A 56385-nucleotide genomic window follows, 5' to 3' on the forward strand; every position below is an offset into this window, starting at 1 on the left:
GACGCGCCACGATTTCTTCGGCGATACCGAAATGTTCAATTAACAACTGATGTTGTTGTGATTGTGACAGCGGCGTGAAGCTTTCGCTTCCGTCCTGGGCTCTTACTACCTGCTCACCTTTAACGATGCCGGTGAGTGTTTCATGACCTGCCCGACGAATCAGCAGTGCACCGTCAAAGCGACTGGTGTTGCGGCTTTTTTGATGGCGCGCCTGAAAGTCAGCGAAGGGGATATTAAGCGCCAGGAGCTGACAATCCAGCCTTGCCCGACCTAACGGCTTCCAGTTAATCAACCAACTGTCGCCCTGCTGATGAACCTGCGTGCCCCAGACGGGATGCGCATACTCCGCCACCTCAAGCGGCAGCGGATGGCCATGAAGCATCGTAGCATCCACCACCAGAGGACGATCGTCGAGGGTGACCAACAGCAGACCATGACCGGGAGAATCGACGGGGGACGGACGCGAGGACAGCATCCTGGAGACACCGAGTTGCGCACGAAATCCCAGTTGCATGAGCAGCGCAAAGAGTGCGCCATGACCGGCCCAGCAGGTGCCGCCGGTGCCAAATTGTAGCCAGTGCGTGAAAAAATCGTCGGCCGTAGTGCCGGGCAACGGTTGGGAAGGAGGATCGTTCGCGAGAATGCGCCGGCGGATAGTGTCGAAGGGCACCTTCTGGCACCAGGCGCGGTAAAGCGCCTGAAGCCCGGCCGCATCTGGGGCAGGGGAGTGATCCAGGCCCAGTTTATCCAGGATTCGCTCTGTCAGCGCAGGCGATAATGCAGTTACTGTCTCAGGCACCCGATCCTCTCGTATCGCCGCTTTGGCAATGCGTTATGCCACGTATTCAGGGCAATCACCCGCCATTAATCAGAGCGGGAAGGATGATTACCTGAGTCTGTTGATGACTGTCAGGATTACCACTTTTAACGATTAATTGTATCTGAAAAACCATTTAGTCATTTTGGTTATTTGATATGTCGAAGGCGTCTTTAATCGTTAATATAGCTGGCTGTACCCTTCTCTCTCTTCCGCCACTATTCGGTCCGGATTTCTGCTACTGGAATTTTTATCGCGATGACGACTCAGGCACCAGGTTCACTGCTTCCGCTCTCTCCGGAGCAACTTGCCCGTTTAGAGGCAGCAACGACAGATTTTTCCACCACTCAAATGGCGTGGCTCTCCGGCTACTTCTGGGGCAAAGTCAATCATGCGCCGGGTCAGGCGGTGGCCAGCGCTCCGGCACAGCCTGAAGCGCCCGCGATTACGCTGCTTTCCGCCTCGCAAACCGGCAACGCCCGTCGGGTGGCTGAACAGCTCCGCGATGACCTGCAGGCCGCAAAGCTGACCGTGAATCTGGTGAACGCCGGCGACTACAAATTTAAACAAATCGGCCAGGAAAAGCTGCTGATTGTGGTGACCTCCACGCAAGGGGAAGGCGAGCCGCCGGAAGAAGCCGTTGCGCTGCATAAATTCCTGATGTCGAAAAAAGCGCCCAAAATGGACGGTGCGGCTTTTGCCGTACTGGGGCTGGGCGACACTTCCTATGAATTCTTCAGCAAGGCGGGCAAAGATTTCGATACACGGCTGGCTGAGCTGGGGGCGGAACGCCTGCTGGATCGGGTTGATGCCGATGTTGACTATGCTGAGCAGGCCAGCGCCTGGCGCAAGGCGCTCACCGACATTCTGAAAGCACGGGTCCCGACGGCCTCGCCCGCACAGGCGGCGGCAACCGTGGCGGGCAGCGTCAATGAAGTGTCCACCAGCCCCTATTCCAAAACGCAGCCCCTCAGCGCGAGTTTATCGGTCAATCAGAAAATCACCGGCCGCGATTCGGATAAAGACGTCCGCCATATCGAAATTGATTTGGGCGATTCCGGTTTGCGCTACCAGCCCGGCGATGCGCTGGGCGTCTGGTATGAAAACGATGCCGCGTTGGTCAGCGAACTGCTGGAGCTGGTGTGGTTAAAAGGCGATGAGCCGGTTGACGTACAGGGCCAGACGCTGCCGCTGGCAGAGGCGCTGCAGAAACATTTCGAGTTAACGGTCAACACCGCGCAAATTGTGGCGCAGTACGCCACTTTATCCCGCAACGATGAACTGCTGTCGCTGGTGGATGACAAAGCTAAACTTCAACAGTACGCGCAACGTTATCCGATTGTCGATATGGTTCGCCTGGCGCCTGCGCAACTGACGGCTGAGCAGCTGACCGGCCTGCTGCGTCCCTTAACCCCGCGCTTGTATTCGATTGCCTCTTCGCAGGCGGAGACCGATACCGAAGTGCATATCACCGTGGGTGCGGTACGTTTTGATATCGAAGGACGGCAGCGCGGCGGCGGCGCATCAACCTGGCTGGCAGACCGTGTTGAAGAAGACGGCGAAGTCCGGGTGTTTATCGAACATAATGATAACTTCCGCCTGCCGGAGAATCCCGATGCACCTGTGATCATGATTGGTCCGGGCACCGGAATCGCCCCGTTCCGCGCCTTTATGCAACAGCGTGATAACGATGGGGCCAGCGGGAAAAACTGGCTGTTCTTTGGCAATCCGCACTTTACGGATGACTTTCTGTATCAGGTTGAATGGCAGAAATATGTTAAAGACGGCCTGTTAACGCACATCGATCTGGCCTGGTCGCGCGATCAGGCAGAGAAAATATACGTACAAGATAAAATCCGCGCGAAGGGTGCGGAAGTCTGGCGCTGGATTCAGGATGGCGCGCACCTGTATGTCTGCGGCGATGCAAATCGCATGGCAAAAGACGTTGAGCAGGCGTTACTGGATGTGGTGGTCGAGCACGGTGCTATGGATCGTGAAACGGCTGACGAATTTTTAAGTGAGCTGCGCATTGAGCGCCGCTATCAGCGAGACGTTTACTAATGACTGAAAAATACCCTGGACCGCTGGTGGTTGAAGGCAAACTGACGGATGCAGAGCGGTTAAAAAAAGAGAGCAATTACCTGCGTGGAACCATTCTTGACGATCTTGAGGATGGACTGACCGGTGGTTTCAGCGGCGACAACTTCCTGCTGATCCGTTTTCACGGCATGTACCAGCAGGATGATCGCGATATTCGCGCAGAACGCGCCGAGCAAAAGCTGGAACCGCGCCATGCCATGATGCTGCGCTGCCGCCTGCCGGGTGGGATTATCACGCCGACCCAGTGGCTGGCGATCGATAAGTTTGCCACCGAGAAAACGCTCTACGGCAGCATTCGTCTGACGAACCGTCAGACGTTCCAGTTTCACGGCATCCTGAAAAAGAACGTCAAACCTACGCATCAGATGCTGCACGAAGTGGGGCTGGATGCGCTGGCGACGGCGAATGACGTTAACCGTAACGTCCTGTGCACCTCCAACCCGGTGGAATCCGCGTTGCATCAGGAAGCCTACGAATGGGCGAAAAAGCTGTCAGAACATCTGCTGCCGCAAACCCGCGCCTATGCTGAGATCTGGTGGGATCAGGAGAAAGTCGCCACAACCGACGAAGAGCCGATCCTGGGGGAAACCTACCTGCCGCGTAAGTTTAAAACCACGGTGGTGATCCCGCCGCACAATGATGTCGATCTGCACGCTAACGATCTGAACTTTATTGCCATTGCGGAAAACGGCAAGCTGGTCGGCTTTAACCTGCTGGTGGGCGGCGGTTTGTCCATTGAGCACGGTAACAAAGCGACCTATGCCCGTACCGCCAGCGAATTCGGCTATTTTCCGGTAGAGAAGATTCTGGACGTCGCCGCGGCGGTGGTTACCACGCAGCGCGACTGGGGCAACCGTACCGATCGTAAAAACGCCAAAACCAAATACACGCTGGAGCGCGTGGGCGTTGACACCTTTAAGGCCGAAGTTGAGAAGCGCGCCGGTGTGACGTTTGAGCCGACGCGCCCTTACGAATTCACTACACGCGGCGATCGTTTCGGCTGGATCAAAGGTATCGACAACAAATGGCATCTGACGCTGTTCATTGAAAACGGCCGTCTGCTGGATTATCCGGGACGTCCGTTAAAAAGCGGCATCGCCGAAATCGCCAAAATCCATCAGGGCGATTTCCGCCTGACCGCCAACCAGAATCTGATCGTGGCGGGCGTGCCAGAAAGCCAGAAAGCGCAGATTGAGGCGATTGCCCGTGAACATGGACTGATGGAAAATGTGACGCCGCAGCGAGAAAACTCAATGGCCTGCGTGGCGTTTCCGACCTGTCCACTGGCTATGGCGGAGGCTGAGCGTTTCCTGCCGTCTTTCGTCACCCGGGTTGAAGCGATCATGCACAATCACGGCGTCGGTGAAGAGCACATCGTGCTACGCGTTACCGGTTGTCCGAACGGCTGTGGCCGTGCGATGCTGGCAGAAGTGGGCCTGGTCGGGAAAGCGCCAGGGCGTTACAACCTGCACATTGGGGGTAACCGTATCGGCACGCGTATCCCACGTATGTATCGTGAAAACATTACCGAACCTGAAATTATCGCCACAATTGATGAGCTGGTAGGGCGCTGGGCGAAAGAGCGCGAGGCCGCAGAAGGCTTTGGCGACTTCGTGATCCGTTCGGGCATCGTTGCTCCGGTGCTGGACCCTGCGCGCGACTTCTGGCAGGAGGCAAAATGAGTATCGATCTTGCAGCACTGAATGCGATGTCGAAGGTCCAGCGCGCGATGGCTCTGGCCGCGACGAATGCCCAACTGGAAAAAGCCTCTGCGGAAGAACGCGTAAGCTGGGCACTGGAAAACCTGCCGGGTGCTTATGTGCTCTCGTCCAGCTTTGGTATTCAGGCTGCCGTATCGCTACATCTGGTCACGCGTGTGCAACCCGATATTCCGGTTATCCTCACGGATACGGGCTATCTGTTTCCGGAAACGTATCGCTTTATAGATGAGCTGGCCGACCAGCTCAATCTCAACCTGAAGGTGTTCCGCGCCGAAACGTCGCCTGCCTGGCAGGAAGCGCGTTATGGCAAGCTGTGGGAACAAGGGGTTGAAGGCATTGAGCAGTACAATCAAATCAACAAAGTTGAGCCGATGAACCGGGCACTGGAAACGCTGGGCGCCCAGACCTGGTTTGCGGGCCTGCGTCGCGATCAGTCAGGCAGTCGTGCCAGTCTGCCGGTGCTGGGCGTTCAGCGCGGTGTGTTTAAAGTGCTGCCGATTATTGACTGGGATAACCGCCAGGTCCATCAGTATCTGCAAACCCATAATCTGAAATACCATCCGTTGTGGGACGAAGGCTACCTGTCGGTGGGAGATACGCACACCACGCGTAAGTGGGAGCCGGGCATGGCGGAAGAAGAAACACGTTTCTTTGGCCTGAAACGCGAGTGCGGCTTGCACGAAGGCTGATGAAGACAGCATAACAAAACGGGCGATTCGGATGAATCGCCCGTTTTGCTATGGGCCGGGTCGCGGCCTCAGCGGTGGAGATTCTCTGCGGTCAGAACGCGGTTTCTACGCTGTCCACGACGCGGTAGTCGTCATCGACCAGCGGAAGATAGCGCCACTTATCAAAAGCGGTACAGGGATGAGAAATACCGCATCCTACCCAGTCGCCCGGCTGAAGGGATTCATCCGCAGGCAGGCGCAGATAGGCATGCTGATCGTTAACCTCGCTGATCGACAGATGCGTGCCGGATCGCGGTGCGCTGCCGTCAGCGGCACGCATCCATAGCGGGACAGGTAAATCCTGATCGAAAGGGACATCGCGTCGGCCAAAGTCCAGCAGCGCCAGTCCCGGTTCCGGACGGGACAGTACGCGTCCCCAGATTTCCAGCGCGGCTTCAAAATAGTGGCCTGAGCCCGGCTGCGCAAAGGGGGCGATACGGGAATAGAGACCGCTGTCGTGTGCCATATACGCACCCGAGCGAATTAAAGGCTGAACCGGTAGCGGCAGCGTGGCCTGGGTAAAGCACGCTGTCACCACATCAAACCAGGCACCCCCACCGGCGCTCAGCAGAATGGTCTCACTCTGAAACAGCTGGCGTTCAGCCAGCAGAGTGGCGGTAGATAACATGACGTTGCAGTAGTGCTGAATTAACGCCACGCCCGCTGCATCACGCGCGGCACCCAGCGCCCCTTCATAGCCCGCGACACCGACAAGCTGCAGGTGGCGACTCTGGGCGATGCGTTCAGCTATCCTCAGCACTTCCTCCTCGGTTCGGCATCCTGTTCTGCCGCCGGGAATCGATACTTCAATCAACACGGCAATGGCCGTATCGCCCAGGTTCTCTTCCAGCAGCGTGATGCCCGCCAGTGAATCCACATAACAGAGAAAGCCGTGGTCAGGATGCTGGCGCTGCCATTCACCGATCCAGCGAATACCGGCAGGATCGACTAACTCGTTTGCCAGAAAGACATTGCGGATACCAAAGTGTCGCAGGGCACGGACCTGAGCGGGCGTGGCGGCGCTGATGCCCCATGCACCGCCCTGACTGACAGCTCGCCGTAAGATGGTCGGTGCCATCGACGTTTTACCGTGCGCCGCCAGCATGACACCTTTTTCGTGACAGAATGCCGCGAGTTGCTGCAGGTTATTCTCCAGTGCGGCCTGTTTCATGACCATCACCGGCGAAAACACCGCTGCGCTGCGCAGGACGTCGGTGCCGATCTCAAGCGGCGCCGCGCCGGTACCGGCAACGGATTTAAAACGGGGCGATGGCTGCGCGGCATCCAGCGTGGCATCCGCGTTTAGCGGAAGACGTAAAGACATAGCGGCTCCTTAATGCTCAAGAACGCGTGACAGAAACTGTTGCGTGCGTGGATTCTGGGGATGCCCGAAAATGGCGTCTGGTGTACCCTGTTCGGCAATCACGCCCTGATCCATAAACACCACCCGGTCGGCGGTTTTGCGGGCAAAGCCCATCTCATGCGTCACCACAACCATGGTCATCCCTTCACGCGCCAGCCCGCGCATGACTTCCATGACTTCGCCGACTAATTCGGGATCGAGTGCGGAGGTCGCTTCGTCGAAAAACATGATTTTGGGCTGTACCGCCAGCGCGCGTGCGATAGCCACACGTTGCTGTTGTCCGCCCGAAAGCTGAGAAGGATAGTGGCCGGCGCGGTCAGCCAGCCCGACGCGCTCCAGCGCGGCCATGCCGCGCGCGTTTGCCTCTGCGACGGAGAGTTTCTGAGCTTTAATCAAGGCCAGCGTGACGTTGCCCAGTGCCGTTTTGTGGGGAAACAGATTGAACTGCTGAAACACCATGCCGACGTGCCCACAGATATCACGACTCCGTTTTTGATCGTGCAGCGGTATGCCGTTAACCCAAATTTCGCCGCCGTCGGCTTTTTCCAGACCGCTCATAATGCGCAGTACCGTACTTTTACCCGAACCGGACGCTCCGATCAGCACCAGAACCTCGCCCGGCGAGACATCCAGACTGATTTCTTTCAGAACCTGAGTCGCGCCGAATGACTTCGTGATCCGGCTCAGGGTAATGGCTGCATTTTTCATCATAACGGGTTCCTGGTTTGCTGGTGTTGCACCCAGCGAGAAAGCGGGTAACAAAGCGCGAAGTAGAGCAGGGCGACCAGACCATAAATCAGCACCGGCTGCCCGATACGATCAACGATGGCCTGGCCCTGATGCATCAGTTCAGACATGCCGATCATGCTGACAATCGAGGTATCTTTGATGAGCGACAGATACTGGCCGACAAGCGGGGGCAAGACGATCCCACGGGTTTGCGGCAGGATAACGCTGGTGAAGGTCTGTCGTCTGGACAGGCCGAGGATCCAGGAAACCTCCCACTGGCCTTTCGGGACCGCCTCAATGCCACCACGAAAGATCTCGGCAATGTATGCGCCCTGATAAATGCTCAGCCCCAAAATGCCTGCGGCAAACAGGTTGATGTCATAGCCAAAATACGCCACGCCAAAGTAGATAAACATCAGCGTGATCAAAACCGGTGTGCCGCGAAACAGCTCGGTATAGATCACCGCAATCTGCCGGGCGACAGGCAGGCGGCTGGTCCGCAAGACGGCGGCCAGAAGGCCAAGCAACGTACTGCCGACAATGGCGGCAACCGACAGCAACAACGTAATTATCAGACCGCGCCACAACAATGGCAGGCTGCTGAGAATCAGTTCGCTCATTGGACCGGCTCCTGTTTAGCGGAAGGTGACAGCATTTTTCTGGCCTGTGACCAGAGCGGCCTTTTTACGGCGACGACCAGCGGTGGCATGAACAGCCGACGTCCCGCAACCGTCCCTAACCACGAGAACAGGTTGCTGAGAAACAGGTAGACCAGCGCGACAACGCTAAAGGTCTGGATGTAGAGCAGCGTCCGGGCGTTAATCACGGTGGCTGTGCCCGTCAGTTCCGGCAGCGCAATCGCTGACAGCAGTGAGGTGCCCAGCAACAGCTGAATCAGGTTATTCACGATAGCGGGCCAGACCGCGCGTGCTGCCTGGGGCATGACCACATTGATAAACATCTGGCGGCGGCTGATGCCCAAAATCCAGGCGGCTTCCAGCTGACCTTTAGGAACCGACTGAATCCCGGCCCGGAAAATCTCGGCCAGATAGGCTCCGACGTTAATGCCCAACGCCAGCACACCCGCCGTAAACGCACTCATGGTGATGCCCAGCGAAGGCAGCCCAAAGAACACGATGAATATTTGCAACAGCACGGGCGTGTTACGGATAAATTCAACATAGCCGTGGCTCAGCCAGCGAACAGGCGCAAAGCGGGCGGCTTTTGCCACGGCAGCCAGCAATCCCAGCGCCAGCGCCAGCATAAACGCCAGCAGCGTCACCTGAAGCGTCAGCAAGGTCGCGGCGAGAAAGGTGTCGGCATACTGCCAGAGTGTCAGCCATTGATAGCGCATAGGAAGCCTCCTTAACAGGACGCAGGACATCACCTGCGTCCTCTCTGGTCAGAACTGCGGATTCAGCGGATAGCGAGGTTTACTGCCAAACCATTTCTGGTAGAGCTGGGCATTCTCACCGGATGCATTAATTTCAAACAGGAACTCGTTGAGGTAGTTCGTCCAGATCTGATCGCCCTGTTTAACACCAAACGCGTTATATTCCAGCGGGACCAGCGCTTCGTTTGTCACTTCCAGCGTCGGATCGAGCTTGGCCTGGTAGGCGAGGAAGTTGTTATCCTCAATCATCGCATCGGCTTGTCCCTGTTTCACCGCCAGGGTAGCGGCCTGAGAAGAGTCATATTCCTGAATTTTCACGTCGATCCCCATGCTGCGTACTTCGTCGCCGTTGGTCGAGCCTTTCACGGTCGCAATGGTTTTGCCCGCCATGTCGTGGGCCGATTTGATCCCGCTCGCTTTACGCACCAGCATGGCTTCACTGGCCACCACGTAGGGCTGAGTAAAGCCAATCTCTTTCGCGCGCGTCAGGTTACGGGTGAAATTACAGAACACGACATCCACTTTGTTGGTTTGCAGATTAGGAATACGGTTAGCGCTGGTGGTATTCACCATTTCCAGTTTGACGCCCATCTCTTTTGCCAGCGCTTTCGCCAGGTCGACATCGTAACCATCCGGATTACCCGCTTTATCGTAAAAACCGAACGGTGCAAAACTCAGGCAATCGCCCACCCGCAATGTGCCGCGCTGAAGAACGGTTTGTAGCGTGGATGGCGGTGCTGCACCTGCGGTTTCGTTTTTATTTTCGGTCGGTGTACAACCGGTCAGCGCCGCGACGGTGAGCAGAGCGGGAAGGAGCCGGACGAATACATTTTGCTGGAAAGTGGTATTCATATTTCTTCTCTCAAATAAAAGAGGGATATCACCAACATTATTAAATAATGTGGCGGGATATTTTTAATTATGGCTTTTCTGTTGGATGCGTTTATTTTTACCAGGCGAATAAACCGCAGCTATTATTTTCGTCCGGCATTAAAACACGTCATATCGACTTCGACTTTACAATCCACAACCAGGTCCTGCACGCTGCAGATTCGGGCGGGCGGATGGTCGTGAAAAAGTTCACTAAACACTTTATTAAATGAACTAAAGTACCGGGCGTCCGTCAGGACCGCCGTCACATGCACCACGTCCTTAATCTGATAACCCGCTTCCCGCATGATGGTCAGGCAGTTTTCAAAGGCCAGCCGAGTTTGCTCAATGATGCCGCCCTCTACGACTTCACCGCCTGTCATCGGTGTTTGTCCGGAGATATAAAGCCAGCCATCGGCTTCGACCGCACGTGCAAAAGGCAGTTTTTGTCCTCCGGTTCCGACGCCGCCTTCCGTACCGTAACGCTTGATAGTCATACTTATGCCCTTAAAATCGTCACCTCGCTTTGTCTGGTATACCGGAATTAAATCTGCAATACCGGATAGGTCGAGATTTGCACAATGTTAATTATTTTGCAATAGCGAGTAACGGGATTATTTTTTAGCATTAACGTATGGCTCACGAATATTTTTTATCAATGATTAGTTTTTTAAATTAAAAGTGATCGATGTCTCTTTTTTTAATTCAGTGTGCGCGTTTTTGGTGCCCCAATAATTAGCATCAGGAGGAAAAAGAAAAGGATGGTTATTGTGCGCGTACTCAGGTAAAACCGTGTTGGCTGTGTATGATGGCGGCCTGAACCGATTTAACGTGGCGATGCCGGTAGGAGAAAAGTGGTATGCAGGAAGATAAACCCGCCAGAGCGCGCGGCGTGGACCGCGTAATTGATATTTTCCGTCAGCTGCATATTGCCCGCCAGCCGATGGCGATGCGCGAACTGATTGAAGCGACCGGTGCGCCGCGTTCCAGCGTTTATGAACTGGTTAATCTGCTGAGTGAGGCAGGGCTGGTTGAACTGGATGCAGAAGGCAGCGTGTATTTTGGCCGCGAAATGCACTATTACGGTGCGGACTACATGGCGCACAATCCTCTGATTCGCCGCGCGCATCAATTAATGATCGAGATGGTTGCTGAGCATGGCGAAACCGTGCAGCTGTGCATGCTGGAAGGCAATAAATATACGGTGGTGCTGTCAGAGAGCAATGCGCATCCTTTCAAAATCACCTCAGACATCGGCGTTAAAATTCCGATTCCCTGGACCGCAACGGGCCGTCTGCTGTTGAGTAACTGGAGTGATGAGGCGATTCTGGCCCTGATCCCCGAGGAGGATTACCGGCTGGCCAATGGTAACGTCTTAGATAAGCAGGCTTTTCTGACCGATATTCATCGGGCGGGCCATCAGGGCTATTCGATGACGGAAGGGCTGTCTGAAAGTTTTACCTGTTGTATGGCCGCCCCGATTCGCGCCCGAAACGATCTGGCCGTGGCCGCGATTTGTTTTATGGTCAGTCGGGATACGCCCGAGGAGCGACGTCAGATGCTGTTAAAAACGCTTATTAACGCGGGGCAAAAGCTGTCTGACTTTACCTGAACCGACAGAAGAGCCTGCTTCTTCTGTCGGTCACACTGACGTGCTAATAACCTTTGAGGACCGCGACTTCATCGGCTGCGCGCGTGATGTTGACGTTAGTGACCTCGTAATGGGCCACCGCAACAAAAGGATCGTCCGCCAGAATGTGATCTAACCGGGCGCGCGGCATTGCTTTGACCATAATCATGCCGCCGGTACGCGGATCCTTTCGGCCCGCAGCGATAAAGTCGCCGCTGTTAAAATGCTGATCCAGCCACGTAATGTGCGGAGCCAGCAGGGCCTCGACGTCCTCAATCGGGCGGAAATAGTTCAGGTAAACGATGTACATCGTAGCGCCTCACACTTTGGGGTTGGTTAGTTCACTCAGTAACGGCAGCAGGACTTTCACACTGTCATGGGTGCGCAGACTGATACGACCGGGCAGCCAGTGATCCAGGAAATCCAGATTGTCGCGGTCGGTCTGATGCCAGGTGGTACCGTCAGGGAAATGCCGGGAACGGCGGCGCTGTTGGTCGCCGTCTTTGCTGCCTGCGTTCCAGTTTCTGGCGGTGACATCCAGTAAGGGAAAACCTGCCGCATCGAAAGGATTGACACCGTGAAAGTCATTTTTCGTGAGCTGACGACTGGCGGCGGAAATGCCAAAACGACGCGCCAGCAGCAGGGCGCGTTCGCTGGTCTGTTTGCGTACGGCACGCGGCGTGTTCATACCGCTGTTGAAATAGAGGTGGTCGCCCGTAATCAAACTGTTGAGATCGATTACCAGCAGCGTATTCTTCTTCTCTTTCTCGCTCATGCGCGCCACATAATCGTCCATGCCATGCAGATGGGATTCGCTGGCGCTGAGCGCCACAAAGCGCACCCCGTAATGAAGCGGCTTATGGCTTAACTGCTTAGCCAGTTCCAGCATCACGCCTAATCCGGAAGCATTATCATCCACGCCTTGCAAACGCAGGCCACCCAGGCCGCGCGCCTGCTCATTGTCGCTGAGTGGAATCCAGGTATCCAGGCTGGCAATTACCAGAATTTCCTGTGGGGCGCTGCCTTCCCGTGCGGCGATCACCGAGGTCGCGGTAAGCTTGCGCCAGCGCGATGTGCCATCACGTTCCTGCCATGTGTAACCCGTATTGAACTGTCGGGTATTGGTTTCAAACCCCAGGGCCGTAAACTGATGTTGCAGGTATTCCGCCGCCATCAACTCGGCCGGGCTGCCGCTCATGCGACCGGGAAAGTACGTTGAGATATGACGGACCTGCTGTTCGGCGAAGTGTCCTGTGAGGTCGGTCAGGGCCTGAGCGCTGAAGATCACGCTGCCACCAAGCAGTGCGGCCAGGCGGAGAAAGGCAAGCATGTCGGGTTCCTTGTGGCTTATTCCTAAAAAGGAGGGGCATTTTTTGTGGCCTAGTATGAAACTGTGATGCTCATTACACAATTTGAATCGTCCTGAAAGGCCTGTAGGATCATCCGCTAAGCACATTTTGTTCTGAGCTTTTCTTTAGCGTTATTCCATTCGGTAACATCTCATTCCAATTCGTAATTTCATCTCAATTCACCAGGGAACGTATAGTCGCGATAACGCATCGTAACAACACCAGGGTTAACGTGGATTATTTGCCTCTTTTTGCCGATCTCGCGGGTCGACCTGTACTGGTCGTGGGCGGGGGAGATATCGCGGCGCGCAAGATTGAATTGCTGCGTCGGGCGGGGGCGCGCATTCAGATTGCCTCACGCGAGCTGTGCCCGGAGTTACAAACCTTACTGGATGAACAGCAGCTTGAATGGCTGGCGACGGCTTTTGAGCCTGCACAGCTAGACAAGGTGTTTCTGGTCATTGCCGCGACCGACGATAACGCGCTGAATGCGCAGGTTTATGACGAGGCCAATGCCCGCCATAAACTGGTCAATGTCGTCGACGATCAGCCGAAATGCAGTTTTATTTTCCCCTCCATCGTAGACCGCTCACCGCTGGTGGTGGCGATCTCCTCCAGCGGGACGGCACCGGTCCTTGCCCGCATGTTACGTGAAAAGCTGGAAACGTTGCTGCCGTCTCATCTGGGCCAGATGGCCGAGCTGGCGGGGCAGTGGCGTGACAAAGTCAAAGCCCGCTTCAGTCGCATGTCCGATCGCCGCCGCTACTGGGAACGGATCTTTAACGGCCGCTTTGCCAGTCAGATGGCAACAGGCGATGTTGAGGCCGCCAAAGCGACGCTGGACAGCGAACTGGGCGATCAGCCGCCCCGGCAGGGCGAGATTATCCTTGTCGGTGCCGGGCCGGGCGACAGCGGTCTGCTGACGCTGCGCGGGCTGCAGGTGATGCAACTGGCCGATGTGGTGCTCTATGACCATCTGGTCAGTGAAGAGGTGCTGGATCTGGTTCGACGCGATGCCGACCGTATCTGCGTGGGCAAGCGTGCCAGCGCGCATCTGTTACCGCAGGACGAAATCAACCAACTGATGGTGCAGCTGGCGCAGAAAGGCAAGCGCGTGGTGCGGTTGAAAGGCGGCGATCCGTTTATCTTCGGCCGCGGCGGCGAAGAGTTACAGGCCGCCCAGCAGGCGGGCATTCCGTTCCAGGTCGTGCCTGGCGTTACCGCTGCCGCTGGCGCAACCGCCTACGCCGGTATCCCGCTGACGCACCGTGATTACGCGCAGAGCGTTCTGTTTATTACCGGTCACTGTCGGCCGGACAGTGATGACATTGACTGGCCGTCCCTGGCGCGCGCGCGACAAACGCTGGCGATTTATATGGGTGCGATGAAGGCCGCCGAAATCAGTCGACAGCTTATTCTCCATGGACGCGCGGCGTCGACGCCGGTGGCGGTAATTGGCCGCGGCACCCGGTCCGACCAACAGGTTCTGACCGGCACGCTTGAACATCTTGAAACGCTGGCAGCGTCAGCGCCTTCCCCGGCCCTGCTGGTGATTGGGGAAGTGGTTAATTTACACGGGCAACTTGCCTGGTTTCAGCATTCGGCACAGCAGGGGGCTCGTGAGTCCGCCGTTGTCAATCTGGCTTGAGAGGAAAAACGATGGATCAAAAACGACTCACTCATCTGCGCCAACTGGAGGCAGAGAGTATCCATATCATCCGTGAAGTGGCAGCCGAATTTGGCAATCCGGTCATGATGTATTCTATCGGCAAGGATTCTTCTGTGATGCTGCATCTGGCACGCAAAGCCTTCTATCCGGGTACGCTGCCCTTCCCGTTGCTGCATGTCGATACCGGCTGGAAGTTTCGTGAGATGTACGAATTCCGCGATCGCACCGTAAAAGCGATGGGGGCCGAACTGCTGGTGCATCGCAACCCGGAAGGCGTGGCGATGGGCATTAATCCCTTTGTGCACGGCAGTGCCAAACACACCGACATCATGAAAACCGAAGGCCTGAAGCAGGCCCTGAACAAATACGGTTTCGATGCGGCCTTTGGTGGCGCGCGCCGTGATGAAGAGAAGTCACGCGCTAAAGAGCGTATCTACTCATTCCGTGACCGTTTTCATCGCTGGGACCCGAAAAACCAGCGCCCGGAACTGTGGCACAACTATAACGGCCAGATTAACAAAGGCGAGAGCATCCGTGTTTTCCCGCTGTCAAACTGGACCGAGCTGGATATCTGGCAGTACATCTTCCTGGAAAACATTGAGATTGTTCCGCTCTATCTTGCCGCGCCGCGTCCGGTACTGGAACGTGACGGCATGCTGATGATGATCGATGACGACCGTATCAACCTTCAGCCAGGTGAAGTGATTAAACAGCGCATGGTGCGTTTCCGTACCCTGGGATGCTGGCCGCTCACCGGTGCGGTGGAATCTGAAGCGCAAACCTTGCCTGAGATTATTGAAGAGATGCTGGTTTCGACCACCAGCGAGCGTCAGGGCCGGGTAATTGACCGCGATCAGTCCGGTTCGATGGAACTGAAAAAACGTCAGGGTTATTTCTAAGGAGACGCCAGATGAATACCGTAATTGCACAACAAATTGCCGAACAGGGCGGCGTTGAAGCCTGGCTGACCGCACAACAATACAAAAGCCTGCTGCGTTTTCTGACCTGCGGCAGCGTGGACGATGGGAAAAGTACGCTGATCGGTCGCCTGCTGCACGACACCCGACAAATCTACGAAGATCAGCTGTCGTCATTACAAAGTGACAGTAAACGTCATGGTACGCAGGGCGAAAAACTGGATCTGGCCCTGCTGGTGGATGGCCTGCAAGCCGAGCGTGAGCAGGGCATCACCATTGACGTCGCTTACCGCTATTTCTCTACCGAGAAGCGCAAGTTCATCATTGCCGACACGCCGGGGCATGAGCAGTACACCCGCAATATGGCGACGGGGGCATCGACCTGCGATCTGGCTATTCTGCTGATCGACGCCCGTAAAGGCGTGCTGGACCAGACCCGCCGCCACAGCTTCATTTCCACTCTGCTGGGAATCAAGCATCTGGTCGTGGCGATCAACAAAATGGATCTGGTGGACTATCAGCAGTCTGTGTTCGAGCAGATCAAACAGGATTATCTCGATTTTGCCGGACAACTGCCCGACGACCTGGATATTCGTTTCGTGCCGATGTCGGCGCTGGAAGGCGAAAACGTCGCCTCACAGAGTCAAAGCATGCCCTGGTACACCGGTCCGACCTTACTGGACGTGCTGGAAACGGTGGAGCTGAACGCAGTCGTCGATCATCAGCCAATGCGGTTTCCGGTGCAGTACGTTAACCGTCCCAATCTTGATTTCCGGGGTTATGCCGGTACGCTCGCGTCCGGGACCGTAAAGGTGGGCCAGCGGGTTAAAGTGCTGCCTTCCGGCGTTGAATCGACTGTTGCCCGTATCGTGACTTTTGATGGCGATTTGCAGGAGGCGGGCGCGGGTGAAGCCATTACGCTGGTTCTCAATGATGAGATTGATATCAGTCGTGGCGATCTGCTTGTGGAGGCAAGCGCGGAACTGCGTGCGGTTCAGTCAGCCACCGTCGATGTGGTGTGGATGGCAGAGCAGCCGTTACAGGCCGGGCAAAGTTACGATGTAAAAATTGCGGGCAAAAAAGCGCGCGGTCGTGTTGAAAAGGTCATTCATCAGGTTGAGATTAACTCGCTGGAAAAACGCGAGGCGGACAGCCTGCCGCTGAATGGCATTGGTCTGGTGACGTTTACCTTTGACGAACCGCTGGTGCTCGACAGCTATCAGGATAACCCGGTCACCGGCGGAATGATTATCATCGATCGTCTGAGTAACGTGACCGTCGGGGCTGGGCTTATTCATGAGCCGCTGGCCGATAACCCCCAGCAGCACGGTGAATTTAGTGCGTTTGAACTGGAACTGAATGCGCTGGTTCGTCGTCATTTCCCGCACTGGAATGCACGCGATCTGCTGGGCGGTCAGTAATGGCCCGGCATGATGAAAATGTCGTATGGCATGACCATCCCGTCACGCGCGATGCGCGTGAACAGCAGCACGGCCATCAGGGCGTGGTGCTGTGGTTCACCGGCCTTTCGGGGTCGGGAAAATCCACCGTGGCTGGCGCGCTGGAACAGGCGTTGCACCGCATAGGCGTCAGCACCTATCTGCTGGACGGAGACAACGTGCGTCATGGCCTGTGCCGCGATCTGGGCTTTAGCGATGCCGATCGTAAAGAGAATATCCGCCGGGTAGGCGAAGTCGCAAAACTGATGGTGGATGCGGGGTTAGTGGTGCTGACCGCGTTTATCTCACCGCATCGGGCCGAGCGTCAAATGGTGCGTGATCTGCTGGATGAAGGCCGGTTTATTGAGGTTTATGTCGATACACCGTTGGCAGTCTGTGAAGCGCGCGACCCGAAAGGGTTATACAAAAAAGCCCGCGCGGGCGAATTGCGAAATTTCACCGGTATAGACAGCGTTTATGAAGCGCCGGAACAGCCAGAAATCCGGCTTAATGGGGAACAATTGGTTACAAAACTGACGCCCCAATTATTAGATCTGCTGCGCCAGCGCGATATTATCAGTTCCTGAACAGACAGCGGCAGAGCGCATTCCGTTTTGCCGCCTTCGCGTTGACAGGATATTTATGCAGAATATAACCCCCATGCTGGCACGCAAAGACTCACGTACGCCTGATGAACCGCGTTCGGTGTTACCGGGTGGTATCATTGGTTTCGTATGTTACTGGTGTGCGCTGGCCATTCCTTTCCTGTTGTACGGCTCCAGTACGCTGTTTTTCTTTCTCTACACGTGGCCCTTTTTCCTGGCGCTGTTTCCGGTTTCCGTCCTGACGGGCATGGTACTGAGTACCTGGCTGCGTGGGCAATGGATATGGACCTCCCTGATATGCGTTATCGCTGTCGCCCTCCAGTTCTGGATACTGTTCCTGTTTCTGTCACGCTGGTAACGGCGTTGATGTCTAAACGCACCAGCAGGTTACAAAAGTTTTCCGGTCTTGTACCTTCTCGTTCTTCTCCTTTTTTTGCTCACGCGAACGGCATTAGCAGGCATTTTCGCTGCCAGTGTGGAGTCCTGAGTAAAGTTATGGGATGATTGAGCCGTTTTTAGGGGGCGGGATGGGAAAACTGACGTTACTGCTACTGGTGCTGCTTGGCTGGCTGCAATATTCCTTGTGGCTAGGCAAGAATGGTATCCATGATTTTACGCGCGTCAGCGATGACGTGGCGGTACAAAAGGCGACAAACGCCAAACTTAAAATGCGTAACGATCAACTGTTTGCCGAAATTGACGATCTCAATGGCGGCTCTGAAGCGATCGAGGAACGCGCACGCAGTGAATTAGGCATGATTAAGCCGGGTGAAACCTTCTATCGTCTGGTGCCTGACCAGAACAAACGCAACGCGCAACAAGCTGCGCAAAACCAACAACGATAAAACATGAACAATCAGTCCCACTCTGCGGATGTGATTGCCGTGGTGCCCGCTGCCGGTATCGGCAGCCGCATGCAGGCAACCTGTCCCAAACAGTATCTGACGATTGGTCAGCACACACTTCTGGAACACAGTATTGCGCGTCTGTTCTCCCATCCCGCGGTTTCTCAGGTCATCGTCGCGTTAAGCCCTGACGATAATCACTTTGCCCGTTTGCCGCTGGCCAGCGATCCGCGTGTTGTGCGCGTGACCGGCGGAGAAACGCGTGCCGAGTCGGTGCTGGCGGGATTACAGGCGGCGCAGGGCGCACACTGGGTGTTAGTGCACGATGCCGCGCGCCCGTGTCTGCATCCGGATGATCTGGACCGCCTGCTGCAGTTACCAGGAAAGAGCAAAACGGGTGGCATTCTGGCGGCACCGGTCTGTGACACCATGAAGCGGGGGGAACCCGGCCAGTCAGCGATTGCGCATACGGTCGAACGTGACCATCTGTGGCATGCCCTGACGCCGCAACTTTTTCCCCACGCGCTCCTTACCGCCTGCCTGACCCGCGCCTTGAACGAGGGCGCGATCATTACCGATGAAGCCTCGGCACTGGAATATTGTGGCTACCATCCTGAGCTGGTCACAGGTCGCAGCGATAACATTAAAGTTACCCGCCCGGAAGACTTAGCCCTGGCGGCTTTTTATCTTAGTCAGATTCAGTCAAAGGAGAGCGCATGATGCGTATCGGTCACGGTTTTGACGTTCACGCTTTCGGTGGAGAAGGTCCGCTGGTGATTGGCGGTGTGCGAATTCCATTTGAGTATGGTTTTATCGCCCATTCGGATGGCGACGTGGCACTGCATGCTCTGACCGATGCCTTACTGGGCGCGGTGGCAATGGGCGATATAGGCAAGCTGTTCCCGGATACCGATCCGGCGTTCAAAGGCGCAGACAGCCGCGGTTTGCTGCGGGAAGCCTGGCGCCGTATTGCGGCGAAAGGCTATCGCATCGGTAACGTGGACGTCACGATTATCGCTCAGGCACCTAAAATGCTGCCGCATGTACCCCAGATGCGCATCAATATTGCTGAGGATCTGGGTTGCCATATGGACCAGGTGAACGTTAAAGCCACCACGACGGAAAAGCTCGGGTTCACCGGACGCGGCGAAGGCATTGCCTGTGAAGCGGTCGCGTTGCTGCTGAAAACGGAGTCGGCATGACGTTGCAGTACCTCCACGGTGTGCCTGGCGCGACGGGCGTAATTAAAGCCCGCCCGGAAGACTTCGAGGTGAAGGAAGACCTGGGGTATCGCCCTGACGGTGAAGGTGAGCATGTGCTGGTGCGCATTCGTAAAACGGGTGCCAATACGCGTTTTGTTGCCGAAGCCCTGGCAAAATTTATGAAAATTCCTGCCCGCGACCTCAGTTATGCCGGCATGAAAGACCGCCACGCCGTGACCGAGCAAACACTCTGCTTCCGTGTGCCGGGCAATGCGATGCCCAACCTGACAGGCTTTGCATCAGAAGGCGTCGAAATCCTTGAGGTTGTGCGTCATAAGCGCAAGTTGCGCGTCGGCGCGCTGGCCGGAAACGCCTTTCGGTTGACCATACGACAGGTCAGCCAGCGCGATGACGTCGAGGCCCGCCTTAAGCAGATTCGAGAACGCGGTGTGCCTAATTACTTTGGCGAGCAACGCTTTGGGCGCAACGGCAACAATCTGCAGACGGCGTTGAAACTGGCGCGTCAGGAAATCCAGATACGTGACCGCAATAAACGTGGCCTGATGCTCTCTGCTGCACGCAGTGCGTTATTCAATCAGGTCACCAGTCTGCGTTTGCAGCAGCAGGGTAGCCTGACTCAGGTCATGAACGGGGATGCATTGCAGCTTACCGGGCGTGGCAGTTGGTTTGTCGCCCAGCCCGAGGAAAGGGAGGCGTTGCAGGCGCGCGTGGATCAGCAAGCGCTGCGTATCACGGCACCCTTGCCCGGAAAAGGCGAGGCGGGGCCACAGGGCGACGCGCTGGCGTTCGAAGAGCACTGTCTGGCGGATGCCGTAGAACTGCGCGCGCTGCTGGTGCGTGAACGGGTGGAGGCCAGCCGGCGTGCCATGCTGGTGGTGCCGCGCGATTTGCACTGGCAGTGGCTGGATGACGCCACCCTGACGTTGCAGTTCTGGTTACCGGCGGGCAGCTTTGCCACCAGCGTGGTCAGAGAGCTGGTCATCACTGACGACACAGCGGATTTACCTGACGAATAAGCCACGTCCTCACCTGGCCAGTCGCGCGGGTGAGGGACGCGCTGGCGTACACGATGGGCTGCGTAGCAGGGGGCCAGCATCGCACGAAATCTTTCCTTTCAAGCAAATGTGTTACCTTTTTCCTGCCTGTGCGTTTTATTTTCGTCTACCACTTCCTCTCGCTCACCGCTAGAATGCAAAAGTCGCTGTCCAGTCATAACCTGTTGCCATGCTTCAAAACAGGTCCTTATTAGGGCGACCCGGTTGAACAGAAAAGGTCAGAATTAAATGCGGATATTGCTCAGCAACGATGATGGCATCCATGCGCCTGGTATTCAGACGCTGGCAAAGGCTTTGCGTCAATTTGCCGAGGTGCAGGTGGTGGCACCGGATCGCAATCGCAGTGGTGCCTCCAACTCATTGACGCTGGAAACCCCGTTGCGCACCTTTACCCATGAAAACGGGGACATTGCGGTGCAAATGGGCACGCCCACCGATTGCGTGTATTTGGGCGTAAACGCACTGATGCAACCCCGACCCGATATTGTGGTCTCGGGGATCAATGCCGGCCCCAATCTGGGTGATGACGTTATCTATTCCGGCACGGTGGCCGCGGCCATGGAGGGACGTCATCTGGGTTTGCCCGCCATTGCGGTTTCGCTCAATGGTCATGAGCACTATGCCACTGCGGCGGCGGTAACCTGTGCGCTGCTTAAAGCGCTGAGTCGTGAGCCGCTGCGCACCGGACGCATACTGAACATCAATGTGCCCGATCTGCCGCTGGCGGAGGTGAAAGGCATTCGCGTGACGCGCTGTGGCAGTCGGCATCCGGCCGATCAGGTGATTGCCCAAACCGATCCGCGCGGCAATCCGCTGTACTGGATAGGACCACCGGGCGAAAAACTGGATGCCGGCCCTGATACTGATTTTGCCGCCGTGGATGAAGGTTATGTGTCCGTCACCGCGCTGCATGTTGATCTCACCGCGCACAAGGCTCAGGACGTGCTGAGTCGCTGGCTGGATAACGCTGAGGTAAACCTGGTATGGTGAGTCGGCGTATCGAGACACTGTTGGCGCAACTGCGTCAACAGGGGATTCATGACGAACACCTGTTAAAAGCCATCGCCGACGTGCCGCGTGAGCGCTTTATCGATGAGGCCTTTGAGCACAAAGCCTGGGATAACATGGCGCTCCCCATCGGCTCAGGCCAGACGATTTCACAGCCCTATATGGTGGCGCGGATGACCGCCCTGCTGGAGCTCGATGTGCACTCGCGTGTTCTGGAAATCGGGACCGGTTCTGGTTATCAGACCGCGATTCTGGCTCATCTGGTTGAGCATGTTTACTCTGTCGAACGCATCAAAGGTCTGCAGTGGCATGCAAAGCGCCGTCTGAAACAGCTCGATTTACATAACGTCTCTACCCGCCACGGTGATGGCTGGCAGGGCTGGCCCTCGCGCGGGCCTTTCGATGCCATTATTGTGACGGCGGCGCCCCCCGAAATTCCGACTGCGCTGATAGCACAACTGGCAGAAGGTGGCATTATGGTGCTACCTGTCGGTGAAGAGCAGCAGGTGCTTAAACGCCTGCGCCGACGTGGCGGTGAAATCACCGAGCAAACGATTGAGCCGGTGCGTTTCGTCCCGCTGGTTCAGGGCGATCTGGCCTGATGACCGTGTTAGCATTTCTTAATAACTGTTTCATGGCACACGGTAGTTGATATTGTTACTATCCAGTCAGTTCAACGAAAATACAGCGTTTAACGTGCCACACAGTGTAATGTGCTGGTGAAAAGAGAAAGTCAGTTTTTAAAGGTTGCCACCACGGGGGATTAATGAGCACGGGAAGCACAATTTTTCAGTTACGCCGTCTGGCGGCGCTTTCACTGGTAAGTTTTTGGCTGGCAGGCTGTAGTTCAGGCGACAATACACAAGCGCCAATAAGTAATATCGGCGACGGCAGCAGCATGAATGATAACGGTAATATGGCCAGCACTGGTACTGCGCCTGTTGCCAGTGGTGTGCCGACGATGCCATCGCAGGGCGGCATGTTAAGCCGAAATACGCCTGTGCCGCAGAATAAGCCGGGAATCATTAGTACCGGTAATAATACAAGTAATGAAGTTGAAACCCAGAACGGGCGAATTGTGTACAACAGAAGTTATCAGAATATTCCTAAAGGAAGCTATTCTGGACAAACGTACACCGTAAAACGCGGCGATACCCTCTTCTATATTGCCTGGATTACCGGCAATGACTTCCGCGATCTGGCGCAGCGCAACAACGTACAGCCACCGTACAGCCTAAATGTTGGGCAAACCTTGCAGGTCGACAACGGCTCCGGCCAGCCTATTACCGGGGGCAACGCGATTACCGCGGCGGATGCATCACAAAGCGGCATCGTCACCGCACCACAAATAAAACAGGCCCCTGTTGCACAGCAGCCTGTTATTACGTATTCTGATGATTCAGGTAACTCGAATGGCAGTAAATTGTTGCCTTCGAAGGGAGCAAATGTTGCAACGACAACAGCTCCAGCCGTTACCGCACCACCGACGGTGAGCAGTACAACAAACAGTTCAACGCCTGTTGGAAGCTGGCGTTGGCCGACCGAAGGTAAGATCATCGATAACTTCTCTGCCACCGAGGGTGGTAACAAAGGGATCGATATCGCAGGTTCGCGCGGACAGCCGGTTGTGGCCACTGCTTCAGGAAGGGTGGTTTATGCAGGCAACGCGCTTCGTGGTTACGGTAATTTAATCATCATCAAACACAATGATGATTACCTGAGTGCCTACGCCCACAACGATACAATGCTGGTCCGGGAACAACAGGAAGTTAAGGCTGGGCAAAAGATCGCTACCATGGGTAGCACCGGAACCAGTTCAGTTAGATTACACTTTGAAATTCGTTACAAGGGGAAATCCGTAAACCCGTTGCGTTATTTACCGCAGCGATAATCCGGCAGAGTCCTCTGGAGTCTGCCCTGGAATCACGGGTAGGAGCCACTTATGAGCCAGAATACGCTGAAAGTAAACGAGTTACATGAGAATGCGGAATTCGAAGAGAATGGAGCAGAAATTTTTGATGAGAAGGCGCTCGTCGAAAATGACTCTGGCGACAATGATGTAGCAGAAGAGGAGTTGCTGGCGCAGGGTGCGACGCAACGTGTCCTTGACGCTACTCAGCTCTATCTTGGGGAGATTGGCTATTCTCCATTGCTGACGGCCGAGGAAGAGGTACTCTTCGCTCGCCGGGCATTACGAGGTGATATTCCTTCTCGTCGCCGCATGATCGAAAGTAACTTACGACTGGTGGTGAAGATTGCACGACGTTACAGCAATCGCGGTCTGGCCCTGCTGGACCTGATTGAGGAAGGTAACCTCGGCTTGATTCGCGCCGTTGAGAAATTTGATCCAGAACGTGGATTCCGTTTCTCAACGTATGCCACCTGGTGGATTCGTCAGACCATTGAACGGGCAATCATGAACCAGACCCGGACAATTCGTTTGCCTATCCACATTGTGAAAGAATTGAACGTTTATCTGCGTACTGCGCGTGAACTTTCTCACAAGCTCGACCACGAGCCGAGTGCGGAAGAGATTGCAGAACAACTGGATAAACCGGTTGATGACGTAAGTCGTATGTTGCGTCTCAACGAACGTATTACCTCAGTTGATACTCCATTAGGGGGCGATTCTGAGAAAGCGCTGCTGGATATCCTGGCCGATGAAAAAGACAACGGCCCAGAAGATACCACGCAAGACGACGATATGAAGCAAAGTATCGTTAAATGGCTGTTCGAACTGAACGCCAAGCAGCGCGAAGTGCTGGCTCGTCGTTTCGGCCTGTTGGGCTATGAAGCGGCAACGCTTGAGGATGTTGGCCGTGAGATCGGTTTAACCCGCGAGCGTGTGCGCCAGATTCAGGTTGAAGGTTTGCGCCGTCTGCGCGAAATCCTGCAAGGTCAGGGCCTCAGCATTGAAGCACTGTTCCGCGAATAAGCTGAACACGGCACGTCAACAGAAAGCGATGGGTAACCCCCATCGCTTTTTTTTGTCTGTTATTTACGCTTAAGCCTGTCCGGCAAAATACTCCCCTGTCAGAAAGCAGGGCTGACGGGCGGCATCTTTTGTCAGGCAAAGCGTCACATCGTCCGGAAAGCCTCTTTGTATCAGCTCGACTGCGGACGCGCAGTGAAACAGTGCCGCGAAGTTCTGGAGCTGATGAGCGTGCCAGGCGGCGACAGCGGTCTGCGCTTCAGGTGAAAGCGTGCATTGTGCCAGCGCGGCAATGATTCCCCCCGCTACCACATAATCCTCAATACAGGGGCGTAGGCTCCCGTCTGGCCAACGTTCGCCACAGGGGACAATCAGAATACGGCTGAAGGCGCGGCAGGCTTCGGCCGTTGCGGTCAGGTTTCTCAGGCAGCCTGTCAGCACGGGGACGCCCCGTTCCCGCGCCCTGAAGCAGGTTGCGGAGCCATTAGGGGAGGGCAGCACCAGTTTTTCATCCGGGCGAACGCTGAGTAACGTTCGCGGCGACAGACTGTAGCCCTGGCCACTGAATCGCCTGTCGCTGTTAGCCGCGATGGCACCGACGGACTGCGCATACTGCGTGACAGAGTGATCTTTCCAGGGATAAGGATAGACGCGCGCCCCGTTCTCCACTGCCACGCTGACACAGGTAGAAAAGGACATCACGTCAATAATCACGATGATATCCACGTCCCCGGCAAGATGATCAATGGCCGGGATCCCCCATTCCAGACGAACAGCAAACGCGTCCTGACGATACCAGTTCATAGGCTTTTCCCGCAGTGTGGTGTAACAGCGATGTGCAACCGGCGGAAGTTAGCCCTGTCTGCGCAATAATTTTTGCAGCCGTTTTTGCTGCCAGCGGCGGATCGCATCCTTAAATATAAACAGACGCAATGCTCTGACGAGCAGTAAGGCGCCCCAAATGGCGGCGACCCAGAGTGACCAGCGGTCATTGGGCGCCGTAAAGTGGTTCAGGACATACAACAATGCGCATACCACCACAGCGCTAAACAGAGAACGGTAAAACCGGCTCTCGGCAGCGAGCTGCTGGCGGGCGTCAGAAATGTAGCTGTCCAGCGCTTCACCGTTATTCGCAGGGGCATCGGTCAGATCGGTCACGTTAATCTCAAACACGGCCGCCAGTGCGCTCAATGTTTCCAGGCTGGGCGGATCGCCGTTTTCGATGCGCTGTATGGTTCGGGTGCTGAGGCCGGCCATTTCCGCCAGTTGTTCCTGTGACCAGGCACGTGCCAGGCGATATTCTCTGACGTTGTTCAGGTTACGCATAATGAGTCTCCGAAAGAGTAAACAATCGGTTTGCAGCATCGCCGGTAAGTGTCGACAGAAACACGATCGCAGCACGACAGGCACACGACAGCATTATGACACCGCTTTATCAGCCTGTAATCGCGTAAAGCGGTAGCAGAAGGATGCGCCAGCAGGGGTAAAGAAGGCGGGCGCAGAGAAACGCGTAACGGGAAGTCCGTAGCCGCCCCGCGAAAGGGCGGCCGTCATCAGACCAGTGCTTTAAGGCGGTAAATCCAGTCCAGCGCCTGGCGCGGTGTCAGCGTATCGGGATCCAGTGCTTCCAGCGCTTCCACGGCGGGAGACGTTTCTTCCACCAGCAACGGCAACTGCGAGCCGTCAACGTTTGACGTTGCGGATTGACTGGAAACCGTTTCGAGCTCTTTCAGCTTATTACGCGCGCGTTTAATCACCTCTTTTGGCACGCCGGCCAGCGCGGCCACGGCCAGCCCGTAGCTTTTACTGGCGGCACCGTCCTGCACACTGTGCATGAACGCAATCGTATCGCCATGTTCTACCGCATCCAGGTGAACGTTAACCACGCCTTCCAGTTTTTCAGGCAGGGTCGTCAGTTCAAAGTAGTGCGTTGCAAACAGGGTCATCGCTTTGATTCGGTTCGCCAGATTTTCCGCACAAGCCCAGGCAAGCGACAAGCCGTCATACGTAGAGGTGCCGCGGCCGATTTCATCCATCAGGACCAGGCTGTTTTCTGTCGCGTTGTGCAGAATATTGGCCGTTTCCGTCATTTCGACCATAAATGTCGAGCGGCCGGAGGCCAGATCATCTGCTGCGCCCACACGGGTGAAGATACGATCCAGTGGACCAATGACCACTTCTTCGGCGGGAACGAAACTGCCGATCCAGGCCATCAGCGCGATTAACGCAGCCTGACGCATATAGGTACTTTTACCGCCCATATTCGGGCCTGTGATGATCAACATGCGGCGTTGTGGTGCCAGCGAGAGCGGGTTGGCGATAAAAGGTTCTTTCAGGACCTGCTCCACTACCGGATGGCGGCCGGCGGTGATTTTAATCCCGGGCTTGTCGTGCAGCGTGGGACGGCAGTAGTTTAGCGTCCATGCGCGTTCCGCGAGGTTACTCAGTACATCCAGTTCGGCCAGCGCCGCCGCACTTAACTGTAACGCTTCAAGGTGCGGCAGCAGCAGATCAAACAGGCCTTCATACAGGCTTTTCTCCAGCGCCAGCGCTTTGCCTTTTGACGTCAGGACCTTGTCTTCATACTCCTTCAGCTCGGGAATGATATAGCGTTCAGCATTCTTAAGAGTCTGACGGCGGACATAGTGAATAGGCACCTGATGGCTCTGACCCCGGCTGACCTGAATGTAATAACCGTGCACGCCGTTAAAACCGACTTTCAGGCTGTCCAGACCGAGTTTTTCACGTTCGCGGATCTCCAGGCGATCCAGATAATCCGTCGCGCCATCCGCCAGGGCGCGCCACTCGTCCAGCTCAGCGTGATAACCCGGGGCGATCACCCCGCCATCTCTGATTAATACCGGTGGGGATTCGACAACGGCCTGCTCAAGCAGTGTGCGCAGGTCGCTAAAGTCACCTATCTGGGTACGCAGGGTTTTCAGGTGGGCGGACCCGGCGTTTGCCAGCAGATCGTTGAGTTCCGGCAACTGCTGAAACGCATGGCGCATGCGCGCCAGATCGCGTGGACGCGCCGTGCGTAGCGCCAGGCGGGCCAGAATACGCTCCAAATCACCGACCTGGCGCAGAACGGGCTGAAGCACGTCGCTCAGCGCCTGCAGCTCGGCGATTGATTCCTGTCGTTTCGCGATGACGCTGCTGTCACGCAACGGCATATGCAGCCAGCGTTTTAGCATCCGGCTGCCCATTGGCGTGACGGTTTTATCCAGCACCGCGGCTAAGGTGTTCTCGGTACCGCCTGCAAGGTTTTGGGTAATTTCAAGATTACGTCGGGTGGCGGCATCCATGATGATGCTGTCCTGCTGACGTTCCATGCTGATGGCGCGGATATGTGGCAGGCTGGTCCGTTGGGTATCTTTGACATACTGCAGCAGACAACCCGCCGCGCGCAGGCCAAGATGGGCCTGCTCCACACCAAAACCGTTTAAATCCCGCGTACCAAACTGCAAAGTAAGCTGTTGACGCGCGGTATCAATTTCAAATTCCCACAAGGGACGACGGCGCAGACCACGACGCTGATCGATGAGCGACATCGGCGAAAAATCTTCCGGATAAAGGAGTTCGGCAGGATTGGTTCGCTGCAGTTCGGCCGCCATGGTTTCCAGATCCATGGGCTCACTCAGACGAAACCGGCCTGAACTGATATCCAGCGTGGCATAACCATAGCCGCGCGCACCGTGCACCACAGCGGCCAGCAGGTTATCCTGCCGCTCCTGCAAGAGTGCCTCATCACTGATCGTCCCCGGGGTAACAATGCGGACGACCTTACGTTCGACCGGCCCTTTGCTGAGCGCCGGGTCGCCAATTTGTTCACAGATGGCGACCGATTCACCGAGTTGCACCAGCCTCGCCAGATAATTTTCAACCGCATGATGCGGGACACCGGCCATAGGGATCGGTTCGCCCGCCGAGGCACCGCGCTTGGTTAAGGAAATGTCTAATAACTGAGAGGCGCGTTTCGCATCGTCGTAAAACAGCTCATAGAAATCGCCCATGCGATAAAACAGCAGGATGTCAGGATGCTCGGCCTTGAGGCGTAAATACTGCTGCATCATTGGCGTATGGGTGCTCAAGTCCATTTGCTCTGCTTTTTTCATCTCATCTTTACTCAAGGTTGACTCTTCCTTTTGCCCGTCACGGTCAAGGCGGTGGTTTAACAGAGAGACAGACAGGGATGTCTGTACCGTGCAGGAATCTTACCAGTTTACGGCTTCTGCATCATCAGGGTTGCCACGGCGAGTCATGAACTTAACAAAGCCGCAGGGTGACAGAAAGCGCGTCAGTAAAGGGAGGCCTCAGCGTTCGGGCCACTTCACAAAACGTGCCGATGCAGCGGTAAAAAAAGCGATTTTTTATACGATCACGTTTGTATGTCTTCCTGTTGAACGATTAACATTAACATCCCTGGTCTGGCTTGTTATATGGATATCCAATGCGTTCTAAGCTTGCTCTTCTTCCGCTTTTTGCCCTGCTTGCCGCCTGTAGCAGTAAGCCACACTCTTCGCAGCCGCAGCCTCCTGCGGAACTGATTGCGCCGAAAGGCGGATTTTTACTGGAACCCGCACATGCGGTTCAACCGATGTTTGGTGATTTCGCCAGTAACCCTGTTGCAGAACAATTTATTAATAAAATGGTGGCGAAGCACGGCTTTGACCGTCAGCAACTGCACGCCATCATCGGCCAGGCAAAACGACTGGATTATGTCCTGCGTCTGATGGATCGCCAGGCTCCCTCGTATACACCACCAAGTGGGCCTAACGGGGCCTGGATCCGCTATCGCGATAAGTTTATTACGCCGGATAACGTACAAAATGGCGTGGCGTTCTGGAATCAATATCAGGATGCTCTGCAGCGCGCGCAGCAGGTCTATGGCGTTCCGCCGGAAATTATCGTCGGCATTATTGGCGTCGAAACGCGCTGGGGCCGTGTTATGGGCAAAACCCGTATTCTGGATGCACTGGCTACGCTCTCCTTTGATTATCCACGCCGTTCTGCCTATTTCAGCAGCGAACTGGAAACCTTTTTGCTGATGGCGCGTGATGAAAAAGACGATCCGCTCGATCTCAAAGGATCGTTTGCCGGTGCGATGGGCTATGGCCAGTTCATGCCATCGTCCTACAAAGCTTACGCTGTCGACTTCAATGGTGATGGCCATATTAATTTATGGGATCCGGTCGATGCGATAGGCAGCGTCGCGCACTATTTTCAGCAGAATGGCTGGCGTCCTGGCGAGAATGTGGCCGTGCCGGCGAGCGGCCAGGCACCGATGCTGGAGAATGGCTTTAAGACCCGTTACAGCGTCAGTACGCTGGCCGCGTCAGGACTTTCTCCCCAGGGTCCGCTGGACGGCAATGATCAGGTCAGCCTGCTGCGGCTGGATTTAGGCACCAGTTATCAGTACTGGTACGGTTTACCTAACTTCTATGCCATTACGCGTTATAACAACAGCACGCATTATGCGATGGCTGTGTGGCAGTTGGGTGAAGCCGTCAGTAAGGCGCGTAAGGGCTCGCTGTTTTAATACTACCCTTATTAACTGTAAGGCTATATGATGGCGGCCCTGTATTTTGTGCCGCCGTTATTATCTGGAGTCGTTATGTCTTTACCTGCTTGTCCCGTTTGCCAGGCTGATTACACCTGGCAGGATGCTGAGAACCTAAACTGTCCGTCATGTGGTCATATCTGGACGCAAGCTGAAGGCAGCGACAGCGCTCAGGAACAGGTCGTTCGCGATGCTAACGGCAATATACTGGCAGATGGCGACAGCGTAACGGTTGTCAAGGATCTCAAGGTGAAGGGCAGCTCTTCTGTGCTGAAGATTGGCACCCGCGTGAAGAGTATCCGGCTGGTAGAAGGCGACCACAATATCGATTGTAAAATTGACGGATTCGGTCCGATGAAGCTGAAGTCTGAGTTTGTCAAAAAGAACTGATGGTATTGGGCGCCCAGTGCGCCCGATTTTACGTGTCCTCACGTCGCCCTGATGCGTTACCGGTACTCACCGGCCCTGCCACAATCCGTTCACAGCTCCCCGGACATTATCCCTTTTGTTGCCTGAACGGGCACTTTATGCGTATTTATACGTCTATGTTCTGTGTGTCCGGAGCGCATGAGAGGTGAAACGTTATGCAAGACTGGGATCCCACGCTGTATCGCAAGTTCGAAGCCGAAAGAACACGACCGGCTCAGGAATTACTGTCCAGAATCAGGGTTGAAGATGTCCGTTTCGTTACCGATCTGGGGTGCGGTCCCGGCAACAGTACCGAACTGCTTGTCGATGCCTGGCCACAGGCGCAGATTACGGGCCTCGACAGTTCTGCTGCCATGCTGGAGCAGGCGCGTGAACGTCTACCACAATGCGCATTTATTCAGGCTGATATCGCCACCTGGCAGGCCGCGATTCCACAGCAGGTTATCTATGCGAATGCCTCGCTACAGTGGCTGGGCGGCCATTCCTCGCTCTTACCACATCTCGTAAATCAGCTGGCACCCGGCGGTACGCTGGCCGTCCAGATGCCTGATAATCTGGATGAGCCTTCACATCAGTTAATGCGAGATGTGGCCACTTCCGGGCCGTGGCGTGACAAAATCAGCGCGCAGGCGGCCGAGCGCAAGCGATTACTTTCAACTGAACACTATTACGATGTGCTGACAACGGCCGGGTGTGCCGTTGATATCTGGCGGACCACTTATTATCACGTTATGGATAATGCCCAGGCCATCATCCACTGGTTGAAAGCCACCGGGCTGCGTCCGTTTCTTGCGCCACTTAGCGTATCTGAACAGGAACAGTTTCTGGCCGCCTATCACCAGTGCCTCATGACCGCGTATCCGGCGCGGCAGGACGGCAAGGTCTTACTGGCGTTTCCCCGGCTTTTCATGGTGGCGACACGTAATCGCTAAAATATCTGGATAGTCACACGCAATTTCTGCATTGCTTTACCCCAGGCGCTTGAAAAAGGGCAGGGCTTGCACCATGTTCAGTACTCGTTGACAGGGAGCGACAAAATGAATGATTCGCAGTTGCAGACGTTGAGTGCGCAGATTGGTGAGGCGCTGAAGCAGCGTAATGCTACGGTGACCTGCGCCGAATCCTGCACCGGCGGCTGGATCGCCAAGGTGTTTACGGACATCAGTGGAAGCTCGGCCTGGTTTGAACGGGGATTCGTGACCTACAGTAATGAAGCCAAGCAGGAATTAGTCGGCGTCAGTGCCGCCTCACTGGCGCAATCTGGCGCGGTCAGTGAAGCCGTAGTGCGCGAAATGGCTGTCGGTGCCCGGCAGCAGGCGCGGGCCGATTACGCCATTTCCGTGAGCGGCATTGCTGGCCCGGAGGGGGGCAGTGAAGACAAACCCGTGGGAACGGTGTGGTTTGGCTTTGCCGGCCCCGACGATATTGTCATGGCTTTTCGCCAGCAGTTTGACGGTGACCGTGATGCGGTGCGCCGTCAGTCGGTTGCCTGGGCGCTGCAGACATTGGCCAGTAAATTTCTGAAAAATTAAACTTGATACTGTATGACTATACAGTATAATTATTCGCAACAGAAAGTGCACAGGCACCATGTGTGCGTGTTTACCCGGCATGATTAGGAGTAGAAATGGCAATTGATGAAAACAAACAGAAGGCTTTAGCTGCCGCGCTCGGCCAGATTGAGAAGCAATTTGGTAAAGGCTCCATCATGCGCTTGGGTGAAGACCGCTCAATGGATGTGGAAACCATCTCAACAGGCTCCCTGTCACTGGATATCGCATTAGGTGCGGGTGGATTGCCGATGGGCCGTATCGTCGAGATTTACGGTCCTGAAGCCTCGGGTAAAACCACGCTGACGCTGCAGGTGATTGCCGCCGCACAGCGTAAAGGTAAAACCTGTGCCTTTATCGATGCTGAACACGCACTGGATCCGGTCTACGCCAAGAAACTGGGCGTTGATATCGATAACCTGCTGTGTTCACAGCCCGATACGGGTGAACAGGCGCTGGAAATCTGTGACGCGCTGGCGCGCTCCGGTGCCGTTGACGTGATTATCGTCGACTCCGTTGCTGCCCTGACACCAAAAGCCGAAATTGAAGGCGAAATCGGTGACTCACATATGGGCCTGGCGGCGCGTATGATGAGCCAGGCGATGCGTAAGCTGGCCGGTAACCTGAAACAGTCGAATACGCTGCTGATCTTCATCAACCAGATTCGTATGAAAATTGGTGTGATGTTCGGTAACCCGGAAACCACTACCGGCGGTAACGCACTGAAGTTCTACGCGTCAGTTCGCCTTGATATCCGCCGTATTGGCGCCATCAAAGAGGGTGATAACGTCGTCGGTAGTGAAACCCGCGTTAAAGTGGTTAAGAACAAAATTGCTGCGCCCTTTAAGCAGGCTGAGTTCCAGATCATGTATGGCGAAGGGATCAACACCTTCGGTGAGCTGGTAGACCTCGGTGTGAAGCACAAGCTGATTGAAAAAGCGGGTGCCTGGTACAGCTATAAAGGCGATAAAATTGGTCAGGGTAAGGCAAACGCCAGCAACTTCCTCAAGGAAAATGCGGCTGTCGCAAACGAAATTGACCTGAAACTGCGCGACATGTTGCTTAACGGCGCTGAGCAAAACGACGCAGCGGACTTCTCCGCTGACGACGTTGAGAATGCAGCCAGCGAAGCTAACGAAGACTATTAATGCCTGAAACGGGAGCAGAGAAATCTGCTCCCGTTTGACGTTAACCTCTCACTTGCCTTTCCTCTTTCCCCCTCTGCCTCCATACTCTCTTTCCGTTTGTTAAAGGTGCGCAGTATGTCTGAACAACCTCAGCCACACGTTATCTCTTTTTCACGCCTGCTCGATCGGGCAATGCGCCTGCTGGGTCAGCGCGATCACAGTCGCGAAGAGCTCAAACAAAAACTGCAGTTATCTGCCCAGCGCAGTGCGTGGATAAAACAAAAAGAACCTGAAATTATCACTCCCGAGCTGTTGGAAAGGGTCATCAACTGGTGCAGCGAAAATGGCTGGCTGAACGATGAGCGCTTCACAGAGCGATTTATTCAGAGCCGCAGCCGTAAAGGCTTTGGCCCACAACGGATCCGGCTGGAGCTGGGGCAAAAGGGCATAAGCCGTGATGCGATTGATCTCGCCATGGAAGAGACGGAGATCGACTGGTCAGCCTGCGCAGCGGAACTGGCAGAAAAGAAATTTGGCCATCCGTTGCCGACCGAATGGAAAGAAAAAGCAAAAGTGCAACGCTATCTGCATGCAAAAGGCTTTCTGAGTGAAGATATTCAGCAGGTTTTCAGAAATTTTGACGACTAAAGGCCGATGTGATTTTACTTCCCTCCGAAGAATATTTATCTTACCCCTTTTGGTTCCTTAAGCTTGCTGCCGTGATAACGCGGTACGCCTGATAAAGAAGGACCTTTCGTTAGCGTGATTCCAGGATATATATGAGCAAGAGCACTGCTGAGATCCGTCAAGCGTTTCTCGACTTTTTCAATAGTAAGGGACATCAGGTTGTAGCAAGCAGCTCCCTGGTACCGAACAACGATCCGACGTTACTGTTTACTAACGCCGGAATGAACCAGTTTAAAGATGTGTTTCTCGGTCAGGACAAGCGTGACTATACCCGCGCCACCACGTCGCAGCGTTGCGTTCGTGCGGGCGGGAAGCATAACGACCTTGAAAACGTCGGTTACACCGCACGCCATCACACCTTTTTTGAAATGCTGGGCAACTTCAGCTTCGGTGACTATTTCAAAAAAGAAGCCATTGCCTATGCCTGGGAACTGCTGACCGGTGACCAATGGTTCAGGCTGCCGAAAGAGCGCCTTTGGGTTACTGTCTATGAAACCGATGACGAAGCGTTCGACATCTGGGCCAATGATATTGGTGTTCCGCGCGAACGTATTATCCGTATTGGCGACAACAAAGGCAGTGCTTACGCGTCAGATAACTTCTGGCAGATGGGGGACACGGGTCCTTGTGGTCCCTGCACCGAGATTTTCTACGATCATGGCGATCATATCTGGGGCGGACCGCCAGGCAGTCCTGAAGAGGACGGCGATCGTTACATCGAAATCTGGAACATCGTCTTCATGCAGTTTAACCGTCAGGCGGATGGCACCATGCTGCCATTACCTAAGCCGTCGGTAGATACCGGAATGGGGCTGGAACGCATCACGGCGGTCCTGCAACATGTGAATTCCAACTATGAAATCGATCTGTTCCAGAAGCTGATTAACGCGGTTGCTGAGGTCACTGGTGCGACCGATCTGAGCAATAAGTCGTTGCGCGTTATTGCCGATCATATCCGCTCCTGTGCATTCCTGATTGCGGATGGCGTGATCCCGTCGAACGAAAACCGCGGTTATGTTCTGCGCCGTATCATTCGTCGTGCAGTGCGTCACGGCAACATGTTGGGTGCGAAAGAGGCGTTCTTCTACAAACTGGTTGCGCCACTGATTGAGGTGATGGGGGCGGCTGGCGAAGAGCTGCAGCGCCAACAGGCTCAGGTTGAAAATGTTCTGAAGAGCGAAGAAGAGCAGTTTGCGAAAACGCTGGAGCGTGGCCTGGCCCTGCTTGATGACGAACTGGCTAAATTGAAAGGCGATACGCTGGATGGTGAAACTGTCTTCCGTTTGTACGATACCTTTGGTTTTCCTGCCGATTTAACGGCCGATGTCTGCCGTGAGCGTAATCTCAAAATTGACGAAGCCGGTTTTGAAAAAGCCATGGAACAACAGCGTCAACGGGCCCGTGAAGCCAGCGGCTTTGGCGCTGACTACAGCAATGTCATCCGCACAGATGCAGCCTCATCCTTTAAAGGCTATGACCAACTGGACCTGGCCGCGACGGTGAAAGGGCTGTTCGTCGCAGGTGAAGCGGTTGATGCCGTTTCGGCAGGCCAGGATGCGGTGGTAGTGCTGGATGAAACGCCTTTCTATGGCGAGTCGGGTGGTCAGGTTGGCGATACCGGTGTGCTGAAAGGCAATAACGTTGAATTCCAGGTTCAGGATACGCAGAAATATGGCCAGGCAATCGGGCATATTGGCAAAGTGAGCAGCGGTCAGCTGCGCATTGGCGACCGCGTGGAGGCGGTGGTTGATGAAGCACGTCGTGCACGTATCCGTCTGAATCACTCCGCAACGCACTTAATGCACGCTGCATTGCGTCAGGTGCTGGGTGAGCACGTCGCACAGAAAGGCTCTCTGGTTAACGATAAATACCTGCGTTTTGACTTCTCTCATTTTGAGGCCATGAAACCTCAGGAGATTCGTCAGGTCGAAGACATTGTGAACGCGCAAATCCGTCGCAACTTACCGGTAGAAACCGACGTGATGGATCTTGAGGCGGCGAAGGCGAAAGGCGCAATGGCGCTGTTTGGCGAGAAATATGACCAACGCGTGCGTGTACTGACCATGGGCGATTTCTCTGTTGAACTCTGTGGTGGTACGCACGCTGCACGTACGGGGGATATTGGTCTGTTCCGTATTCAGGCTGAATCGGGTAGCGCAGCCGGTATTCGCCGCATTGAAGCGGTCACGGGTGAAGCGGCACTGGCGCAGGTTTATGCCCAGAGCAGTCAGTTACAGGACATTGCTCAGTTGGTGAAAGCCAACAGCAGTAACCTGAACGACAAAGTGCGTGGGCTGGTTGATCACGTGCGGTCGCTGGAAAAAGAATTACAGCAGTTGCGCGATCAGCAGGCGGCGCAGGAAAGTGCCCAGCTTGGCAACAACGCCATTGATGTGAAAGGCGCGAAGCTGCTGGTGACAGAGCTCAGTAACACCGATCCGAAAATGTTGCGCACTATGGTTGATGATCTTAAAAATCAGCTGGGTTCGGCCATCATTGTTCTGGCCACTGTCGCTGAGGGCAAAGTGTCATTGATTGCTGGCGTAACAAAAGATCTTACCGACCGCGTAAAAGCGGGAGAGCTGATTGCTGAACTTGCCCCGAAAGTGGGCGGGAAAGGCGGTGGTCGACCTGATATGGCGCAGGCAGGTGGCAGTGATGCTACGGCACTGAAAGGTGCGCTGGCAGGTGTTGAAGGATGGGTTTCGAGCCGTCTGTGATGAAATAAAATAATTCATCGTAGCAAGCGTCAGAACTGGTGTTCCGGCGCTTTTTAATACGGTGTTAAATTTGCTAGTGACAAAGTCGGGTTGATGTAGCGTATTTCGGCTAAACTATTTATCAGCAGAATGTATTGGCGCGTTGATGTGCAATGGTGTATTTCTCATAACCTGTGTACAGCGTTAAGTGATGGATAACGCCGGGAAGCTGTATGAGCCCGACTCTTTTAATCTTTCAAGGAGCAAAGAATGCTTATTCTAACTCGTCGAGTTGGTGAAACCCTCATGATTGGCGATGAGGTGACTGTAACGGTGCTGGGCGTCAAAGGTAACCAGGTCCGTATTGGTGTTAACGCACCCAAAGAAGTGTCTGTGCATCGCGAAGAGATTTACCAGCGCATCCAGGCCGAAAAAACGCAACAAACTAACGTCTGACAGATTCTGCGTCTCGCACCTGTGCGAGACGCTCCCCTTTTTCCTCCCGCCGCTTAATTTCCTTTTTTCTGTTTATCGCCCATTTTTGTTAACTTCATCATCTTTCATTGTTGATTATTCACCCTTTTTGCCGTCATTTTGTCCCAATTGCCTGTCATTTGTGCAAACAGAAAAAACCTTCCGAAAAATTGTTTGACTTATAAGTCCGGGAAAGTAATATGTGCGCCACGCAGTGCCGATGAGCGGAAACAAAGTTCAGAAGCACAGTTCGGAAGAACGCGTAAGGTGAGGTGGCCGAGAGGCTGAAGGCGCTCCCCTGCTAAGGGAGTATACGGTCAAAAGCTGTATCGAGGGTTCGAATCCCTCCCTCACCGCCATTTCCGATGCATCCGTAGCTCAGCTGGATAGAGTACTCGGCTACGAACCGAGCGGTCGGAGGTTCGAATCCTCCCGGATGCACCATATCGTTGAATATGGACACGTTGATGCAAGGCTACGCGCCAGCAGAGAACGGTATCGGAACAGAGTTGTAAAGTGAATTAGCAATTCCTTCATGGTGAGTCGTTAGCACCCTGCGTTGTACAAGAATTTCATAATGCATCCGTAGCTCAGCTGGATAGAGTACTCGGCTACGAACCGAGCGGTCGGAGGTTCGAATCCTCCCGGATGCACCATACTTTCCAGTATGGACGTGTGTTCCTGGTCTGTAAGACATTTAATCTGTCAGTCAGAACCAGGGAGGATAACGTTGCGACAGCAACAGCCCGAAGGGTAAGGCGCCAGCCGAATCATCCTCCCGGATACACCATTCTTCGTATTATCCCCAGGTTGATTTCTGCCGTTCCATAAAAGATTTCTAAATGCATCCGTAGCTCAGCTGGATAGAGTACTCGGCTACGAACCGAGCGGTCGGAGGTTCGAATCCTCCCGGATGCACCATACTTTTCGGTGTGGACGTGTGTTCCTGGTCTGTAAGCCAATCAGTCTGGCAGTCAGAACCAACGTTGCGTCAGCAACGGACAGAAGGATAAGGCGCGAGCCGAATCATCCTCCCGGATACACCATTCTTCGTATTATCCCCAGACTGGCTTCTGCCGTCCCATAAAGCTTTCTAAATGCATCCGTAGCTCAGCTGGATAGAGTACTCGGCTACGAACCGAGCGGTCGGAGGTTCGAATCCTCCCGGATGCACCATACTTTTCAGTGTGGACGTGTGTTCCTGGTCTGTAAGCCATTCAGTCTGTCAGTCAGAACCAGAGAGGATAACGTTGCGACAGCAACGGCCCGAAGGGTAAGGCGTCAGCCGAATCATCCTCCCGGATGCACCCTACTTTTCAGTACGAACATGTGTTCCTGGTCTGTAAGCCATTCAGTCTGTCAGTCAGAACCAGCGTTGCGTCAGCAACGGCCCGAAGGGTAAGGTCCCGCCGAATCATCCTCCCGGTGTATCGCGATTAATCTTCAAACGCCTTTTCTCTGCGCTCCACCTGACAGTCCACACAACCTCGCCACGCGTGCTAAACGCAAAAGCAAGGATTGGCGTCGTGTATTTCATTCAACGCCGTCCTGGTGCAGCAGGTGCGTAACAGCCAGCCTTACCGTCGCAATCCAGAACGCCAACTTAACTGTTTTAGTCATAAACATAGTATTGAATTCCTCTCGATCAGACTGATTTTGTAAGGAATATCGTGTTTATCGCGACGTAAACTTTCTGTCCCGGATGGCAGGCACTTCGGCTTTCTTAACATAATGCTTACGTTCTGCTTTCCTGCTAAAACCATTGGAAATTCGAAGGGTTACAGGCTTTCCATCACGATCACCTTTATCTGAAAACTAAAATAGCTAATGCTTTCAAAGCATTTGCTGTTCATCCCGCCTGGCGACAACCTACGCACATTCAGCTAAAGTAGTGGCTCATTTGTTGGAGGTCCTCTGTGACAATCTACGATCAATACGACGCCCTGATTTTCGATATGGACGGGACTATTCTTGATACAGAACCGACACATCGAAAAGCGTGGCGTCAGGTGCTGACGCGTTATGGCTTAACGTTTGATGAAGCGCGCATGATGGATTTCAATGGTGCGCCATCATGGCGGCTGGCGCAGCTAATTGTCGAAACCAATAACGCCGATCACGATCCTTATCTGCTTGCCGCAGAAAAAACGGCAGCAGTGAAAGCGATGCTGCTGGAAAATGTCCAGCCGCTTCCGTTAATGGACGTCGTTAAGGCTTATCACGGACGTCGACCACTGGCTGTTGGCACCGGTAGCCAGCACGCCATGGCAGATGCACTTCTTAATCATCTGGGTGTCAGAGATCTCTTCTCGGCGGTGGTTGGGGCGGATGACGTCGAGCATCACAAACCGGAGCCCGAGACGTTCCTGCGCTGTGCGGCATTACTGGGCGTTGAACCGGCGCGTTGTGTGGTATTTGAAGACGCAGATTTTGGCGTACAGGCAGCGAAAGCCGCAGGTATGGCCGTGGTTGATGTCCGTCTGCTGTGAGCGAGACGCTGGCATATCTGTCTTTATTGAGCAGCAGCTTTCTTAGTGCGACGCTACTTCCGGGTAGTTCAGAGGCGCTGTTGGTTGCATTGCTGATCGCGAAAAGCGCATCAGTTTACGGGTTGATTGGAGTCGCATCGTTAGGGAATACCCTGGGTGGCTTGACCAACATAATTTTGGGTCGCTTATTGCCGTTAAAACGTCAGGGGCAATGGCATGAAACAGCAATGGCATGGTTGCAGCGGCTTGGGCCGGCGGCTTTGTTATTGAGTTGGTTGCCGGTAGTGGGTGATTTGCTCTGCGTGCTTGCAGGCTGGTTGCGTTTTGCCTGGCTACCTACTGTGCTGTTTCTGGCGATTGGCAAAACTCTGCGTTACATCGTTATTGCGACCGCCACATTACAGGGCATGGAATGGTGGCATTGATTCGTACAGATTCGGGGCTAGGGTTAACACTATGCTGAACAAAAATAAATTATTCACACAGCCGGAGGTTAATGTGATCCCCGACGTATCAAAAGCGTTATCCTGGCTGGAGGCGCATCCTGATGCATTAAAAGGCATTGGTCGTGGCATCGAACGTGAAACGTTGCGCGTGCAGCCGGATGGACATCTTGCAACGACTGCGCATCCTGCGTCGCTCGGATCGGCGCTTAAGCATGACTGGATCACCACTGACTTTGCTGAGACGCTGTTGGAGTTCATTACCCCAGTCGATCACAGCATTGAGCATATGCTGGCGTTTTTGCGCGATGTCCACCGCCATGTTGCGGATGAGCTCGGTGACGAACGCATGTGGCCTTTCAGCATGCCTTGCCTGATTGAGGACGCCAATAAGATTACGCTGGCGCAGTATGGCACATCGAATATTGGTCGGATGAAAACGCTGTATCGCCAGGGGCTTAAAAACCGCTATGGTGCGCTGATGCAAACCATCTCCGGCATTCACTATAATTTCTCTCTGCCGCTGTCGTTCTGGCAGGCATGGGCAGACGTAAAAGATTACGAAAGTGGTAAAGAGACGATTTCTGCGGGCTATCTGCGCCTGATTCGTAACTATTATCGCTTTGGCTGGGTCATTCCTTATTTGTTTGGCGCATCACCTGCTATCTGCTCCAGCTTCCTGCAGGGCAAAGAAAGCGCACTGCCGTTTAAACACGATGACAAAGGCACGCTGTGGTTGCCTTACGCGACATCGTTACGTCTGAGCGACCTGGGTTACACCAACAAGTCACAAAGCGCATTGGGCATTACCTTTAATTCCCTTGAGGGTTACGTCAGCGCACTGAAAAAAGCGATTAAAACGCCTTCAGAAGACTTTGTGAAGATGGGCACCCGGGATGCTGAGGGCAACTGGTTACAGCTGAATACCAACGTATTGCAGATTGAAAATGAACTCTATGCGCCGATTCGTCCGAAACGCGTTACCCGTTCCGGAGAAGCTCCATCAGATGCGCTGTTACGAGGTGGTATTGAGTACATTGAAGTGCGTTCCATGGACATTAATCCCTTCTCACCTGTTGGTGTGGATGAGAATCAGGTCCGCTTCCTCGATCTGTTCCTGATCTGGTGCACGCTGGCAGACGCGCCTGAAATGAGCGCTGATGAATTACAATGTAGCCGGCAGAACTGGAACCGCGTGGTGCTGGAAGGACGTAAGCCTGACCTGAAGATTGCGGTAGGATGTGGTGAGGCGGAATATTCACTGCGCGAGGTGGGCAAAACCTTGTTCGCCGACCTGCGCCGCGTCGCAGAAGCGCTGGACAGTAATCAGGGCACCACTGAATATCAGCAGGTCTGCGATGAACTGGTAGCATCCTTTGACGATCCTGAGCTAACCTATTCGGCGCGTATTCTGAATGCCATGAAAGAACACGGCGTAACGGGCACGGGGATTATGCTGGCGGAACAGTATCGTCAGTTGCTGGTTAATGAGCCGCTGGAAGTGTTAAAGCCAGAGGACTTTGCGCAACAGGCGCAGGCATCTGTTGCGGCGCAACAGCAGCTCGAAGCGAGTGATACGCTGGATTTTGAAACCTATCTGGCCAGCCGGGAAGGGTAGAAAAGAAAAAGGCCACATCACTGTGGCCAAATTAACATCTCTGTTGTCAGGGATGGATGATAACAAATGCGCGTCTTTCATATATTCAGACGCTGGGCGATCGGAAAAGTTTCATCGTTCATAAAAAATTTTTCAGACTAAGAGGTGACGTATGCCATTACTGGATAGTTTTACTGTAGATCATACCATCATGGCCGCGCCCGCCGTGCGTGTTGCAAAAACCATGAAGACGCCGCATGGCGATACGATTACCGTTTTCGATCTGCGTTTTTGTCGCCCCAATATCGATATTCTGACTGAACGTGGCATCCATACGCTTGAGCATCTGTTTGCAGGTTTTATGCGTAACCACCTCAACGGTGATGGCGTAGAAATTGTCGATATTTCACCTATGGGTTGCCGTACCGGCTTCTACATGAGCCTGATTGGTGCGCCAGATGAGCAACGTGTGGCACAGGCCTGGAAAGGCGCGATGGAAGATGTGCTGAAAGTGAAAGATCAGAACCAGATTCCTGAGCTGAATGAATACCAGTGTGGGAGTTACAAGCTGCATTCGCTGGATGAAGCGCAGCAAATTGCCCGTAATGTGCTGGCACAGGAGATCGGCGTTAACCACAATGACGATCTGAAACTGCCTGCTGAAAAGCTGAAAGAGCTGCACATCTAGTCTGGGCTGTTCTCACAAAAACGCCGCGCATACGCGGCGTTTTTTATTGGGTTACGGCTCGCCGTTTATGCAAAAAGCAGGAGCCAGGCCAATAAAAAGCCGCCCTAAAAGGCGGCTTTATTCTGCTCAGGAGCCTACAGACTGTTTAAGCGGCGTCTGTGGCGTAATGCGCACCTGCTTAATCATATTATCCTGCACATCCAGGATATCGACGTCGTAATGATTCACCCGGACTCGCGTATTAACGGTGGGGATCTCTTCCAGCGCCTCCAGCAGCATGCCGTTAATCGTGCGCGCTTCCTGCTCGGGTAACTGCCAGTTGAAAGCTTTGTTGATCTCACGAATATTGGCGCTGCCTTCAATGAGCACCGAGCCATCGTTTTGCGGCATGACCTCTTCGGCCAGCGACGGCGACATCGACGTAGTGAAGTCCCCGACAATTTCTTCCAGAATATCCTCGATAGAGATTAACCCTTTGATATCGCCATATTCATCAACGACCAGACCGGTCTTTTTCTTGTTGCGCTGAAACTTCACCAACTGTGTATTAAGCGGAGTGCCTTCCGGGATGTAGTAAATTTCATCAGCGGCACGCAGCAACATCTCTTTAGTGAACTCTTTTTTCTCCGTCATCATGCGCCAGGCTTCACGCACGCGCAGCATGCCAACGCAGTCATCCAGTGAGTCGCGGAACAGTACAATACGACCGTGCGGTGAGTGGCTGAGCTGACGAATCACGGATTTCCAGTCGTCATTGATATTGATGCCGACGATTTCATTGCGTGGCACCATAATATCGTCCACGCTGACCTTTTCCAGGTCCAGTACGGACAGCAACATGTCCTGGTTGCGTCGGGACATGTGCGTACGTGATTCATAAACGATAGTGCGCAGTTCCTCTTTACTTAACGCGGAACTGATAGCCCCTTCTGCCCGAATGCCAACAAGACGCATCAGTAGACGCGTAATGGTATTCAGTAACCAGACCAGCGGCAGCATAACGTACTGCAGCGGGCCCAGCAGAAAGCTACTGGGATAGGCGACTTTTTCTGGATAAAGCGCAGCAACGGTTTTAGGGAGCACCTCTGCAAAAACCAGCACGACAAAGGTCAGAACACCCGTCGCAATCGCCACACCGGCGTCACCATACAGGCGCATTCCCACAATGGTGCCAATGGCGGACGCAAGGATATTGACCAGGTTATTCCCGATGAGCACCAGGCTGATAAGGCGATCGGGACGCTTTAACAACTTTTCAACGCGGCGGGCGGCGCGGTGACCATTTTTTGCCTGATGACGCAATTTATACCGATTGAGCGTCATCATGCCGGTCTCAGAACCCGAAAAGTAGGCTGAAACCAACACCATGATGATGAGCGTGACAATCAGGGTCGTGGTCGAAACATGTTCCACCGCAAAACTTCCTTTTGATTAAGAACTGTGAATAAGCAGATGCTGAAGCACGCGACTGCCGAAATAAGCCATCGTCAGCAGCACAGCGCCGCTGCAGTTGAACCACACCACACGGCGACCGCGCCAGCCTTCATGATAGTGGCCCCAGAGCAAAACGATGTAGACAAACCAGGCAATAATGGACAGCACGGCTTTATCCACGTTCTCGGCGCTGAACAGATCGTGCATATAGAACAGGCCCGTACACAGCACCAGCGTCAGTAACACCACGCCGACCTGGGTGATGTGGAACATCTTCCGTTCAATGGTCAGCAGCGGTGGCATATCCTGCGTGAAGGCCAGCTTTTTGTTTTTCAACTGGTAGTCAATCCATGCCAGCTGTAACGCATACAACGCCGCAATAATCAGCGTGGCATAGGCAAACAGCGACAGGCCAATGTGGATCATAATGCCTGGCGTTGTTTCAAGATGGGTAATGAATGCGTTCGGTACAAATGTGGCAAAAGCCAGGTTAATTAAGGCAAAGCTGTAGACAATCGGCAGCAGTAACCAGCCACGATTCCGTGAGGCAACAATGGTCATAATGGCACAGATCAGCAGGCTGACCAGCGAACCAATATTCAGCAGGCTGAGGTTTTGCCCGCCATCGACAGCGAAAATTCGTTGCTGCAGGGCGACGGCGTGGGTGACAAGCGCCACACAGGCCGACAACACAGCTAACCGACGCCAGCCGCTTTGACGTTTCAACAGGCTGGGGATGATGAGTGCAAGACTCAGGGAGTAGGCGAACAGCGCCACAATCGCGAAAACGGACATAGTTCCTTTCAGGCATCAGTCAGATAAAGGAAAAGGGCAGTATAGCGCCAGGCGAAGCAGGCTCCAAACGATCTGAGGTGGAATTGAAGAGATCGGCTCGGCTTCGTGTTATAATCCGCCGCATTCTGCCGATATGGCGCCTCGCGATTTTTTTTAAGTGAGAGACAATGTTTGACAATTTAACCGATCGTTTGTCGCAAACCCTGCGCAATATCAGCGGCCGCGGAAGGCTGACTGAAGACAACATCAAAGACACGCTGCGCGAAGTGCGCATGGCGTTGCTGGAAGCTGACGTTGCGCTGCCGGTGGTGCGGGATTTCATTAACCGCGTAAAAGAAAGCGCGGTGGGCCATGACGTCAATAAAAGCCTGACGCCGGGGCAGGAATTTATCAAAATCGTCCGCAATGAACTGGTTGCGGCGATGGGCGCAGAAAACAACGCGCTGGATCTGGCCGCGCAGCCGCCGGCTGTCGTGCTGATGGCGGGCCTGCAGGGTGCGGGTAAAACCACCAGTGTGGGTAAGCTGGGTAAATTCCTGCGTGAAAAGCACAAGAAAAAAGTGCTGGTGGTGTCCGCGGACGTTTATCGCCCGGCGGCGATCAAACAGCTGGAAACCCTGGCACAGCAGGTGGGGGTGGATTTCTGCCCGTCCGATCTGAGCCAGAAGCCTGTTGATATCGTCAACAACGCGCTGCGTGAAGCCAAACTCAAGTTTTACGATGTATTGCTGGTGGATACCGCAGGTCGTCTGCACGTAGACGAAGCGATGATGGACGAGATTAAACAGGTTCATGCCGCGATTAATCCGGTTGAAACCCTGTTTGTCGTGGATGCCATGACCGGTCAGGATGCGGCGAATACCGCGAAGGCCTTTAATGAAGCGCTGCCGCTGACCGGGGTTATCCTGACGAAAGTGGATGGTGACGCGCGCGGCGGTGCCGCGCTGTCGATTCGCCATATCACGGGCAAGCCAATCAAGTTTATGGGGATGGGCGAGAAGACCGATGCGCTGGAAGCGTTTTATCCGGACCGTATCGCCTCACGCATCCTTGGTATGGGCGACGTCCTCTCGCTTATTGAAGATATCGAGAGCAAAGTTGACCGCGCGCAAGCGGAAAAACTGGCGAAGAAGCTGAAAACCGGCGACGGTTTTGATCTCAATGATTTCCTTGAGCAACTGAAGCAGATGCGCAACATGGGCGGAATGGCGAGCCTGATGGGCAAGCTGCCGGGCATGGGGCAACTGCCTGACAACGTGAAATCGCAGATGGATGACAAAGTGCTGGTGCGCATGGAAGCCATCATCAATTCGATGACGCGCAAAGAGCGCGAAAAACCAGAAATCATCAAAGGCTCACGTAAGCGCCGTATTGCCACCGGCTCCGGTATGCAGGTGCAGGACGTTAACCGCTTATTAAAGCAGTTCGACGACATGCAGCGGATGATGAAGAAAATGAAGAAGGGCGGAATGGCGAAAATGATGCGCGGCATGAAAGGTATGATGCCGCCAGGTTTCCCCGGACGCTAAGGGGTTCCACAAAAAAGCCTGGGATGGCTCAGTTTAGGTTGCTTTTTGCGCCAAAATGAGTAAAATTTTCGGGCTTTTTATACAGCACCCGGACCCCGTTCCTCGATGGGGGCCGGGTGTTTTATTAACTGAAGAGGATGTTATGGTAACAATTCGTTTGGCACGTCACGGCGCTAAAAAGCGTCCGTTCTATCAGGTCGTCGTTACTGACAGCCGCAATGCACGCAACGGTCGCTTCATTGAGCGCGTAGGTTTCTTCAACCCGATCGCTTCTGGTCAGGCTGAAGCACTGCGTCTGGATCTGGATCGTATCGAGCACTGGGTTGGCCAGGGCGCAACGCTTTCTGATCGCGTTAACGCGCTGATCAAAGAAGCAAAGAAAGCAGCTTAATCTGTCACGGTGGTGAGCATGAGCAGACAACTTGCCGCACAGGCACCTGTTAACCCGATTGTATTGGGCAAAATGGGCGCTGCATACGGCATTCGCGGCTGGCTCAAAGTGTTTTCCTCCACTGAAGACGCTGAAAGCATCTTTGACTACCAACCCTGGTTTATCCAGCGCGCCGGTAAATGGCAGCAGGTGGAACTGGATAGTTGGAAGCACCACAATCAGGACCTGATCATTAAAGTCAAAGGCATTGACGATCGGGATGCGGCGGCACAGTTGACCAATTGCGAAATTCAGGTCGACTCGACGCAACTGCCTGCGCTGGAAAACGGTGAGTACTACTGGAAAGACCTGATGGGTTGCAAGGTGGTCAACGTTGAAGGCTACGAGCTGGGTAAAGTCATCGATATGATGGAAACCGGTTCGAACGACGTTCTCGTCGTGAAGGCAAACCTGAAAGATGCGTTTGGTGTACAGGAGCGGTTAATTCCGTTTCTTGATGAACAGGTTATCAAGAAAGTCGATCTCGCTACTGGCCTTATTGAAGTAGATTGGGATCCTGGTTTTTGATCTCCGAATCAAACGGTAACGTAACGGCGAAAACAATGTGGATTGGTGTAATTAGCCTGTTTCCAGAAATGTTTCGCGCTATTACCGATTACGGGGTAACTGGCCGGGCAGTAAAAAATGGCCTGCTCAGCGTTCAAAGCTGGAGTCCACGTGACTTCACGCACGACCGGCACCGTACTGTGGACGATCGTCCTTATGGTGGCGGACCGGGAATGCTGATGATGGTACAACCTTTACGGGATGCCATCTCCGCAGCGAAAGCAGCGGCGGGAGAGGGTGCCAGGGTGATATATCTTTCACCTCAGGGGCGCAAACTGGACCAACAGGGCGTTTGCGAACTGGCGTCACGCGACAAGTTAATTCTTGTTTGTGGCCGCTATGAAGGGATTGATGAGCGCGTAATCCAGACCGAAATTGATGAAGAATGGTCAATCGGTGATTACGTTCTCAGCGGTGGGGAACTGCCCGCAATGACGATGATTGACGCAGTCGCCCGGTTCATTCCGGGAGTACTCGGCAAGCAGGCGTCAGCCGATGAGGATTCGTTCTCGGAGGGATTGCTGGATTGTCCACACTATACCCGACCTGAAGTGTTAGAAGGAATGGAGGTTCCGCCAGTATTACTGTCGGGCAACCATGCCGATATTCGCCAGTGGCGCCTGAAACAGTCGCTAGGCCGTACCTGGCTGAGAAGACCTGAACTTCTGGAAAACCTGGCTCTGACTGAAGAGCAAGCAAGGTTGCTTAAGGCGTTCCAACAGGAACACCAGCAACAAAACGATGATGCGGAAGAGTAATCTTCCCTGACTATCAGTTTACCCAGGATAAGAGATTTAATTATGAGCAACATTATTAAGCAAATTGAACAAGAGCAGATGAAACAGGACGTACCTTCCTTCCGTCCGGGTGATACCGTGGAAGTGAAAGTATGGGTCGTTGAAGGTTCTAAAAAACGTCTGCAGGCATTCGAGGGCGTGGTTATCGCTATTCGTAACCGCGGTCTGCACTCTGCATTCACTGTTCGCAAAATTTCTAACGGCGAAGGCGTTGAGCGTGTCTTCCAGACTCACTCTCCGGTAATTGACAGCATCGCTGTTAAACGTCGTGGCGCTGTGCGTAAAGCCAAACTGTACTACCTGCGTGAGCGTACTGGTAAGTCTGCTCGTATCAAAGAGCGTCTTAGCTAAGGTATCGCTAACGCGACATCTAAAAGTTAATAGCAAACAAGGGGTTGGCAGCATGCCAGCCCCTTTTTTTATTGCCAGAGAAACGCTTTTACAGAAAAGACTTACCCGATGCAGCCCGCAGTCCGGGTCTGTCGGCCTGACAGGGCTGATTGTCGTTTAGGATGACGAATCCCGGCGTGAAGGACGATCACGATCACTCCCGTCAGCAAGGGATGGCGTCTCTGCCGGTGTTTTCAGGTAACATGTGTCCCGCCGTTCGCGCGTTGAAGACAGGGCCGTACTGCAAAATAAAAGCACGCTGTCATGAGCGGCTGCATAAATATTGCCTCCCCGATTTTCATCGTCTCGCCCATGAGAGGGGTTGCCCGGGAAGGTGCGCATTATCATAAGGACAGGTTGTGAAGGACGCTCTTTTTTTTCTTTCTGGATTTTTACTTTCCATCGCCTCATTTCGTTCAGCCCGCTATGCGCTGGAAGGCAACAGCAATCTATGGCTTTGCCGCATTCTGACCGTGCTGTGGTCCCTCATGGTGTTCGTGTTGTTTCCCCTGTTTCTCGCCATTGGATTATATGGTCCGGCCCTGATTCTGGTGGCGCTGAACCTCATCATTGTCTGGGCTGGCCGTGAACACAGAAAGGAAATGGCGCGTAAGAAGCAGAAAGCCACGGCAGTTAAGCCGCATATCCCGTTAGTCGATGTGGATATGCCCTGGCTGAACATGAAAGAGATCGGCTTCAGTTATTTTGACTATGAGGGCAAGGTCGTTTACCAACGCGTCGATGTGGAATCCTGCGATGGGCGATTTATTAAAGGTTATAGTCATTTTTACAGAGAGTTACGCGCATTCGAACTGGACCGGATTGAGTACGGCATGGTTATTGTCTGGCGGACAAATGAAAGCATGACCGTTGACGACTGGCTTATCGCTTATGTTGAGGCTTATAGCCTCTGAGAACGCCCGGCTGACCTGACATCAGGGGCGCTGAAAATGATAGATCGCCGCGTTTACTGGCCCGCTGTCCAGGACAATTAAGCCATAACGGTAATCGATAAAGCGCCCACCGCTTTTTTCTGCCACTCGCCGGCTGGCATAGTTGTTCTCCACCGCCAGCAGTTCGATTGTCTGCACATCCGGCCGCGCAAAGCCAAATTCCAGTAATAACTTCACCGCCTGCGTAGCCACGCCCTGGCGCTGTGCATCGCTGCGCACCCAGTAACCGAGGGAACACAACGCGCCCGGCTCGCTGGCAAAACGAAAACCAGCACCGCCTAACAGACGATCCTGCGCATCCACAATCGCAAACTCTTCTGATTCTCGTACCGCCCGTTGTAAGTGGGTAAAGCGAATCCAGCTTTCGGCCTCATGAGGCTGATAGTTTTCGTGTGCCCAGCTCATCCAGGGCAAAAGGGTATCAAGTGAGGCATTTACCGCCGCGGTAAATGCCTCGACATCGTTTAACTGAAAAGGACGTAGCCGGATTGTTGGTGGGATCTGAACCATATTTCTGCCTCTCTGTGGGAATGCGCTTATCTTAACAGGCGATACCGCCACGTAAAATTCTTTTGTGTATATTAAAGTTTACACATCCAGCGGCTTTTGAGTTCATTTTTTTTTGTTAATATATTGTTTTTATTGGTATTTAATTTATTTTGCCAAGGCTTTTATGGGTAGTGGTAAATAAAGTGTACATCCAGCATTGTTGCGTGTATCAGTTATGGTACAGTAGTGCCACATCCTCTGTGAGGATCCTGTAAACGCATAAATGAGTGTAAAGGACAGCAAGATGCAAAAAGACGCGCTAAACAATGTTCACATTGCGAATGAACAAGTGTTGATCACCCCTGAAGAGCTGAAAACCAAGTTTCCGTTAAGCCCTGCGCAGCAGGCGCAAATCGCGGCATCGCGCCAGACCATTGCCGATATCATTGCCGGTCGCGATCCACGCCTGTTAGTGGTGTGCGGTCCTTGCTCTATTCATGACACAGAAGCCGCTCTTGATTATGCGCGTCGTTTAAAAACCCTTTCCGAAACGGTGAGTGATCAACTCTATCTTGTTATGCGCGTCTACTTTGAGAAACCCCGCACAACCGTTGGCTGGAAGGGGTTGATCAACGATCCTTACATGGATAACTCATTTGATATGGAAGCAGGGCTGCACATTGCACGTGAATTGCTGGTTAATCTGGTCGACATGGGCCTGCCTTTAGCTACGGAAGCGCTGGATCCTAACAGCCCACAGTATCTGGGCGATCTCTTCAGCTGGTCGGCGATCGGTGCGCGTACAACGGAATCACAAACGCACCGTGAGATGGCGTCAGGACTCTCCATGCCGGTTGGCTTCAAAAACGGGACTGATGGCAGCCTGGGCACCGCGATTAATGCCATGCGTGCGGCGGCGATGCCTCATCGGTTTGTCGGGATCAATCAGTCGGGCCAGGTCTGCCTGCTGCAAACGCAGGGTAACCCGGATGGCCACGTCATTTTACGCGGAGGAAAAGCGCCCAACTACAGCCCTGAAGATGTGGCGCAGTGCGAAGCCGCCATGCTAAAAGCGGGACTCCGTCCGGCCTTAATGATAGATTGCAGCCATGGTAACTCCGATAAAGATTACCGCCGTCAGCCCGGTGTAGCGGAATCTGCCGTTGCGCAAATCAAACAAGGTAACCGCTCAATTATTGGCTTGATGCTGGAAAGCCACATCCATGAAGGCAACCAATCTTCTGAGCAGCCGCGCAGCGAGATGAAGTACGGTGTTTCCGTCACGGATGCCTGCATTAACTGGCAGGTTACCGAAGATTTACTGCGTGGCATGCATCATGAGCTACAAGGGGCGCTGGCGGCGCGTTTTTCACACGAGGTCTGATAGGTAATGGTCGCGGAACTAAACGCATTACGTGAACAAATTGATACGGTAGATAAAGCTTTACTGGATCTGCTGGCAAAACGTCTGGAACTGGTCGCTGAAGTGGGTGAAGTGAAAAGCCGCCATGGTTTGCCGGTCTATGTCCCTGAACGTGAAGCATCGATGCTGGCGTCGCGTCGTAAAGAAGCTGAGGCCCTCGGTGTTCCTGCGGACTTGATCGAAGACGTATTACGCCGGGTGATGCGTGAATCTTACGCCAGCGAAAACGATAAAGGTTTTAAAACATTGTGTCCTGCGCTTCGCCCAATCGTGATTATCGGCGGTGAAGGGCAGATGGGGCGCCTGTTCAATAAAATGCTGACGTTGTCTGGCTATGTGGTAAAGACGCTGGACAAAGATGACTGGGACAAGGCGGATACATTGCTGGCGGATGCCGGTATGGTGATGATCAGTGTCCCTATTCATCTGACAGAGGCGGTGATTAACCGGCTTCCTCCCTTGCCGGATGACTGCATTCTGGTGGATCTTGCCTCGGTTAAACATCGCCCTTTGCAGGCGATGCTGGCCGCACATCGCGGGCCAGTATTGGGTCTGCATCCAATGTTTGGGCCTGACAGCGGCAGCCTGGCCAAGCAGGTTGTGGTCTGGTGTGATGGGCGACAACCGGAAGCCTACCAGTGGTTTCTGGAGCAGATCCAGGTCTGGGGCGCGCGCCTTCATCGTATCGGTGCGGAAGAGCACGATCAGAACATGGCCTTTATTCAGGCCCTGCGCCATTTTGCGACGTTTGCTTATGGGCTGCATCTGGCGGAAGAGAACGTCAATCTTGACCAACTGCTGGCGTTGTCATCGCCTATCTACCGGCTGGAGCTGGCAATGGTTGGGCGCCTGTTTGCTCAGGATCCCCAGCTCTATGCGGATATCATCATGTCGTCTGAAAATAACCTGAATCTTATCAAGCGGTATTATCAGCGATTTGGCGAAGCGATTGCTTTGCTGGAACAAGGCGATAAGCACGCCTTTATCGCCAGCTTCAATCGGGTTGAGGCCTGGTTTGGCGATCACGCAAAACGCTTTTTGGTTGAAAGCAGAAGCTTACTGCGATCGGCTAACGACAGCCGTCCTTAAAAGCAAAAGGCATCCAACCGGATGCCTTTTTCATTTCTATTGCTTGGGTTCCACAGGAATCACATTCTCACTGGGATAGCAGCCAAGAACTTTCAGTGAACGCGTCATGGCGCGAAGTTCTTCCAGTGCCTGCTGCATTTTCTCAGACTGCAAATTACCCTGCACATCCAGATAAAACATCTCTTCCCAGGGATTGCCGTTAATTGGACGGGATTCCAGCTTGCTCATGATGAGATTGTGCTGGCGCAGGACCAAAAGGGCGTCAACCAGTGCACCTGCCTGTTGACCGGTTGCCATGATCAGCGTGGTTTTGGCCGAAATCTGATCGGAGACATCAATAGGTTTGCGTGCCAGAACAATAAAGCGAGTATGGTTCTGCTGCTGGTTAGCCAGATGGCGCTCAAGCACGCGTAACTGATAAAGCTCACCTCCGGCCTCACTGCCGATAGCCGCAACCTTCGGCGAGTTGAGCGCGGCCACTTTTTCCATCGCGGCGGCGGTACTTTCTGTGTAAACAATATTCCAGTGTGGAAAACGGTTGATAAAGTGGCTGGACTGCTGGAAAGGCTGTGGGTGGCTGTAAACCGTTTCGATTTGTTCCAGGTCGCTCGGGCCGCTCACCAGCATGCAGTGCTCAATGGGCAACGTCATTTCACCGACAATCGACAAATTGGTCTGTTGAAGCAGGTCATAAACATCATTGATGGAGCCGGAACTGGTGTTTTCGATGGGCAGGACAGCGTAGTCTGCCGCGTTGTTCTCAACCTGTTTAATAATGTCGTGGAATTTCAGGCAACCGCATTCCACCATGCTGTCGAAATGGCGGGCAGCATACTGTCGCGCAGCCAGATGAGAATAAGAGCCCTTTGGCCCTAAAAACGCGATGCGCGCAGCCTGTGCATGCGGATGGTTCAGGTTCTTTTGCAGCAATGCCTGCTGTGTCAGCACGGAGTCTTCAATGACTAACTGAAACAGACGGGTAATGTAATGCGCATCTAACTGATGCTTTTTGCCCAGCACAATAAGGTGTTCGATCAGCGCGCGCTCACGTTCGATATCACGGACAGGACGATGGGTGGCGAGTTTCGCTTCTGCCACCTCCACAGCCAGCAAACGCCGTTCGGCAAGTAACGTCAGTAGTTTTTCGTCCACGGCGCTGATTTTTTCACGCAGCGCCAGAAGCGGATTGTCCGGGGTCATAAGGCTCACCTGTAAGCTATCCAATAAAAAAGCCTCCCGATTGGGAGGCTTTGTTGTTCGTCTTCGCTTTCTTTTTACACGACGAATGGCCTCCCGTTCAGGGGAAGGTAAAAAAGAAAGCGAAGAAAAACGACAGTATTTTCATGAGGCATTCCAAAATTGAGCTGACCTGAGAGTAACCGTACTCACGAAAAGCTGTCAACAAAAAACGCGCCCGGAGGCGCGTCAGAAAAGCGGGGATGAGGCTACTCTTCGGCTGCTGGCGTGAAATCTTTCACGCTGCTGGCCGCACGCCGCGCTTCAGGTTTGTGTTGGACTTTATTGAGTTGGCGCTCAAGTTTGCCGATCAAATCATTGATAGCGGTGTACATGTCGTCATGTTTGGCACTGGCGACCAGGGTACCGTTTGGTGTGTTGATGGTCGCGTCTGCCACAAACTCTTTGGACTCTTTCGACAGGACGATATGCGGATTAATCAGGTCAGTTTGCCATTTCTCAAGCTTGGCAAGGCGGTCTTCGACGTGTTCACGGATGGCTGGAGTAATTTCCATTTGCTTACTGGTAATGTTCACGATCATTATGCTTACCTCTCTGTGATTGCCGTCGGAATAGATCCAGCATAGCGCGATAATTCTGTATTTGTGTGATTTTGATCACAAAAAAATGTCACTTTTTGTCAACCAGGGCAAATTGTGAGAAAGGGCGAGAATGTGGTCGAAAAGGCTTGAAGCCAGGGCATTAACAAGGCATTGTTGACAGGTTAGCTCAGCGGCAACGTGTCAATATTGCCTGTTCTGTGCGCAAAAAAAGCAGCCTCAGGGCTGCTTTTTTTGTTTCGGGAAAGGAAGGCTGATTAACCGTTATTGGCGGCGATAATTTTTGCCACTTTATCGGCCTCTGCATTCAACTGCAGTTGACGGTAGGCATTTTCCATCAGCGGAAGCGCGTCGTGGGTCGCCTGCGTATCAGGATAATCGCGCATCATGCCTTCAACACGGTTAACGACCGCGACATAAGCCCCGCGCTTGGTATAGAATTGCGCCACCGAGAGTTCATATTTAGCCAGACGATCTTTCAGGAAGACCTGACGCTTGTAAGCATCAGCGGCATACTGGCTGTTCGGGTAACTGCGCAGCAGCTGTGCAAAGTCGCGGAAAGCATCGCGCGCATGCGTAGGATCACGGTCCGAACGGTCAATGCCAAAAAAGCCCTGCAATGCTGAATCGTCCAGCGCCATATCCGTCAGACCTTTCATATAGATGACGTAATCGATATTAGGGTGCGTAGGATTCAAACGCATAAAGCGACTGATCGCCGCCTGCGCCATGGGCAGATCGGCATTTTTATAGTACGCGTAGATCAAATCCAACTGAACCTGCTGCGAATAGGGACCGAACGGGTAACGATTATCCAGCGCTTCCAGTTGCTTAATCGCCGCTTTAAAGTTACCGTCCTGCAGCTTTTGTTGCGCTGTAGCATAGATTTCAGAAGGCGGGTTGTCCGGTACCGCGTCATTTGAGCCGGAACAACCAACAAGTGCCAGGCTCAGTGTGGCTGCAGCCACCAGATATTTCATACGCGTCATGACGAAGTGATTATCCTCAAAATGTTATGGCGGAAGCTGTCCGTATAGCTCCCGGTAATGACCAGGTACGATAGCACATTATATTAAACGGCATCGCCGTAAAACCCAACGTTAACGAAGAAGCTGTATATGGCACAACAAGTTCAACTCACCGCAACGGTATCCGAGTCACAACTCGGACAACGTTTAGATCAGACTTTGGCGGAATTGTTCCCTGATTATTCACGTTCCCGCATAAAAGAGTGGATTCTCAACCAGCGCGTCAGTGTTAACGGCACTGTCATTGATAAGCCGAAAGAGAAAGTGCTTGGCGGCGAGCGCGTCACGATTGATGCAGAGATCGAAGAGGAGCAGCGCTGGGAACCCCAGGACATCCCGCTGGATATCGTATACGAAGACGAAGATATTATCGTCATCAATAAACCACGTGACCTGGTTGTTCATCCTGGGGCGGGAAATCCCGACGGTACGGTACTGAATGCACTACTGCATCACTATCCCGCCATTGTGGACGTTCCGCGTGCGGGGATTGTCCATCGTCTGGATAAAGACACCACCGGTTTGATGGTGGTGGCGAAGACCGTACCGGCGCAGACGCATTTAGTTGATGCCCTGCAGCGTCGTGAAATTACGCGTGAATATGAGGCGGTGGCCATTGGCACCATGACGGCGGGGGGAACGGTGGATGAACCGATTAGCCGTCACTCGACGAAACGTACGCATATGTCCGTGCATCCAATGGGTAAACCCGCTGTGACCCATTATCGCATTATGGAGCATTTCCGCGCCCATACGCGGCTTCGTCTGCGACTGGAAACCGGCCGTACGCACCAGATTCGCGTGCATATGTCGCATATTAATCATCCGCTGGTGGGCGATCCGCTCTACGGTGGTCGGCCGCGTCCGCCAAAAGGCGCGTCTGAAGAATTTATCGCGACCTTACGCGGTTTTGATCGTCAGGCACTGCACGCCACGATGCTCCGTCTTTATCATCCTATCTCGGGTATTGAGATGGAGTTTCATGCGGCCATTCCGCAGGATATGATCGATCTGATTGACGCGCTGAAAGCCGACACAGAGATGTTCAAGGATCAACTGGACTGGTTATGAGTCTGATTATCCCAAAATGGCCTGCGCCAGCGCAGGTGCGAGCTGTCTCGACATTACGCCACGGTGGCGTCAGTGAGGGAAACTGGTGCTCGCTGAATCTCGGGGGCCATGTCGGTGATAAAGCAGAACATGTTCGTGCTAACCGTGAGCGACTGGTCTCGCTTGCGGCGTTGCCCGCGATGCCGCAATGGCTGAATCAGGTGCATTCAACTGACGTTGAACATCTCTCTGCCCGCATGGATCCTCAGCCGCGGCAAGCCGATGCCTGCATGACGCGTGAGCCGGGCGTAGTTTGTGCTGTGATGACCGCTGACTGCCTGCCCGTGCTGTTTTGTTCTGACGATGGGCGTGAAGTGGCCGCTGCACATGCCGGATGGCGTGGGCTTTGTGGCGGCGTGCTGGAAAATACGCTGGCGCAGTTTCAGGCGCCGCCCGACAGAATTCATGCCTGGCTGGGG

At 54.0% G+C, this 56385-nt stretch carries 58 protein-coding genes, 5 tRNA genes and 1 other annotated feature (2 of these 64 running past the window's edge); of the genes, 44 read left to right on the forward strand and 19 right to left on the reverse strand.

The genetic code is table 11. The features are described from left to right. Positions 1-799 carry the 5' portion of an arylamine N-acetyltransferase gene (locus tag C7434_RS16360; RefSeq protein WP_006120756.1) on the reverse strand. The gene continues 29 nt to the left of window position 1, outside the view, so only the first 799 of its 828 coding nucleotides appear in the window; the start codon lies at positions 797-799; its stop codon lies beyond the left edge, outside the window. A gap of 276 nt (positions 800-1075) precedes the next feature. Between C7434_RS16360 and cysJ the strand changes: the two genes are divergently transcribed. The 3 genes from cysJ to C7434_RS16375 are packed head-to-tail and all read left to right on the forward strand — an operon-like array spanning position 1076 to position 5327. Continuing rightward, complete coding sequence (gene cysJ, locus C7434_RS16365) at positions 1076-2878, forward strand: NADPH-dependent assimilatory sulfite reductase flavoprotein subunit (RefSeq protein WP_058708943.1); 1803 nt, start codon at positions 1076-1078, stop codon at positions 2876-2878. Then, a complete protein-coding gene (gene cysI / locus C7434_RS16370) occupies positions 2878-4599 on the forward strand; it encodes an assimilatory sulfite reductase (NADPH) hemoprotein subunit (protein WP_133745659.1) in 1722 nt (573 codons plus the stop codon). The genes cysJ and cysI overlap by 1 nt, the downstream gene beginning before the upstream one ends. Beyond that, on the forward strand, positions 4596-5327 hold the full coding sequence (locus tag C7434_RS16375) for a phosphoadenylyl-sulfate reductase (protein WP_006120753.1): 732 nt from the start codon (positions 4596-4598) through the stop codon (positions 5325-5327). The genes cysI and C7434_RS16375 overlap by 4 nt, the downstream gene beginning before the upstream one ends. A gap of 91 nt (positions 5328-5418) precedes the next feature. On the opposite strand, the gene C7434_RS16380 is transcribed toward C7434_RS16375, so the two are convergent. The 6 genes from C7434_RS16380 to C7434_RS16405 all read right to left on the reverse strand — a co-directional run bounded on the left by C7434_RS16380 (position 5419) and on the right by C7434_RS16405 (position 10218). Beyond that, positions 5419-6690, reverse strand: coding sequence for an alanine racemase (locus tag C7434_RS16380; protein WP_033739551.1), 1272 nt, complete (start codon positions 6688-6690; stop codon positions 5419-5421). 9 nt (positions 6691-6699) lie between these two features. Beyond that, positions 6700-7437, reverse strand: a complete 738-nt coding sequence (locus C7434_RS16385) for an amino acid ABC transporter ATP-binding protein (RefSeq protein ID WP_033739676.1) — start codon at positions 7435-7437, stop codon at positions 6700-6702. After that, positions 7437-8078, reverse strand: a complete 642-nt coding sequence (locus tag C7434_RS16390; RefSeq protein ID WP_006120747.1) for an amino acid ABC transporter permease — start codon at positions 8076-8078, stop codon at positions 7437-7439. Before C7434_RS16390 ends, C7434_RS16385 begins: the two co-directional genes overlap by 1 nt. Then, positions 8075-8812 carry an amino acid ABC transporter permease gene (locus C7434_RS16395; RefSeq protein WP_006120746.1) on the reverse strand — a complete coding sequence of 246 codons (738 nt, stop codon included), beginning with the start codon at positions 8810-8812 and terminating at the stop codon, positions 8075-8077. The genes C7434_RS16390 and C7434_RS16395 overlap by 4 nt, the downstream gene beginning before the upstream one ends. A gap of 48 nt (positions 8813-8860) precedes the next feature. Next, positions 8861-9703 carry a transporter substrate-binding domain-containing protein gene (locus tag C7434_RS16400; RefSeq protein WP_133745660.1) on the reverse strand — a complete coding sequence of 281 codons (843 nt, stop codon included), beginning with the start codon at positions 9701-9703 and terminating at the stop codon, positions 8861-8863. Positions 9704-9825: 122 nt separating this feature from the next. Further along, the gene (locus C7434_RS16405; protein WP_033739549.1) at positions 9826-10218 is read right to left on the reverse strand and encodes a RidA family protein; all 393 of its coding nucleotides are present in this window, start codon (positions 10216-10218) and stop codon (positions 9826-9828) included. A gap of 362 nt (positions 10219-10580) precedes the next feature. On the opposite strand from C7434_RS16405, the gene C7434_RS16410 reads away from it, so the two are divergent. Further along, positions 10581-11333 (forward strand): IclR family transcriptional regulator, encoded by a 753-nt coding sequence (locus C7434_RS16410; RefSeq protein WP_033739547.1) that lies wholly within the window; start codon positions 10581-10583, stop codon positions 11331-11333. A gap of 43 nt (positions 11334-11376) precedes the next feature. Here the strand turns inward: C7434_RS16410 and C7434_RS16415 are convergent, their stop codons facing one another. Next, positions 11377-11661, reverse strand: a complete 285-nt coding sequence (locus C7434_RS16415; protein ID WP_033739545.1) for a YciI family protein — start codon at positions 11659-11661, stop codon at positions 11377-11379. Between the two features lie 9 nt (positions 11662-11670). Continuing rightward, positions 11671-12681: an aminopeptidase gene (locus C7434_RS16420; RefSeq protein WP_006120741.1), complete on the reverse strand. Its 1011-nt coding sequence runs from the start codon at positions 12679-12681 to the stop codon at positions 11671-11673. 251 nt (positions 12682-12932) lie between these two features. Here C7434_RS16420 and cysG point away from each other — a divergent pair, with 251 nt between their 5' ends. The 13 genes from cysG (at position 12933) to rpoS (ending at position 24396) form a co-directional block, all read left to right on the forward strand. After that, positions 12933-14348, forward strand: coding sequence for a siroheme synthase CysG (gene cysG, locus C7434_RS16425; RefSeq protein WP_033739542.1), 1416 nt, complete (start codon positions 12933-12935; stop codon positions 14346-14348). 11 nt (positions 14349-14359) lie between these two features. Continuing rightward, complete coding sequence (cysD, locus tag C7434_RS16430) at positions 14360-15268, forward strand: sulfate adenylyltransferase subunit CysD (RefSeq protein WP_006120739.1); 909 nt, start codon at positions 14360-14362, stop codon at positions 15266-15268. Between the two features lie 11 nt (positions 15269-15279). Then, positions 15280-16707, forward strand: a complete 1428-nt coding sequence (gene cysN, locus C7434_RS16435; protein WP_033739540.1) for a sulfate adenylyltransferase subunit CysN — start codon at positions 15280-15282, stop codon at positions 16705-16707. Next, complete coding sequence (cysC, locus tag C7434_RS16440; RefSeq protein ID WP_033739539.1) at positions 16707-17312, forward strand: adenylyl-sulfate kinase; 606 nt, start codon at positions 16707-16709, stop codon at positions 17310-17312. The genes cysN and cysC overlap by 1 nt, the downstream gene beginning before the upstream one ends. Positions 17313-17367: 55 nt before the next feature. Next, on the forward strand, positions 17368-17688 hold the full coding sequence (locus C7434_RS16445; protein ID WP_006120736.1) for a DUF3561 family protein: 321 nt from the start codon (positions 17368-17370) through the stop codon (positions 17686-17688). 169 nt (positions 17689-17857) lie between these two features. Next, the gene (gene ftsB / locus C7434_RS16450) at positions 17858-18175 is read left to right on the forward strand and encodes a cell division protein FtsB (RefSeq protein ID WP_006120735.1); all 318 of its coding nucleotides are present in this window, start codon (positions 17858-17860) and stop codon (positions 18173-18175) included. 3 nt (positions 18176-18178) lie between these two features. Next, on the forward strand, positions 18179-18895 hold the full coding sequence (gene ispD / locus C7434_RS16455) for a 2-C-methyl-D-erythritol 4-phosphate cytidylyltransferase (RefSeq protein ID WP_006120734.1): 717 nt from the start codon (positions 18179-18181) through the stop codon (positions 18893-18895). Next, positions 18895-19377, forward strand: coding sequence for a 2-C-methyl-D-erythritol 2,4-cyclodiphosphate synthase (gene ispF, locus C7434_RS16460; protein ID WP_006120733.1), 483 nt, complete (start codon positions 18895-18897; stop codon positions 19375-19377). The genes ispD and ispF overlap by 1 nt, the downstream gene beginning before the upstream one ends. After that, on the forward strand, positions 19374-20414 hold the full coding sequence (truD, locus tag C7434_RS16465; RefSeq protein ID WP_039338343.1) for a tRNA pseudouridine(13) synthase TruD: 1041 nt from the start codon (positions 19374-19376) through the stop codon (positions 20412-20414). The genes ispF and truD overlap by 4 nt, the downstream gene beginning before the upstream one ends. A 267-nt stretch (positions 20415-20681) precedes the next feature. Beyond that, positions 20682-21443 (forward strand): 5'/3'-nucleotidase SurE, encoded by a 762-nt coding sequence (gene surE / locus C7434_RS16470; protein WP_006120731.1) that lies wholly within the window; start codon positions 20682-20684, stop codon positions 21441-21443. After that, the gene (locus C7434_RS16475; protein WP_133745661.1) at positions 21437-22063 is read left to right on the forward strand and encodes a protein-L-isoaspartate(D-aspartate) O-methyltransferase; all 627 of its coding nucleotides are present in this window, start codon (positions 21437-21439) and stop codon (positions 22061-22063) included. The genes surE and C7434_RS16475 overlap by 7 nt, the downstream gene beginning before the upstream one ends. Positions 22064-22227: 164 nt before the next feature. Further along, entirely contained in the window at positions 22228-23352 is a 1125-nt protein-coding gene (nlpD, locus tag C7434_RS16480; protein ID WP_033739535.1) for a murein hydrolase activator NlpD, read from the forward strand. A 51-nt stretch (positions 23353-23403) separates the two neighbouring features. Then, complete coding sequence (rpoS, locus tag C7434_RS16485) at positions 23404-24396, forward strand: RNA polymerase sigma factor RpoS (protein WP_006120728.1); 993 nt, start codon at positions 23404-23406, stop codon at positions 24394-24396. A 69-nt stretch (positions 24397-24465) separates the two neighbouring features. On the opposite strand, the gene C7434_RS16490 is transcribed toward rpoS, so the two are convergent. The 3 genes from C7434_RS16490 to mutS all read right to left on the reverse strand — a co-directional run bounded on the left by C7434_RS16490 (position 24466) and on the right by mutS (position 28508). Beyond that, complete coding sequence (locus tag C7434_RS16490) at positions 24466-25197, reverse strand: 2-phosphosulfolactate phosphatase (protein WP_133745662.1); 732 nt, start codon at positions 25195-25197, stop codon at positions 24466-24468. 48 nt (positions 25198-25245) lie between these two features. Next, entirely contained in the window at positions 25246-25719 is a 474-nt protein-coding gene (locus tag C7434_RS16495) for a helix-turn-helix domain-containing protein (RefSeq protein WP_033739674.1), read from the reverse strand. Between the two features lie 227 nt (positions 25720-25946). Further along, positions 25947-28508 carry a DNA mismatch repair protein MutS gene (gene mutS, locus C7434_RS16500; protein WP_172913447.1) on the reverse strand — a complete coding sequence of 854 codons (2562 nt, stop codon included), beginning with the start codon at positions 28506-28508 and terminating at the stop codon, positions 25947-25949. A 335-nt stretch (positions 28509-28843) separates the two neighbouring features. On the opposite strand from mutS, the gene mltB reads away from it, so the two are divergent. The 17 genes from mltB (at position 28844) to luxS (ending at position 42136) form a co-directional block, all read left to right on the forward strand. Continuing rightward, entirely contained in the window at positions 28844-29932 is a 1089-nt protein-coding gene (mltB, locus tag C7434_RS16505; protein WP_133745663.1) for a lytic murein transglycosylase B, read from the forward strand. A 75-nt stretch (positions 29933-30007) separates the two neighbouring features. Then, positions 30008-30343 (forward strand): zinc ribbon domain-containing protein YjdM, encoded by a 336-nt coding sequence (locus C7434_RS16510; RefSeq protein WP_006120723.1) that lies wholly within the window; start codon positions 30008-30010, stop codon positions 30341-30343. Between the two features lie 194 nt (positions 30344-30537). Next, positions 30538-31314: a trans-aconitate 2-methyltransferase gene (gene tam / locus C7434_RS16515; protein ID WP_133745664.1), complete on the forward strand. Its 777-nt coding sequence runs from the start codon at positions 30538-30540 to the stop codon at positions 31312-31314. A 105-nt stretch (positions 31315-31419) separates the two neighbouring features. After that, the gene (gene pncC, locus C7434_RS16520) at positions 31420-31914 is read left to right on the forward strand and encodes a nicotinamide-nucleotide amidase (RefSeq protein WP_006120722.1); all 495 of its coding nucleotides are present in this window, start codon (positions 31420-31422) and stop codon (positions 31912-31914) included. Between the two features lie 95 nt (positions 31915-32009). Continuing rightward, the gene (recA, locus tag C7434_RS16525) at positions 32010-33080 is read left to right on the forward strand and encodes a recombinase RecA (protein WP_006120721.1); all 1071 of its coding nucleotides are present in this window, start codon (positions 32010-32012) and stop codon (positions 33078-33080) included. Between the two features lie 114 nt (positions 33081-33194). Further along, complete coding sequence (locus C7434_RS16530) at positions 33195-33707, forward strand: regulatory protein RecX (RefSeq protein WP_080752857.1); 513 nt, start codon at positions 33195-33197, stop codon at positions 33705-33707. A 131-nt stretch (positions 33708-33838) separates the two neighbouring features. Continuing rightward, positions 33839-36466: an alanine--tRNA ligase gene (alaS, locus tag C7434_RS16535; RefSeq protein ID WP_033739524.1), complete on the forward strand. Its 2628-nt coding sequence runs from the start codon at positions 33839-33841 to the stop codon at positions 36464-36466. 249 nt (positions 36467-36715) lie between these two features. Continuing rightward, entirely contained in the window at positions 36716-36901 is a 186-nt protein-coding gene (gene csrA, locus C7434_RS16540; protein WP_006120718.1) for a carbon storage regulator CsrA, read from the forward strand. A gap of 284 nt (positions 36902-37185) precedes the next feature. After that, positions 37186-37278: transfer RNA gene (locus C7434_RS16545), tRNA-Ser, on the forward strand. An 8-nt stretch (positions 37279-37286) separates the two neighbouring features. Further along, a tRNA-Arg gene (locus C7434_RS16550) sits at positions 37287-37363 on the forward strand. A gap of 135 nt (positions 37364-37498) precedes the next feature. Next, positions 37499-37575: transfer RNA gene (locus C7434_RS16555), tRNA-Arg, on the forward strand. Between the two features lie 188 nt (positions 37576-37763). Beyond that, positions 37764-37840: transfer RNA gene (locus C7434_RS16560), tRNA-Arg, on the forward strand. A 178-nt stretch (positions 37841-38018) separates the two neighbouring features. Continuing rightward, positions 38019-38095: transfer RNA gene (locus tag C7434_RS16565), tRNA-Arg, on the forward strand. A gap of 746 nt (positions 38096-38841) precedes the next feature. Further along, a complete protein-coding gene (yqaB, locus tag C7434_RS16570) occupies positions 38842-39408 on the forward strand; it encodes a fructose-1-phosphate/6-phosphogluconate phosphatase (RefSeq protein WP_044242548.1) in 567 nt (188 codons plus the stop codon). Beyond that, positions 39405-39833 carry a YqaA family protein gene (locus C7434_RS16575; RefSeq protein WP_033739521.1) on the forward strand — a complete coding sequence of 143 codons (429 nt, stop codon included), beginning with the start codon at positions 39405-39407 and terminating at the stop codon, positions 39831-39833. Before yqaB ends, C7434_RS16575 begins: the two co-directional genes overlap by 4 nt. Positions 39834-39864: 31 nt before the next feature. After that, positions 39865-41469, forward strand: a complete 1605-nt coding sequence (gene gshA, locus C7434_RS16580) for a glutamate--cysteine ligase (RefSeq protein WP_033739518.1) — start codon at positions 39865-39867, stop codon at positions 41467-41469. Between the two features lie 151 nt (positions 41470-41620). Beyond that, a complete protein-coding gene (luxS, locus tag C7434_RS16585; protein ID WP_006120714.1) occupies positions 41621-42136 on the forward strand; it encodes an S-ribosylhomocysteine lyase in 516 nt (171 codons plus the stop codon). 126 nt (positions 42137-42262) lie between these two features. On the opposite strand, the gene C7434_RS16590 is transcribed toward luxS, so the two are convergent. Continuing rightward, positions 42263-43549 (reverse strand): HlyC/CorC family transporter, encoded by a 1287-nt coding sequence (locus C7434_RS16590; protein WP_033739517.1) that lies wholly within the window; start codon positions 43547-43549, stop codon positions 42263-42265. 18 nt (positions 43550-43567) lie between these two features. Continuing rightward, positions 43568-44365: an inner membrane protein YpjD gene (locus tag C7434_RS16595; RefSeq protein WP_006120712.1), complete on the reverse strand. Its 798-nt coding sequence runs from the start codon at positions 44363-44365 to the stop codon at positions 43568-43570. Positions 44366-44532: 167 nt separating this feature from the next. On the opposite strand from C7434_RS16595, the gene ffh reads away from it, so the two are divergent. The 6 genes from ffh to C7434_RS16625 all read left to right on the forward strand — a co-directional run bounded on the left by ffh (position 44533) and on the right by C7434_RS16625 (position 48992). Next, entirely contained in the window at positions 44533-45894 is a 1362-nt protein-coding gene (ffh, locus tag C7434_RS16600; protein WP_006120711.1) for a signal recognition particle protein, read from the forward strand. A 142-nt stretch (positions 45895-46036) separates the two neighbouring features. After that, positions 46037-46285: a 30S ribosomal protein S16 gene (gene rpsP, locus C7434_RS16605; protein WP_033739514.1), complete on the forward strand. Its 249-nt coding sequence runs from the start codon at positions 46037-46039 to the stop codon at positions 46283-46285. An 18-nt stretch (positions 46286-46303) separates the two neighbouring features. Beyond that, on the forward strand, positions 46304-46852 hold the full coding sequence (rimM, locus tag C7434_RS16610; RefSeq protein WP_006120709.1) for a ribosome maturation factor RimM: 549 nt from the start codon (positions 46304-46306) through the stop codon (positions 46850-46852). A 35-nt stretch (positions 46853-46887) separates the two neighbouring features. Next, positions 46888-47649, forward strand: coding sequence for a tRNA (guanosine(37)-N1)-methyltransferase TrmD (gene trmD / locus C7434_RS16615; RefSeq protein ID WP_050504850.1), 762 nt, complete (start codon positions 46888-46890; stop codon positions 47647-47649). A gap of 42 nt (positions 47650-47691) precedes the next feature. Continuing rightward, positions 47692-48039 carry a 50S ribosomal protein L19 gene (rplS, locus tag C7434_RS16620; RefSeq protein ID WP_006120707.1) on the forward strand — a complete coding sequence of 116 codons (348 nt, stop codon included), beginning with the start codon at positions 47692-47694 and terminating at the stop codon, positions 48037-48039. A gap of 398 nt (positions 48040-48437) precedes the next feature. Then, the gene (locus C7434_RS16625) at positions 48438-48992 is read left to right on the forward strand and encodes a hypothetical protein (protein ID WP_033739511.1); all 555 of its coding nucleotides are present in this window, start codon (positions 48438-48440) and stop codon (positions 48990-48992) included. Between the two features lie 21 nt (positions 48993-49013). On the opposite strand, the gene C7434_RS16630 is transcribed toward C7434_RS16625, so the two are convergent. Beyond that, positions 49014-49541 carry a GNAT family N-acetyltransferase gene (locus C7434_RS16630; protein ID WP_033739509.1) on the reverse strand — a complete coding sequence of 176 codons (528 nt, stop codon included), beginning with the start codon at positions 49539-49541 and terminating at the stop codon, positions 49014-49016. Between the two features lie 283 nt (positions 49542-49824). Between C7434_RS16630 and C7434_RS16635 the strand changes: the two genes are divergently transcribed. Both C7434_RS16635 and tyrA read left to right on the forward strand, forming a co-directional pair. Further along, the gene (locus C7434_RS16635; protein WP_033739508.1) at positions 49825-50904 is read left to right on the forward strand and encodes a 3-deoxy-7-phosphoheptulonate synthase; all 1080 of its coding nucleotides are present in this window, start codon (positions 49825-49827) and stop codon (positions 50902-50904) included. A gap of 6 nt (positions 50905-50910) precedes the next feature. Then, a complete protein-coding gene (gene tyrA, locus C7434_RS16640) occupies positions 50911-52032 on the forward strand; it encodes a bifunctional chorismate mutase/prephenate dehydrogenase (RefSeq protein WP_033739507.1) in 1122 nt (373 codons plus the stop codon). Positions 52033-52068: 36 nt separating this feature from the next. Here the strand turns inward: tyrA and pheA are convergent, their stop codons facing one another. From pheA to bamD, 4 genes are all read right to left on the reverse strand, one after another. Beyond that, positions 52069-53232: a bifunctional chorismate mutase/prephenate dehydratase gene (gene pheA / locus C7434_RS16645; protein ID WP_033739505.1), complete on the reverse strand. Its 1164-nt coding sequence runs from the start codon at positions 53230-53232 to the stop codon at positions 52069-52071. A 22-nt stretch (positions 53233-53254) separates the two neighbouring features. Further along, positions 53255-53378, reverse strand: a sequence feature (Phe leader region). Next, entirely contained in the window at positions 53330-53377 is a 48-nt protein-coding gene (locus tag C7434_RS22045) for a hypothetical protein (RefSeq protein WP_193750318.1), read from the reverse strand. Its footprint overlaps the feature before it by 48 nt. A 99-nt stretch (positions 53379-53477) precedes the next feature. Then, a complete protein-coding gene (raiA, locus tag C7434_RS16650; protein ID WP_006120701.1) occupies positions 53478-53810 on the reverse strand; it encodes a ribosome-associated translation inhibitor RaiA in 333 nt (110 codons plus the stop codon). Positions 53811-54085: 275 nt separating this feature from the next. Continuing rightward, positions 54086-54817, reverse strand: coding sequence for an outer membrane protein assembly factor BamD (gene bamD / locus C7434_RS16655; RefSeq protein WP_006120700.1), 732 nt, complete (start codon positions 54815-54817; stop codon positions 54086-54088). Between the two features lie 129 nt (positions 54818-54946). Between bamD and rluD the strand changes: the two genes are divergently transcribed. Together rluD and yfiH are read left to right on the forward strand one after the other, a co-directional pair. Continuing rightward, entirely contained in the window at positions 54947-55927 is a 981-nt protein-coding gene (gene rluD, locus C7434_RS16660; RefSeq protein WP_006120699.1) for a 23S rRNA pseudouridine(1911/1915/1917) synthase RluD, read from the forward strand. Further along, positions 55924-56385, forward strand: partial view of a purine nucleoside phosphorylase YfiH gene (yfiH, locus tag C7434_RS16665; protein WP_133745665.1) — the 5' portion only. The gene runs 270 nt beyond the window's last position; 462 of the gene's 732 nt are visible here — the first part of the coding sequence; the start codon lies at positions 55924-55926; its stop codon lies off the right edge, out of view. The genes rluD and yfiH overlap by 4 nt, the downstream gene beginning before the upstream one ends.

The organism is Pantoea sp. PNA 14-12 (assembly GCF_004364735.1).
GTDB classification, from domain to species: Bacteria; Pseudomonadota; Gammaproteobacteria; order Enterobacterales; family Enterobacteriaceae; genus Pantoea; species Pantoea stewartii.

Bases quoted from the DNA above. Each gene is read 5' to 3' on its own strand.
- mltB (WP_133745663.1), top strand. From the start codon at position 28,844: ATGCGTTCTAAGCTTGCTCTTCTTCCGCTTTTTGCCCTGCTTGCCGCC.
- C7434_RS16380 (WP_033739551.1), bottom strand. From the start codon at position 6,690: ATGTCTTTACGTCTTCCGCTAAACGCGGATGCCACGCTGGATGCCGCG.
- C7434_RS16635 (WP_033739508.1), top strand. From the start codon at position 49,825: ATGCAAAAAGACGCGCTAAACAATGTTCACATTGCGAATGAACAAGTG.
- alaS (WP_033739524.1), top strand. From the start codon at position 33,839: ATGAGCAAGAGCACTGCTGAGATCCGTCAAGCGTTTCTCGACTTTTTC.
- rpoS (WP_006120728.1), top strand. From the start codon at position 23,404: ATGAGCCAGAATACGCTGAAAGTAAACGAGTTACATGAGAATGCGGAA.
- C7434_RS16375 (WP_006120753.1), top strand. From the start codon at position 4,596: ATGAGTATCGATCTTGCAGCACTGAATGCGATGTCGAAGGTCCAGCGC.
- csrA (WP_006120718.1), top strand. From the start codon at position 36,716: ATGCTTATTCTAACTCGTCGAGTTGGTGAAACCCTCATGATTGGCGAT.
- truD (WP_039338343.1), top strand. From the start codon at position 19,374: ATGACGTTGCAGTACCTCCACGGTGTGCCTGGCGCGACGGGCGTAATT.
- pncC (WP_006120722.1), top strand. From the start codon at position 31,420: ATGAATGATTCGCAGTTGCAGACGTTGAGTGCGCAGATTGGTGAGGCG.
- pheA (WP_033739505.1), bottom strand. From the start codon at position 53,232: ATGACCCCGGACAATCCGCTTCTGGCGCTGCGTGAAAAAATCAGCGCC.
- C7434_RS16510 (WP_006120723.1), top strand. From the start codon at position 30,008: ATGTCTTTACCTGCTTGTCCCGTTTGCCAGGCTGATTACACCTGGCAG.
- ispF (WP_006120733.1), top strand. From the start codon at position 18,895: ATGCGTATCGGTCACGGTTTTGACGTTCACGCTTTCGGTGGAGAAGGT.
- C7434_RS16390 (WP_006120747.1), bottom strand. From the start codon at position 8,078: ATGAGCGAACTGATTCTCAGCAGCCTGCCATTGTTGTGGCGCGGTCTG.
- C7434_RS16410 (WP_033739547.1), top strand. From the start codon at position 10,581: ATGCAGGAAGATAAACCCGCCAGAGCGCGCGGCGTGGACCGCGTAATT.
- rimM (WP_006120709.1), top strand. From the start codon at position 46,304: ATGAGCAGACAACTTGCCGCACAGGCACCTGTTAACCCGATTGTATTG.
- surE (WP_006120731.1), top strand. From the start codon at position 20,682: ATGCGGATATTGCTCAGCAACGATGATGGCATCCATGCGCCTGGTATT.
- C7434_RS16630 (WP_033739509.1), bottom strand. From the start codon at position 49,541: ATGGTTCAGATCCCACCAACAATCCGGCTACGTCCTTTTCAGTTAAAC.
- raiA (WP_006120701.1), bottom strand. From the start codon at position 53,810: ATGATCGTGAACATTACCAGTAAGCAAATGGAAATTACTCCAGCCATC.
- C7434_RS16475 (WP_133745661.1), top strand. From the start codon at position 21,437: ATGGTGAGTCGGCGTATCGAGACACTGTTGGCGCAACTGCGTCAACAG.
- trmD (WP_050504850.1), top strand. From the start codon at position 46,888: ATGTGGATTGGTGTAATTAGCCTGTTTCCAGAAATGTTTCGCGCTATT.
- C7434_RS16420 (WP_006120741.1), bottom strand. From the start codon at position 12,681: ATGCTTGCCTTTCTCCGCCTGGCCGCACTGCTTGGTGGCAGCGTGATC.
- C7434_RS16400 (WP_133745660.1), bottom strand. From the start codon at position 9,703: ATGAATACCACTTTCCAGCAAAATGTATTCGTCCGGCTCCTTCCCGCT.
- C7434_RS16395 (WP_006120746.1), bottom strand. From the start codon at position 8,812: ATGCGCTATCAATGGCTGACACTCTGGCAGTATGCCGACACCTTTCTC.
- rluD (WP_006120699.1), top strand. From the start codon at position 54,947: ATGGCACAACAAGTTCAACTCACCGCAACGGTATCCGAGTCACAACTC.
- C7434_RS16415 (WP_033739545.1), bottom strand. From the start codon at position 11,661: ATGTACATCGTTTACCTGAACTATTTCCGCCCGATTGAGGACGTCGAG.
- C7434_RS16405 (WP_033739549.1), bottom strand. From the start codon at position 10,218: ATGACTATCAAGCGTTACGGTACGGAAGGCGGCGTCGGAACCGGAGGA.
- mutS (WP_172913447.1), bottom strand. From the start codon at position 28,508: ATGAAAAAAGCAGAGCAAATGGACTTGAGCACCCATACGCCAATGATG.
- bamD (WP_006120700.1), bottom strand. From the start codon at position 54,817: ATGACGCGTATGAAATATCTGGTGGCTGCAGCCACACTGAGCCTGGCA.
- rpsP (WP_033739514.1), top strand. From the start codon at position 46,037: ATGGTAACAATTCGTTTGGCACGTCACGGCGCTAAAAAGCGTCCGTTC.
- C7434_RS16495 (WP_033739674.1), bottom strand. From the start codon at position 25,719: ATGCGTAACCTGAACAACGTCAGAGAATATCGCCTGGCACGTGCCTGG.
- cysD (WP_006120739.1), top strand. From the start codon at position 14,360: ATGGATCAAAAACGACTCACTCATCTGCGCCAACTGGAGGCAGAGAGT.
- C7434_RS16595 (WP_006120712.1), bottom strand. From the start codon at position 44,365: ATGTCCGTTTTCGCGATTGTGGCGCTGTTCGCCTACTCCCTGAGTCTT.
- ispD (WP_006120734.1), top strand. From the start codon at position 18,179: ATGAACAATCAGTCCCACTCTGCGGATGTGATTGCCGTGGTGCCCGCT.
- ffh (WP_006120711.1), top strand. From the start codon at position 44,533: ATGTTTGACAATTTAACCGATCGTTTGTCGCAAACCCTGCGCAATATC.
- cysI (WP_133745659.1), top strand. From the start codon at position 2,878: ATGACTGAAAAATACCCTGGACCGCTGGTGGTTGAAGGCAAACTGACG.
- cysJ (WP_058708943.1), top strand. From the start codon at position 1,076: ATGACGACTCAGGCACCAGGTTCACTGCTTCCGCTCTCTCCGGAGCAA.
- C7434_RS16445 (WP_006120736.1), top strand. From the start codon at position 17,368: ATGCAGAATATAACCCCCATGCTGGCACGCAAAGACTCACGTACGCCT.
- ftsB (WP_006120735.1), top strand. From the start codon at position 17,858: ATGGGAAAACTGACGTTACTGCTACTGGTGCTGCTTGGCTGGCTGCAA.
- nlpD (WP_033739535.1), top strand. From the start codon at position 22,228: ATGAGCACGGGAAGCACAATTTTTCAGTTACGCCGTCTGGCGGCGCTT.
- C7434_RS16490 (WP_133745662.1), bottom strand. From the start codon at position 25,197: ATGAACTGGTATCGTCAGGACGCGTTTGCTGTTCGTCTGGAATGGGGG.
- cysC (WP_033739539.1), top strand. From the start codon at position 16,707: ATGGCCCGGCATGATGAAAATGTCGTATGGCATGACCATCCCGTCACG.
- tyrA (WP_033739507.1), top strand. From the start codon at position 50,911: ATGGTCGCGGAACTAAACGCATTACGTGAACAAATTGATACGGTAGAT.
- C7434_RS16530 (WP_080752857.1), top strand. From the start codon at position 33,195: ATGTCTGAACAACCTCAGCCACACGTTATCTCTTTTTCACGCCTGCTC.
- gshA (WP_033739518.1), top strand. From the start codon at position 39,865: ATGCTGAACAAAAATAAATTATTCACACAGCCGGAGGTTAATGTGATC.
- C7434_RS16385 (WP_033739676.1), bottom strand. From the start codon at position 7,437: ATGAAAAATGCAGCCATTACCCTGAGCCGGATCACGAAGTCATTCGGC.
- luxS (WP_006120714.1), top strand. From the start codon at position 41,621: ATGCCATTACTGGATAGTTTTACTGTAGATCATACCATCATGGCCGCG.
- rplS (WP_006120707.1), top strand. From the start codon at position 47,692: ATGAGCAACATTATTAAGCAAATTGAACAAGAGCAGATGAAACAGGAC.
- recA (WP_006120721.1), top strand. From the start codon at position 32,010: ATGGCAATTGATGAAAACAAACAGAAGGCTTTAGCTGCCGCGCTCGGC.
- cysN (WP_033739540.1), top strand. From the start codon at position 15,280: ATGAATACCGTAATTGCACAACAAATTGCCGAACAGGGCGGCGTTGAA.
- tam (WP_133745664.1), top strand. From the start codon at position 30,538: ATGCAAGACTGGGATCCCACGCTGTATCGCAAGTTCGAAGCCGAAAGA.